Annotated in this window: 64 protein-coding genes (2 of these 64 running past the window's edge); 7 read left to right on the top strand and 57 right to left on the bottom strand. The window is 46.5% G+C overall.

Annotated features, from left to right (window positions below):
- The 22 genes from aroB to prsW all read right to left on the bottom strand — a co-directional run.
- Positions 1–214: the 5' portion of a 3-dehydroquinate synthase gene (gene aroB, locus L2D08_RS09930; protein WP_242233611.1), read on the bottom strand. 884 nt of this gene lie to the left of the window's left edge; only the first 214 of its 1,098 coding nucleotides appear in the window; the start codon lies at positions 212–214; the stop codon falls past the left edge of the window.
- On the bottom strand, positions 214–1,389 hold the full coding sequence (gene aroC, locus L2D08_RS09925) for a chorismate synthase (RefSeq protein WP_242233610.1): 1,176 nt from the start codon (positions 1,387–1,389) through the stop codon (positions 214–216). Before aroC ends, aroB begins: the two co-directional genes overlap by 1 nt.
- Positions 1,390–1,539: 150 nt before the next feature.
- Complete coding sequence (locus tag L2D08_RS09920; RefSeq protein WP_242233609.1) at positions 1,540–2,310, bottom strand: CheR family methyltransferase; 771 nt, start codon at positions 2,308–2,310, stop codon at positions 1,540–1,542.
- Positions 2,311–2,435: 125 nt separating this feature from the next.
- On the bottom strand, positions 2,436–2,882 hold the full coding sequence (gene ndk / locus L2D08_RS09915; protein ID WP_242233608.1) for a nucleoside-diphosphate kinase: 447 nt from the start codon (positions 2,880–2,882) through the stop codon (positions 2,436–2,438).
- Between the two features lie 95 nt (positions 2,883–2,977).
- Positions 2,978–3,940, bottom strand: a complete 963-nt coding sequence (gene hepT / locus L2D08_RS09910) for a heptaprenyl diphosphate synthase component II (protein WP_242233607.1) — start codon at positions 3,938–3,940, stop codon at positions 2,978–2,980.
- Positions 3,941–3,968: 28 nt separating this feature from the next.
- Positions 3,969–4,670, bottom strand: a complete 702-nt coding sequence (locus L2D08_RS09905) for a demethylmenaquinone methyltransferase (protein ID WP_242233606.1) — start codon at positions 4,668–4,670, stop codon at positions 3,969–3,971.
- 3 nt (positions 4,671–4,673) lie between these two features.
- The gene (locus tag L2D08_RS09900; protein ID WP_242233605.1) at positions 4,674–5,432 is read right to left on the bottom strand and encodes a heptaprenyl diphosphate synthase component 1; all 759 of its coding nucleotides are present in this window, start codon (positions 5,430–5,432) and stop codon (positions 4,674–4,676) included.
- An 83-nt stretch (positions 5,433–5,515) separates the two neighbouring features.
- A complete protein-coding gene (gene folE / locus L2D08_RS09895) occupies positions 5,516–6,085 on the bottom strand; it encodes a GTP cyclohydrolase I FolE (RefSeq protein ID WP_242233604.1) in 570 nt (189 codons plus the stop codon).
- A 156-nt stretch (positions 6,086–6,241) separates the two neighbouring features.
- Positions 6,242–6,514: an HU family DNA-binding protein gene (locus L2D08_RS09890; protein WP_242233603.1), complete on the bottom strand. Its 273-nt coding sequence runs from the start codon at positions 6,512–6,514 to the stop codon at positions 6,242–6,244.
- Between the two features lie 175 nt (positions 6,515–6,689).
- Entirely contained in the window at positions 6,690–8,165 is a 1,476-nt protein-coding gene (gene spoIVA / locus L2D08_RS09885; protein WP_242233602.1) for a stage IV sporulation protein A, read from the bottom strand.
- 95 nt (positions 8,166–8,260) lie between these two features.
- Entirely contained in the window at positions 8,261–8,986 is a 726-nt protein-coding gene (locus tag L2D08_RS09880) for a hypothetical protein (RefSeq protein WP_242233601.1), read from the bottom strand.
- A gap of 21 nt (positions 8,987–9,007) precedes the next feature.
- Positions 9,008–9,208 (bottom strand): DUF2768 domain-containing protein, encoded by a 201-nt coding sequence (locus L2D08_RS09875; RefSeq protein WP_242233600.1) that lies wholly within the window; start codon positions 9,206–9,208, stop codon positions 9,008–9,010.
- Between the two features lie 18 nt (positions 9,209–9,226).
- The gene (locus L2D08_RS09870) at positions 9,227–10,249 is read right to left on the bottom strand and encodes an NAD(P)H-dependent glycerol-3-phosphate dehydrogenase (RefSeq protein ID WP_242233760.1); all 1,023 of its coding nucleotides are present in this window, start codon (positions 10,247–10,249) and stop codon (positions 9,227–9,229) included.
- Between the two features lie 39 nt (positions 10,250–10,288).
- A complete protein-coding gene (gene der, locus L2D08_RS09865; protein ID WP_242233599.1) occupies positions 10,289–11,599 on the bottom strand; it encodes a ribosome biogenesis GTPase Der in 1,311 nt (436 codons plus the stop codon).
- Between the two features lie 120 nt (positions 11,600–11,719).
- On the bottom strand, positions 11,720–12,790 hold the full coding sequence (gene fni / locus L2D08_RS09860) for a type 2 isopentenyl-diphosphate Delta-isomerase (protein ID WP_242233598.1): 1,071 nt from the start codon (positions 12,788–12,790) through the stop codon (positions 11,720–11,722).
- 19 nt (positions 12,791–12,809) lie between these two features.
- Positions 12,810–13,949 carry a 30S ribosomal protein S1 gene (rpsA, locus tag L2D08_RS09855; protein WP_242233597.1) on the bottom strand — a complete coding sequence of 380 codons (1,140 nt, stop codon included), beginning with the start codon at positions 13,947–13,949 and terminating at the stop codon, positions 12,810–12,812.
- A gap of 89 nt (positions 13,950–14,038) precedes the next feature.
- On the bottom strand, positions 14,039–14,626 hold the full coding sequence (locus tag L2D08_RS09850) for a lysophospholipid acyltransferase family protein (RefSeq protein WP_242233596.1): 588 nt from the start codon (positions 14,624–14,626) through the stop codon (positions 14,039–14,041).
- Between the two features lies 1 nt (position 14,627).
- Complete coding sequence (cmk, locus tag L2D08_RS09845) at positions 14,628–15,299, bottom strand: (d)CMP kinase (protein WP_242233595.1); 672 nt, start codon at positions 15,297–15,299, stop codon at positions 14,628–14,630.
- 85 nt (positions 15,300–15,384) lie between these two features.
- Complete coding sequence (locus tag L2D08_RS09840) at positions 15,385–16,047, bottom strand: flagellar brake protein (protein WP_242233594.1); 663 nt, start codon at positions 16,045–16,047, stop codon at positions 15,385–15,387.
- A 95-nt stretch (positions 16,048–16,142) separates the two neighbouring features.
- Positions 16,143–17,480, bottom strand: coding sequence for a germination protein YpeB (gene ypeB / locus L2D08_RS09835; protein WP_242233593.1), 1,338 nt, complete (start codon positions 17,478–17,480; stop codon positions 16,143–16,145).
- A 12-nt stretch (positions 17,481–17,492) separates the two neighbouring features.
- Positions 17,493–18,242 carry a spore cortex-lytic enzyme gene (gene sleB, locus L2D08_RS09830; RefSeq protein ID WP_242233592.1) on the bottom strand — a complete coding sequence of 250 codons (750 nt, stop codon included), beginning with the start codon at positions 18,240–18,242 and terminating at the stop codon, positions 17,493–17,495.
- Between the two features lie 93 nt (positions 18,243–18,335).
- Positions 18,336–19,004 (bottom strand): glutamic-type intramembrane protease PrsW, encoded by a 669-nt coding sequence (prsW, locus tag L2D08_RS09825; RefSeq protein ID WP_242233591.1) that lies wholly within the window; start codon positions 19,002–19,004, stop codon positions 18,336–18,338.
- Positions 19,005–19,079: 75 nt separating this feature from the next.
- On the opposite strand from prsW, the gene L2D08_RS09820 reads away from it, so the two are divergent.
- Positions 19,080–20,033, top strand: coding sequence for an asparaginase (locus tag L2D08_RS09820; protein WP_242233590.1), 954 nt, complete (start codon positions 19,080–19,082; stop codon positions 20,031–20,033).
- Between the two features lie 13 nt (positions 20,034–20,046).
- Here L2D08_RS09820 and L2D08_RS09815 read toward each other — a convergent pair whose 3' ends face one another.
- The 6 genes from L2D08_RS09815 to L2D08_RS09790 form a co-directional block, all read right to left on the bottom strand.
- On the bottom strand, positions 20,047–21,024 hold the full coding sequence (locus L2D08_RS09815) for a YpdA family putative bacillithiol disulfide reductase (protein ID WP_242233589.1): 978 nt from the start codon (positions 21,022–21,024) through the stop codon (positions 20,047–20,049).
- Positions 21,025–21,096: 72 nt separating this feature from the next.
- A complete protein-coding gene (locus L2D08_RS09810; protein ID WP_242233588.1) occupies positions 21,097–21,981 on the bottom strand; it encodes a MerR family transcriptional regulator in 885 nt (294 codons plus the stop codon).
- Positions 21,982–22,047: 66 nt separating this feature from the next.
- Positions 22,048–22,815: a metallophosphoesterase gene (locus L2D08_RS09805; RefSeq protein WP_242233587.1), complete on the bottom strand. Its 768-nt coding sequence runs from the start codon at positions 22,813–22,815 to the stop codon at positions 22,048–22,050.
- 25 nt (positions 22,816–22,840) lie between these two features.
- Positions 22,841–23,119, bottom strand: a complete 279-nt coding sequence (locus L2D08_RS09800; RefSeq protein ID WP_242233586.1) for a hypothetical protein — start codon at positions 23,117–23,119, stop codon at positions 22,841–22,843.
- Between the two features lie 77 nt (positions 23,120–23,196).
- Positions 23,197–24,639, bottom strand: a complete 1,443-nt coding sequence (locus tag L2D08_RS09795; protein ID WP_242233585.1) for a RecQ family ATP-dependent DNA helicase — start codon at positions 24,637–24,639, stop codon at positions 23,197–23,199.
- Positions 24,636–25,685 (bottom strand): YpbB family protein, encoded by a 1,050-nt coding sequence (locus L2D08_RS09790; RefSeq protein ID WP_242233584.1) that lies wholly within the window; start codon positions 25,683–25,685, stop codon positions 24,636–24,638. Before L2D08_RS09790 ends, L2D08_RS09795 begins: the two co-directional genes overlap by 4 nt.
- A gap of 204 nt (positions 25,686–25,889) precedes the next feature.
- Here L2D08_RS09790 and L2D08_RS09785 point away from each other — a divergent pair, with 204 nt between their 5' ends.
- Positions 25,890–26,138, top strand: a complete 249-nt coding sequence (locus tag L2D08_RS09785) for a ferredoxin (RefSeq protein ID WP_242233583.1) — start codon at positions 25,890–25,892, stop codon at positions 26,136–26,138.
- A 105-nt stretch (positions 26,139–26,243) separates the two neighbouring features.
- On the opposite strand, the gene L2D08_RS09780 is transcribed toward L2D08_RS09785, so the two are convergent.
- The 11 genes from L2D08_RS09780 to L2D08_RS09730 all read right to left on the bottom strand — a co-directional run bounded on the left by L2D08_RS09780 (position 26,244) and on the right by L2D08_RS09730 (position 36,778).
- Positions 26,244–28,022 (bottom strand): ATP-binding protein, encoded by a 1,779-nt coding sequence (locus tag L2D08_RS09780; RefSeq protein WP_242233582.1) that lies wholly within the window; start codon positions 28,020–28,022, stop codon positions 26,244–26,246.
- Complete coding sequence (locus tag L2D08_RS09775; RefSeq protein ID WP_304653928.1) at positions 28,019–28,735, bottom strand: response regulator transcription factor; 717 nt, start codon at positions 28,733–28,735, stop codon at positions 28,019–28,021. The genes L2D08_RS09780 and L2D08_RS09775 overlap by 4 nt, the downstream gene beginning before the upstream one ends.
- Before the next feature lie 79 nt (positions 28,736–28,814).
- On the bottom strand, positions 28,815–30,002 hold the full coding sequence (gene ccsB / locus L2D08_RS09770) for a c-type cytochrome biogenesis protein CcsB (protein ID WP_242233580.1): 1,188 nt from the start codon (positions 30,000–30,002) through the stop codon (positions 28,815–28,817).
- 15 nt (positions 30,003–30,017) lie between these two features.
- The gene (gene resB, locus L2D08_RS09765) at positions 30,018–31,634 is read right to left on the bottom strand and encodes a cytochrome c biogenesis protein ResB (RefSeq protein ID WP_242233579.1); all 1,617 of its coding nucleotides are present in this window, start codon (positions 31,632–31,634) and stop codon (positions 30,018–30,020) included.
- Positions 31,635–31,647: 13 nt separating this feature from the next.
- Positions 31,648–32,184, bottom strand: coding sequence for a thiol-disulfide oxidoreductase ResA (gene resA, locus L2D08_RS09760; RefSeq protein ID WP_242233578.1), 537 nt, complete (start codon positions 32,182–32,184; stop codon positions 31,648–31,650).
- Positions 32,185–32,303: 119 nt separating this feature from the next.
- A complete protein-coding gene (locus L2D08_RS09755; protein WP_242233577.1) occupies positions 32,304–33,035 on the bottom strand; it encodes a pseudouridine synthase in 732 nt (243 codons plus the stop codon).
- 251 nt (positions 33,036–33,286) lie between these two features.
- Positions 33,287–33,796 carry a spore maturation protein gene (locus tag L2D08_RS09750; protein WP_242233576.1) on the bottom strand — a complete coding sequence of 170 codons (510 nt, stop codon included), beginning with the start codon at positions 33,794–33,796 and terminating at the stop codon, positions 33,287–33,289.
- Positions 33,796–34,377, bottom strand: a complete 582-nt coding sequence (locus L2D08_RS09745) for a nucleoside recognition domain-containing protein (protein WP_242233759.1) — start codon at positions 34,375–34,377, stop codon at positions 33,796–33,798. The genes L2D08_RS09750 and L2D08_RS09745 overlap by 1 nt, the downstream gene beginning before the upstream one ends.
- On the bottom strand, positions 34,371–35,426 hold the full coding sequence (locus L2D08_RS09740; RefSeq protein ID WP_242233575.1) for a D-alanyl-D-alanine carboxypeptidase family protein: 1,056 nt from the start codon (positions 35,424–35,426) through the stop codon (positions 34,371–34,373). Before L2D08_RS09740 ends, L2D08_RS09745 begins: the two co-directional genes overlap by 7 nt.
- 54 nt (positions 35,427–35,480) lie before the next feature.
- Complete coding sequence (gene scpB, locus L2D08_RS09735; protein ID WP_242233574.1) at positions 35,481–36,053, bottom strand: SMC-Scp complex subunit ScpB; 573 nt, start codon at positions 36,051–36,053, stop codon at positions 35,481–35,483.
- Positions 36,050–36,778 carry a segregation/condensation protein A gene (locus L2D08_RS09730; RefSeq protein WP_242233573.1) on the bottom strand — a complete coding sequence of 243 codons (729 nt, stop codon included), beginning with the start codon at positions 36,776–36,778 and terminating at the stop codon, positions 36,050–36,052. Before L2D08_RS09730 ends, scpB begins: the two co-directional genes overlap by 4 nt.
- A gap of 144 nt (positions 36,779–36,922) precedes the next feature.
- On the opposite strand from L2D08_RS09730, the gene L2D08_RS09725 reads away from it, so the two are divergent.
- Positions 36,923–37,438, top strand: a complete 516-nt coding sequence (locus L2D08_RS09725; protein ID WP_242233572.1) for a DUF309 domain-containing protein — start codon at positions 36,923–36,925, stop codon at positions 37,436–37,438.
- Between the two features lie 7 nt (positions 37,439–37,445).
- Here the strand turns inward: L2D08_RS09725 and L2D08_RS09720 are convergent, their stop codons facing one another.
- From L2D08_RS09720 to L2D08_RS09645, 15 genes are all read right to left on the bottom strand, one after another.
- Positions 37,446–37,799 carry a GNAT family N-acetyltransferase gene (locus L2D08_RS09720; RefSeq protein ID WP_242233571.1) on the bottom strand — a complete coding sequence of 118 codons (354 nt, stop codon included), beginning with the start codon at positions 37,797–37,799 and terminating at the stop codon, positions 37,446–37,448.
- Positions 37,800–37,993: 194 nt separating this feature from the next.
- A complete protein-coding gene (lysA, locus tag L2D08_RS09715) occupies positions 37,994–39,313 on the bottom strand; it encodes a diaminopimelate decarboxylase (RefSeq protein WP_242233570.1) in 1,320 nt (439 codons plus the stop codon).
- A gap of 106 nt (positions 39,314–39,419) precedes the next feature.
- The gene (locus L2D08_RS09710) at positions 39,420–40,835 is read right to left on the bottom strand and encodes a spore germination protein (protein ID WP_242233569.1); all 1,416 of its coding nucleotides are present in this window, start codon (positions 40,833–40,835) and stop codon (positions 39,420–39,422) included.
- Between the two features lie 14 nt (positions 40,836–40,849).
- Positions 40,850–41,266: a stage V sporulation protein AB gene (locus L2D08_RS09705; protein ID WP_242233568.1), complete on the bottom strand. Its 417-nt coding sequence runs from the start codon at positions 41,264–41,266 to the stop codon at positions 40,850–40,852.
- A 1-nt stretch (position 41,267) separates the two neighbouring features.
- Positions 41,268–41,864 (bottom strand): stage V sporulation protein AA, encoded by a 597-nt coding sequence (locus L2D08_RS24180; RefSeq protein ID WP_304653927.1) that lies wholly within the window; start codon positions 41,862–41,864, stop codon positions 41,268–41,270.
- A gap of 40 nt (positions 41,865–41,904) precedes the next feature.
- Positions 41,905–42,642, bottom strand: coding sequence for an RNA polymerase sporulation sigma factor SigF (sigF, locus tag L2D08_RS09690; protein ID WP_242233567.1), 738 nt, complete (start codon positions 42,640–42,642; stop codon positions 41,905–41,907).
- Between the two features lie 18 nt (positions 42,643–42,660).
- The gene (gene spoIIAB, locus L2D08_RS09685; protein ID WP_242233566.1) at positions 42,661–43,101 is read right to left on the bottom strand and encodes an anti-sigma F factor; all 441 of its coding nucleotides are present in this window, start codon (positions 43,099–43,101) and stop codon (positions 42,661–42,663) included.
- Positions 43,086–43,448, bottom strand: coding sequence for an anti-sigma F factor antagonist (gene spoIIAA / locus L2D08_RS09680; RefSeq protein WP_242233565.1), 363 nt, complete (start codon positions 43,446–43,448; stop codon positions 43,086–43,088). The genes spoIIAB and spoIIAA overlap by 16 nt, the downstream gene beginning before the upstream one ends.
- 119 nt (positions 43,449–43,567) lie before the next feature.
- The gene (locus tag L2D08_RS09675) at positions 43,568–44,872 is read right to left on the bottom strand and encodes a pyrimidine-nucleoside phosphorylase (RefSeq protein ID WP_242233564.1); all 1,305 of its coding nucleotides are present in this window, start codon (positions 44,870–44,872) and stop codon (positions 43,568–43,570) included.
- 15 nt (positions 44,873–44,887) lie between these two features.
- Complete coding sequence (locus L2D08_RS09670) at positions 44,888–45,703, bottom strand: purine-nucleoside phosphorylase (RefSeq protein WP_242233563.1); 816 nt, start codon at positions 45,701–45,703, stop codon at positions 44,888–44,890.
- Positions 45,700–46,881 (bottom strand): phosphopentomutase, encoded by a 1,182-nt coding sequence (deoB, locus tag L2D08_RS09665; protein WP_242233562.1) that lies wholly within the window; start codon positions 46,879–46,881, stop codon positions 45,700–45,702. Before deoB ends, L2D08_RS09670 begins: the two co-directional genes overlap by 4 nt.
- Positions 46,882–47,032: 151 nt before the next feature.
- On the bottom strand, positions 47,033–47,923 hold the full coding sequence (gene xerD, locus L2D08_RS09660; RefSeq protein ID WP_242233561.1) for a site-specific tyrosine recombinase XerD: 891 nt from the start codon (positions 47,921–47,923) through the stop codon (positions 47,033–47,035).
- A 51-nt stretch (positions 47,924–47,974) separates the two neighbouring features.
- Complete coding sequence (gene fur, locus L2D08_RS09655) at positions 47,975–48,460, bottom strand: ferric iron uptake transcriptional regulator (RefSeq protein ID WP_242233560.1); 486 nt, start codon at positions 48,458–48,460, stop codon at positions 47,975–47,977.
- A 55-nt stretch (positions 48,461–48,515) separates the two neighbouring features.
- Positions 48,516–49,145, bottom strand: a complete 630-nt coding sequence (spoIIM, locus tag L2D08_RS09650) for a stage II sporulation protein M (RefSeq protein ID WP_242233559.1) — start codon at positions 49,143–49,145, stop codon at positions 48,516–48,518.
- Between the two features lie 49 nt (positions 49,146–49,194).
- Entirely contained in the window at positions 49,195–49,740 is a 546-nt protein-coding gene (locus tag L2D08_RS09645) for an NUDIX hydrolase (protein WP_242233558.1), read from the bottom strand.
- A 67-nt stretch (positions 49,741–49,807) separates the two neighbouring features.
- Here L2D08_RS09645 and L2D08_RS09640 point away from each other — a divergent pair, with 67 nt between their 5' ends.
- Positions 49,808–50,731, top strand: coding sequence for an aldo/keto reductase (locus L2D08_RS09640; RefSeq protein ID WP_242233557.1), 924 nt, complete (start codon positions 49,808–49,810; stop codon positions 50,729–50,731).
- A complete protein-coding gene (locus L2D08_RS09635) occupies positions 50,680–51,642 on the top strand; it encodes an alpha/beta hydrolase (RefSeq protein WP_242233556.1) in 963 nt (320 codons plus the stop codon). Before L2D08_RS09640 ends, L2D08_RS09635 begins: the two co-directional genes overlap by 52 nt.
- A gap of 469 nt (positions 51,643–52,111) precedes the next feature.
- Here the strand turns inward: L2D08_RS09635 and L2D08_RS09630 are convergent, their stop codons facing one another.
- Both L2D08_RS09630 and L2D08_RS09625 read right to left on the bottom strand, forming a co-directional pair.
- Positions 52,112–52,888 (bottom strand): SDR family NAD(P)-dependent oxidoreductase, encoded by a 777-nt coding sequence (locus L2D08_RS09630; RefSeq protein WP_242233555.1) that lies wholly within the window; start codon positions 52,886–52,888, stop codon positions 52,112–52,114.
- A complete protein-coding gene (locus L2D08_RS09625; RefSeq protein WP_242233554.1) occupies positions 52,878–53,843 on the bottom strand; it encodes an MBL fold metallo-hydrolase in 966 nt (321 codons plus the stop codon). The genes L2D08_RS09630 and L2D08_RS09625 overlap by 11 nt, the downstream gene beginning before the upstream one ends.
- A 153-nt stretch (positions 53,844–53,996) precedes the next feature.
- Between L2D08_RS09625 and proC the strand changes: the two genes are divergently transcribed.
- Positions 53,997–54,818: a pyrroline-5-carboxylate reductase gene (gene proC / locus L2D08_RS09620; RefSeq protein ID WP_242233553.1), complete on the top strand. Its 822-nt coding sequence runs from the start codon at positions 53,997–53,999 to the stop codon at positions 54,816–54,818.
- On the opposite strand, the gene rnz is transcribed toward proC, so the two are convergent.
- On the bottom strand, positions 54,815–55,732 hold the full coding sequence (gene rnz / locus L2D08_RS09615) for a ribonuclease Z (protein WP_242233758.1): 918 nt from the start codon (positions 55,730–55,732) through the stop codon (positions 54,815–54,817). The two genes, proC and rnz, sit on opposite strands and share 4 nt — an antisense overlap.
- Before the next feature lie 128 nt (positions 55,733–55,860).
- On the opposite strand from rnz, the gene zwf reads away from it, so the two are divergent.
- On the top strand, positions 55,861–56,233 hold the start of the coding sequence (gene zwf / locus L2D08_RS09610) for a glucose-6-phosphate dehydrogenase (protein ID WP_242233552.1). The gene runs 1,127 nt beyond the window's last position; only the first 373 of its 1,500 coding nucleotides appear in the window; it begins with the start codon at positions 55,861–55,863; its stop codon lies off the right edge, out of view.

Below are 56,233 nucleotides of genomic sequence, written 5' to 3'. Positions count from 1 at the left end.
GAACGAAATGCCAGTCTGTGGCAAGCGAAGACGGCAGTGCATCCCGAAGTGCCTCGCCGTGAAGCGCATAAACGGCTTCATCGGCAATGACAAACAAGCGGGTTGGTGCTTTGGGCATATCAAGAATAACGCGGCTGATTTCCTGTACCGCCCCTTCCCCAATGATGACTGGGTAGGTTTTATGAGTCGTTTCAACAAGTACACGGCTCATCATTAAAACTCCCTTGTGTACGCTTCATGTTCCTTTACCTGGCGGATTAAATGCTCCATCCGATCACTGTTGAACTGTTCTAAAATAGCGTTAGCCAGCTCCCAGGCAACCGCTGCCTCTGCCACAACCGCCGCTGCAGGAACAGCGCAGGCATCTGAACGCTCAATGCTTGCTGTAAATGGCTCTTTTGTATCAATGTCCACACTCTCAAGCGGCTTGTAAAGGGTTGGAATTGGCTTCATAACCCCGCGGACAACGACTGGCATCCCGTTTGTCATGCCGCCTTCAAAGCCGCCCAGGCGGTTTGTTTTCCGGTAAAAGCCCTGCTGCTCACTCCAGGCAATCTCGTCATGCACTTCGCTGCCGAATTTGCGTGCTGCTTCAAAGCCAATGCCAATTTCTACTCCTTTGAACGCGTTAATGCTGACAATCGCAGCTGCGACCTTCGCATCAAGCTTGCGGTCATAGTGAACATAGCTTCCAACCCCGATCGGCATTCCTTCTGCAATCACTTCCACAACGCCGCCGATTGAGTCACCGTTTTTCTTCGCGTTATCAATCGCTTCAATCATTTTTGCTGCTGCTTCTTCATCCAGGCAGCGGACAGATGATGCTTCACTGCGCTCCTGCAGTTCAGCAATCGTTTCAAATTGTACATTTTCAGCACGAATGCCGCCAATTTCCACAACGTGTGAGGCAATTTCTACACCGAGTAGTTTTAACAGCTTTTTGGCCGCTGCCCCTGCGGCTACACGTACAGTTGTTTCACGGGCAGATGAGCGTTCCAGCACATTCCGCATATCCCGGTGACCGTATTTGATACCGCCATTTAAATCTGCATGTCCAGGACGAGGGCGGGTAATTTTCCGCTTGATCTCCTCCGCTGCTTCCTCGTTTTCAAGTGGTTCAATTCCCATGATCTTCGTCCAGTGCTTCCAATCATCATTTTCCACAACCAGCGTGACAGGCGAGCCAAGTGTATATCCGTGGCGGACGCCTGATTTGATCGCTACTAAATCTTTTTCTATCTGCATGCGGCGGCCTCGCCCATGCCCTTTCTGGCGGCGAAGCAAATCATGGTTGATGTCTTCTGCAAGAAGCTCCATACCGGCCGGAAGCCCCTCGATAATCGTTGTTAATTGTGGTCCATGTGATTCTCCAGCTGTTAAATATCTCATTCTCCTGCTCCCTTCAATACGTTAAAGCGGTTATGTACTACTATATCATATTTAAAATTCATTGGAACAGCCGAAACGGCTGTTTTTGAGAATTTTATCACAATTTCTGCGCTGCATGGAGACAAATTTAAAAAAGCCGGCATGCCGGCTTTATACTTTTTTATAAAAAAAGGTATCTTCTACCTGAAAACCGTACCGCTCCGGATTAAATATTTGTTCCGTGCTTCCGACAAACAGGACACCGCCAGGCCGAAGTGCTGCATTAAATTTCCGGTACAGCTCATCTTTTGCTTCTTCTGTAAAATAAATCATCACATTCCGGCAGACGATCAAGTCGAAGCTGCTTTCAAATCGATCCGACAAAAGATTTTGTTTTTTAAACGTGACCGTCCTTTTAATATCATCAGAGATTTTATAAAAAGCACCTTCCTGCTGAAAATATTTCCTCTTCATAGGTTCCGGCAGTTCAGCGAGCGACCGTTCCGGATAAAGACCCAGCTTTGCTTTTTGAATCACATTTACGTCAAGATCCGTCGCCTGAACAGACACGGAGGCAAGCGGCATATAAGCAGACAAAATCATAGAAAGCGTATAGGGCTCTTCTCCCGTAGAGCAGGCCGCGCTCCATACTTTCAGCCGCTTGTTTTCCTTGAGCAGCCGCGGCAGAATTTTTTTCTCTAATACTTCCCATCGCTTACCATTCCGATAGAACTCTGACACATTGATGGTCATCCGGTCTAAAAATTCATTCATCATCGTTTGATTTGAATTTAATGCGTCAAAAAACGTAGAAAAGGATGGATACCCCTTTTTTTCGTATAAAGACGTCAGCCTTCTTTTCATTTGTGCTTCTTTATATAAACCAAGGTCAATGCCTGTTTTTCGCTTAATCGAGCCGACAAACTGTTCGTAATCCCCCATTGTGCTCATCCTTTCTGTCGATTCGCTTCTTTTTTCTTTATTATAGCGGATCTCAGGAAAAGAAGTGGGAAAAATCTCACAAAAAAAGAGTTTCCAGCCCAGCCGGCTGAAAACTCGAGGAATGATTAGTAGACCCATTCAGATCCTGATTTTTCATACGCTGTCAGCTCATTTTCTTGGAAGAAAAGGCTGATTTCACGCTTGGCACTTTCAGGAGAATCAGAACCATGAATGACGTTTTTCCCTACAATAACGCCAAAATCACCGCGAATCGTTGCTGGTGCTGCGTCTTTCGGGTTTGTAGACCCCATCATTTGACGAGCAGTCGCAATGACATTTTCACCTTCCCACACCATGGCGAAAACAGGTCCGGAAGTAATAAAATCTACCAATTCACCGAAAAATGGGCGTTCCTTATGTTCCCCGTAGTGCTGTTGAGCTGTTTCAGGTGATAGTTGCATCAGCTTTGCAGCCACAAGGCGGAAGCCTTTTTTCTCAAAACGCGACACAATTTCCCCAATCAAACCACGCTGTACCCCGTCAGGTTTTACCATTAAGTATGTTTGCTCCATCTTCCACCACTCCTGTGTTATGTATACCGCTTACATGCGGACAAGATGAATCGTAACACTTCTTTTGTAAATTTACAACGCTTTCATGGAAAAAATTAATATTTTCTTTTGCCAATAAAATGGGCAATATCACGTAATGAATTCCGGTGCCGGCCCGGCGGTAATTCTGTTAAAATAGCCAGTGCCCGATCGAGATATCTCCTGCTTAACGCGTGAGATTGTTCAATCGCATCGCTGCGCTTTAAGCGGGCAATAATATCGTCTATTTCTTCACGGCTTGAATGAGCGTGAATAGAAGTAATACGCGCACGCATGTCACTGTCCTGCATCGCATACAAAACAGGAAGCGTAATGTTTCCTTGAAGGAGGTCACCGCCGGCTGGTTTGCCCAGTTCTTTTTCACTTGCTGTAAAGTCGAGAATATCATCGGTAATTTGAAAAGACATCCCTACATTGTAGCCGAAATCGTACAGCTTCCGGTGGATCGAAGCTGGAGCGCCCGCTGCAATAGCGCCAAGCTGGCAGCTGGCTGCGATCAAAATAGCCGTTTTTCTCTTGATGCGGCGAAGGTAATCGCGCAGATGCTGATCATACCGGTACTTATCCTGAATTTGAATGATTTCTCCGATACACAGCTCTGTCATCGTATGGGATAGAATCTGGTGAGCCTCTGCTTCTTTAATTCTTGTCATAGAGTCGAGCGCAGCCGCAAAAATGTAATTGCCGGCATACATGGCGATCCGGTTATCCCACTCCGCTTTAACCGTGTACTCTCCCCGTCGGATAACGGCATCATCAATAACGTCGTCATGAACAAGTGAAGCCATGTGAATCAATTCAAGAGAAGCAGCTGCATATTTCACACGTTGAATATCATAATCACCAAACTTCGCGCCAAGCAGAAGCATTACCGGGCGAATGCGTTTTCCGCCTGCTTGAAGAAGATGTACAGACGCCTCCTCCAGAATGGACGATGACGAACGAACGGCGTGTTCCAGCTCCTGCTCAATCAAATCAATATCCGCTTTTAACCGCGTATAAATTAGTTTTATATTCATTTCTTTTCACCCGGCTCTTGGTCTAGTATTATTTGTTTCCGTAATGTGTGGCAGCTACACCGCCTGTGTGAGCTTTAAAACGCACATTTTGAAAGCCGGCCTGCTGAAACATACGGGCAAGCTCTTTCATATCTGGAAAATGGCGCGCTGATTCCTGCAGCCATGAATATTCCTCATAGCTTTTTGCGAAAAGACGGCCAACCGCCGGCATGATGAAGCGGAAATACAGCTCGTACCCTTCCTTAAAAACAGGCATTTGCGGCTGGCTTGTTTCGAGGCATACGACCATTCCGCCTGGTTTTAATACACGGCGCATCTCTGAAAGCACCTGCATATAATCCGGTACATTACGAAGGCCAAAGCCAATCGTCACAAAATCAAACGTATCATCTTCGAACGGAAGCTCCATCGCGTTGCCGTGGATCAGTTCTGCCTGCTCCAAACCGGCCGCCTCTATTTTCTGCCTGCCGACAACGAGCATATTTTCGCTGAAATCAAGCCCCTTGACCACTCCATGCGGCCCCACGGCTTCCGCCAGCGCTATTGTCCAATCGCCTGTTCCGCAGCACACATCAAGCGCTTTTGCACCTTTAGGCACATTCATAATTTTCATTGTTTCATTTCGCCAACGCTTGTGCTGCTGAAAGCTGATAATAGAATTCATTTTATCGTAGTTACCGTATATTTTTTGAAATACACTGTGCACTTTTTCTTCTTTAGATTGCTGCATTTGTCACCCTTCTTCCACGAGCCGAAGCGGCCTGCTGCCAAAAAGGCGGTCGCGCTCCGCTTCAATGACAGACGCTTTATAGAAATCTATGCTTTCTATACACTTTGTTACATCCGCATGGATCTCTTTAAGCCGCTGCTCGATAACCTTGATGACCTGCTGGTCTGTCTCGTATTGTTGTTTTAATGCTTCAAAAAGAATAAAGGGCTCATTTTTCTCACGAAGAAGCCGGTCTGCCGTCAAAAGCTGCCGCAGGGCACGAGCCATTATTTCATCTGTGCCCTTTTCGATGTGCACGGCGCCAATAATATCGCCTTCAATCACTGCAACAGCGTTCAATATGGCTTCTTTTGTTTCAAGCTGATACCGATGAAGCGATGTTTTCGCCTCATTCACCCTTTTTACCGCTCCTGCAAGAACGCCTACCCAGTGGACATAGCCCGCTTCTGCAAGGGTCCGGTAATACATCCCGCTAAAATAATCACCCGCTAATACGATCAGCTGGTTTTTTTGTGTGATTTCTTTGGTCACAGACGGAATGGCATCATGTACATCCATTGCCAGCCCAATGAGAACAGCTGCCTGCATCAGCTTCTGCACCTGTTCACTTTTTCTTTCCTCGTCTGTAAATGCCAGCATTAAAGCAGATGCCCGAAGCGGGTTTATAACCGGCCTGCCGATCACTTTATCTAGAAAAGGCTGACGGCATGCCCGATTGATTTCTTCAAGTAGTGTACTCTGTTGCTCCTGCCACTCCTTCATTGTGAAAACCCCTCACTCGCAAATCATTTCAAATCGTTTCGTTCCTTTTCACTACGCACACTTAGTATATCACACCCGTGTTCTCATGACGAACGAATGAGCGAAAGCAGCTCGGTCCGAAGCTGGGCGTCATTTTCGTACAAACCACGCGCGGCTGTAGTGACCGTTTTAGCGCCTGGCTTTTTCACCCCGCGCATAGCCATGCACATATGCTCCGCCTGCACAATCACCATTACCCCTTGCGGCTGAAGCATGTCCATAATTGCGTCTGCTACTTCATTTGTAATCCGCTCCTGCAGCTGCGGACGGCGGGCAACCGATTCAACGGCCCGTGCCAGCTTGCTTAAGCCGGTTACTTTTCCGCCTTTTGGCATATACGCTACGTGAGCATGGCCGAAAAACGGCACAAGGTGATGCTCACACATCGAGTAAAAAGGAATGTCCTTTACAAGAACAAGCTCTTCATATTGTTCTTCAAATACAGTTTCGAAATAAAATCTTGGATCCACATGAAGACCCGAAAATGCTTCTTCATACATTTTCGCTACCCGTTTCGGTGTATCTTGAAGACCTTCCCGGTCCGGATTTTCACCAACCGCTTCTAAAATCAGGCGTACGGCCTGCTGAATTTTGGCATGATCTACTTCAGCCATTTTTATCCACTCCTGTATACATGTATTGCATGTGTAATATTATTTGTGCTGCACTTCATCTTAGCATATCGGGTCAGCTCTGGGCAAAGTGAAGTGTTCAAAAAAAGAGACTGCCCAATGGGGGCAGTCCCGCTTTAGCCGGAGTAGGCTATGTACTTATTTAACCGCGTCTTTAAGCGCTTTACCTGGTTTAAATGCCGGTACTTTGCTCGCAGCGATTTCGATTTCTTCACCTGTTTGTGGGTTACGTCCTTTACGTGCTGAACGCTCACGCACCTCAAAGTTACCGAAACCAATCAATTGTACTTTGTCGCCTTTTGCCAATGTTTCTTGGATGGCATCGAAAAGAGCATCAACCGCTTTTGTCGCGTCTTTCTTAGAAAGTTCTGCTGTTTCTGCAACTTCATTGATCAAGTCAGTTTTGTTCATGCCATTCACCTCCTCCCGCATGAGACCCGATAAACATTGTTATATCAATGTTTTACCGTAATTCTGTTAAAAGATTATCACATGTGTTCGGGCATATCAAGCAGAATCCACCTTAAACGGGTATTTTCCCCGGTTTCATCAAAAAAAGACTCCCATTTTGAGAGTCTAGCCCGTTTTAAAGCAGTATCGCAATCATTCCGCCTGAGCCTTCATTGATGATTTTTTCAAGCGTATCTTTTAACTTGCTTCGGGCATGATCAGGCATTAAGGATACTTTCGACTGAATACCGTCCCGGACGATCGAGCTTAAATTACGCCCGAAAATGTCACTGTTCCAAACGGACAGCGGATCATCTTCAAAGTCTTTCATCACGTGATGAACGAGCTCTTCACTTTGTTTTTCTGAGCCGATGATCGGTGAAAATTCCGATTCAACATCTACTTGAATCATGTGAATAGATGGCGCCACTGCTTTCATCCGCACGCCATAACGCGAGCCGTGGCGAATAATTTTTGGTTCTTCCAAGCGCATTTCGTTGATGGACGGAACCGCTACACCGTAACCGGTCTGCTTGACCATTCTCAGCGCTTCTTCTACCTGCCCATATTCTTCCTTAATATGAGCATAATCTTGGATAATTTCCAGCAAATGCTCTTTGCCGCGTAATGGTTCCCCAATAATTTCGTTGACGATCTTTTCATACAAGCCATTTGGCGCATTCACGTTGATTTCTGCAATTCCCTGCCCCATATCCATTCCTGTCAGCACAGCGGACTCAATATACTCACCGCCGCCAAACTGGTCAACAACACGGTTCACATCACGGAGCCTTTTAATATCCTTGACCGTTTCTTTTACCATTTCGTTGTATTTATCCCGAAGCCAATGCGATTCATCCAACGCCATAATCCAGGAAGGAAGATGAACGTTCACTTCATGAACGGGGAATTCAAATAAAGCTTCCTGCAAAACATGCAGCACGTTTGATTCTGTCATCGATTCAACCGACATGGCAAGAACCGGAATATCATATTTTTCGGCCAGCTCCTGCTGCAGCTCTAAAGTCTCCAAATTCTCGGGCCGGGCCGAGTTTATAATCAAGATAAAAGGCTTGCCCACTTCTTTTAATCCTGCGACGGCCCGTTCCTCCGCCTCAATATACGTGTGGCGGCGCAGTTCACCGAATGACCCGTCTGTTGTGACTACTACCCCAATCGTCGAATGTTCTTCAATCACCTTTCTCGTTCCAATATCCGCTGCTTCATCGAACGGAATCGGTTCATCATGCCATGGTGTCTGAATCATCCGTGGACCGTGTTCGTCTTCATATCCTTTCGCTTCCGGCACAACATAGCCTACACAGTCTACCAGCCGAATATTGACGAGCACACCGCCCGCCTGCACAGCCGCCGCACGACTCGGAACAAATTTCGGTTCTGTCGTCATAATGGTTTTGCCGGAGGCGCTTTGCGGCAGTTCATCCTGTGCACGGCGCCGTTCCGATTCACTGTCCATGTTCGGCAGCACCAAAAGCTCCATAAACTTCTTTATAAATGTTGATTTCCCCGTTCTGACAGCACCGACAACGCCTAAATAAATATCGCCTTCGGTCCGCTCGGCAATATCCTTAATGACTTCTGTGTTTTCCATCAGCAGCCCCCTCCCGTTTCGAACGGCTCGTCCGCCGCCTGCCATACAGTGTATGAGCGTTTTTTTAAATGTATGCAAAAAAAGAAGCCTGCATGTTAAGCAGGCTTCTTTTTTTGCATAAAAACAGGCTCTCCTTGTTCATCGACCGTATAAGGCAGTGAAAATGCCGGTACAATGGGAGAAGACTGGATAAGCAGGCTGCGGATATCTTCGCCAGGCGCAGGAAGCTTGTCCAATTTTTGAAGGGCTGTATACAAATCAGCCGCATAATCTACATAAAGCGTTCCGTCCCCACTTATGACCAGTGGAAGCTGCCGTCCGGAATAAGGACTGGTTACATAGGGCTCTTCTTCAAACCCAAGTTCCTTAAAATCGAGTGAATATACATTATCGGACAGTGTCTCTTTAAAAGGAGGATACTTGTGGGCAAGAAGGCGGATATTCACGCTTCGAATTTGTTCAGCTATGCGCAAATCAATCAGTTTGACGGTTGGATTTTTTTCGACATCTACAAGTACGTACTGGTAAATACCTCCGCTTTCAAAGGCATTCCCTGGCGGCTCTGCCATAAAACGTGGTGATATTTTTCCGAAATCAACCGGATACTTTTCATAAAGATCGGGATTATTTTCCTTTGTTTTAATCGGCAAAATGCCATCCTCTTCCCTTTGGAACTGATCAACCGCCGTTTGAACGGCTCGTAATTGGTCTTCATACGGCTGTTCATTTTGGCTTAACTTCTCCTCAGGGTATAAGCAGCCGCTTAATATGAAAGAGAGCGCTGCCGCCCAAAAAAGAAGCAGGCTGTTTCTCCTTATCATGGTTACTGGTTCACCCCTTCATTAACGGGTCGGGCCGCTCAAAACCACATAAACAACAATTAGCCCGCCGACAATCATGCATATATAAGCGAAAAGTGCAGTTATTCCTTTTAAAAAGCGGTTACGAAACTTGTAACGGCTCATATAGATTGAAAAAATTGAGACAATCATCAGCCCCATTCCGGCAAATGAAATCCACATTTTCAGCATGGATGGTGACATGGGCGTTCGTCCTTTCCACTAATCCCGCTTTGTATCTAAAATATCGATTAAGTCTTCCAGTTCATGTTTTTTTACACGTGCCATTAAATCATCTACGGCTTTTTTAGGATCCTGCTCTTTAAATAAAATATGATAGAGTGCTTGTGTAATCGGCATTTGCACATCGTATTTTTGGGAAAGCTGATAACCGGCTTTTGTCGTGCGGACTCCTTCCACAACCATTCCCATACTTTCGAGCACCTCATCCAGCTTTTTGCCCTGGCCGAGCATGTTTCCAGCCCGCCAGTTTCTTGAGTGAACACTTGTGCATGTGACGATTAAATCGCCAATACCGGCAAGGCCCGAGAAGGTAAGCGGATTTGCTCCCATCTTTGTGCCAAGCCGGGCAATTTCCGCCAATCCGCGGGTAATAAGTGCTGCTTTTGCGTTGTCTCCATAGCCGAGTCCGTCAGAAATCCCGGCTGCAAGCGCAATAATATTTTTTAATGCGCCGCCGATTTCTACACCGATCATGTCTGGATTTGTGTAAACCCGGAAGTTCTGGTTCATAAATAAGTCCTGAATGTGCTGAGCCGCCTCAAGCGAGCGAGAAGATACCGCCACGGTTGTTGGATGGCGCAGACTTACTTCTTCTGCATGGGAAGGTCCTGACAGTACCACTACGTCTTTCAGTGCATTTTTAGGCATTTCCTGCTCAATCATTTCGGAAATACGGAGCAGTGAATCAGGTTCAATCCCTTTGGACACATGTACAACCGTAACCGGTGATACAGCCGTTTGAACGATTTGACGTGCCACTTCCCGGATCGCTTTTGTCGGCACAGCAAGCACAACTGTACTGCATCCTTCAAGCGCCTCAGCAAGTGATGTTGTACCGCGAATAGAGGCAGGCAGTAAAATATCCGGCAAATACCGGCTGTTTGTATGATGTGTATTCAATTCGGCTATCCGCTCTTTATTTTTTGCCCACATGGTCACATCCAGACCGTTATCGGCAAGCACAAGGGCAAGAGCTGTTCCCCAGCTCCCCGCCCCCAGCATTGCAATTTTTTCTGTCACATGAAACACAGCCTTTCCTTCTTATTTTCTTGCGCGCGCAATAATGCGGATCGGCGTTCCTTCGAATGAGAACGCATCACGAATGCGGTTTTCAAGAAAGCGGAGATAAGAGAAATGCATGAGTTCCGGCTCGTTCACAAATACAACGAACGTTGGCGGCTTGACCGAAACCTGTGTTGCATAATAAACGCGCAGGCGTTTTCCTTTGTCTGCCGGCGCTGGGTTCATCGCCACAGCATCGGTAATGACATCATTCAGCACACTTGATTGAACACGCATTGAGTGGCTTTCGCTCGCCCGGTCAATATATGGCATCAGTGTATGAATTCGTTTTTTCGTCTTGGCAGACAAAAACACGATAGGTGCATAGTCTAAAAATTGAAAATGACTGCGGATATTTTCTTCAAATTCACCCATTGTTTTTTCATCTTTTTCAACAGCATCCCATTTGTTTACAACAATCACAACAGCCCGTCCTGCTTCATGCGCGTAGCCGGCAATGTGCTTATCCTGTTCACGAATGCCTTCCTCAGCATTTAACACGACCAGCACAACGTCAGAGCGTTCGATCGCTCTCATCGCACGCAGTACACTGTATTTTTCAGTTGTCTCATACACTTTACCGCGTTTTCTCATCCCGGCTGTGTCAATGATTACATACTTTTGGCCATTGTACGTGTAAGGAGAGTCAACCGCATCGCGCGTCGTGCCCGCAATATCACTGACAATAACACGGTCTTCTCCGAGCAGTGCATTTGTAAGAGACGACTTTCCTACATTCGGACGGCCAATTAATGAAAATTTAATGACATCATCCTCGTACGGTTTGTCTTCTCCAGTCGGAAAATGCGAGACAACTTCGTCGAGCAGATCTCCAAGCCCAATACCGTGCGAGCCGGAAATCGGAAAAATCTCACCGAAACCAAGTGAATAAAAATCATAAATATCCGTCCGCATATCCGGGTTATCAATTTTATTTACACCAAGTACAATCGGCTTTTTAGACCGGTATAAAATTTTGGCTACTTCTTCGTCTGCCGATGTGACACCTTCACGGCCATTTACAATAAAAATAATCACATCCGCTTCATCAATCGCAATTTCAGCCTGCTGGCGAATTTGCTCTAGAAAAGGCTCGTCACCTAAGTCAATACCGCCTGTATCAATCAAGTTAAATTCATGCGTCAGCCACTCGCCTGAACTGTAGATACGGTCGCGGGTTACACCCGGCACATCTTCGACAATGGAAATACGCTCACCGGCAATCCGGTTAAAAATCGTTGATTTACCTACATTTGGCCTTCCAACGATCGCAACAGTCCGTTTCATCATTACATCTTTCCCTTCAATGGTTCACCCAATTTATTCTCAGTACTTCTTTATTTTGTTCAAAAGAAAACCCTTCTACTATGAGAAGGGGTTCAATCAACAATTTATTTTATCATATTTTGGTTATGAATCAAATGGCACCGGCGTGCGGAGAGCAAATCGCTCCGGCTTTAACCCGCGGGCCTGCAGCCATTGGCACGTTTCTCCTGATATGATAAGCGGAACGCTGTGAAGATGGGAAATGGACCGGGCACCGAGCGCGCACATCATCATTTTTAGATCTGCATTCATTTGTTCGATATGCTCTACCAGAGCTTCCTGTCCGCTTGTCATCAATACGTTTAGCAGAAAGCCGGACAACCCGGCTGCAGAAGCGCCCAGTGCCAATGATTTCACCACATCATCAGCATATTGCAGACCGCCTGAAGCGATAACAGGACGACCTGGAGCCCCCGAAAGGGTTTCAACAATAGACACAGCAGTTGGAATGCCCCAGCTGTTGAAAAAAGCAAGAGGGCGTGCGGCCCGCTCATTTTCAACAGCAGCAAAGTTTGTTCCGCCAAACCCCGCTGTATCAATTGCTGCCAACGGAAGATCATTTAATAGCCGGGCCGTTTCAGCGCTTATCCCGAAACCGGTTTCTTTTACAATCACCGGTACCTTTACCGTTTCGCAAATAGAAGCAATCCGGTCAACAGCTCCACGAAAATCCCGATCCCCTTCAGGCATCACAAGTTCCTGAACGATATTTAAATGGATTTGAAGAATGTCTGCTTCAATCATCTCACACACAGCACGAGCTTCTTCCACTGATGCCTCCGCTCCGATATTCGCCATCATTATGCCCTTTGGATTGGCTTTTCGGGCGGCTTTAAACGTAGCTCTTTCTTCCGGATGGCGAAGCGCTGACATTTGAGAACCGACAGCCATTGGGATGCCGCATGCTGCGGCTGCCTCTGCTAACTGCGTATTAATGCGCGCTGTCACCTCTCCGCCTCCGCCTGTCATCGCATTCACAAAAATCGGCGAACTCCACTGAAGTCCGCCGATTTCCGTCGATAGCGATATATCTTTGACAGAGGAACCCGGGAGGCTCTGGTGAACAAATTGAATGTGATCCAATCCTGTCCGCCGGCTTTGTCCCGTTGACAATGCATAATGAATATGGTCAATCTTACGTTCCGCTCTGCTCAAGTTGTCATCACCGTCTTGTTTATTTTAAATCTTTTAGCTGGTCACCTAAAATATCACCAATTTGGAAGCCTGAGCTTTCTTCCGGCAATTCATAGGAATCAACTGTTTCTTCCGGCTCTACTTCTTCAAATGATTTCATGCTGAGCGATAAACGATGCTCCTGCTCATTGGCATCCAGCACTTTTACTCTAACAGTCTGCCCTTCTTCCAATACTTCATGAGGAGTGCCAATGTGGCGGTTAGAGATTTGAGAAATATGAACGAGACCCTCTACGCCCGGGAACACTTCGACAAACGCACCGTATGAAACAAGGCGTTTCACTGTGCCTTCATGTTCTGATCCAATTGGTGCACGATCTGCGATGTTTTCCCATGGTCCAGGCAGTGTTTCTTTAATAGATAGAGAAATTCGCTCGCTGTCGCGGTCAATAGACAGCACTTTGACTTTTACTTCTTGTCCTTCCGTAAGTACATCGGATGGTTTTTCTACATGCTCATGTGAAAGCTGGGAAATGTGCACAAGCCCGTCAACACCACCGATATCAACAAAAGCGCCGAAATCAGTTAAACGCTGTACTTTTCCATCAATCACATCACCTGCTTGAATGTTTTCAAGCACTTTTTGTTTGTTTTCTGCTTTTTCGATATCCAATACAGCCCGGTGTGAAAGAATTAACCGGTTTTTATCTTGTTCAAGCTCGACGATTTTAAGTTTCATTACGCGGCCTTTGTAATCTTCGAAATCTTCAACGAAGTGATCCTCTACGAGTGAAGCCGGAATAAATCCGCGAATGCCAAGATCTACGACGAGGCCGCCTTTAACGACTTCTTTAATCTCCGCTTCAAAAATAGCGCCTTCTTCAAATCGTTTTTGCATGTCGTCCCACGCGGTTTCCGCATCGGCTTTGCGTTTTGACAACACATATAGATCATCTTCTTCTTTTGTGACAAGCAGTTCAAGCTCGTCGCCTTCTTTGACGACATCTGATGCTTTTTCTACGTGAAGGCTTGACAGTTCACTGATGGGAATAATACCGTCTTTCTTGCTGTCCGGAATTTCCACCTGGACCTGCTTTTCTTCGACTTTCACAACCGTAGCGCGTACTTTGTCGCCAACGGAGTAGTTATTCACTTCTGCCTGGTTCATATCCTCTGTCATATGTAATCCTCCTCAATACAAACTGCGTCAATTTTAAAAATTCTTACTTCTAACTTCTTACAAACCGCCCAATTTGTCAAGCCGGAAGCTCAGCCCTTATGCTCTTTTATTAATTTTGCGATGGCTTCCATTATCGCTTCCGTTGCTTCTTCGGCTGAGGCTTTTCGCTCACGAAGAGAAACCATATCAATCGGCGGTCCATACACAACCTGCAGGGGCTTCCCTAGTTTATAAGGGCCGATAATTGCACACGGTACAACTGCTGCATCCGTCCGAAGAGCGAAAAATCCCGCACCGGCCAGTCCCTTACCTAACTCGCCGTTTTTCGAACGTGTGCCTTCCGGAAAAAGTCCCAGAACTTGTCCTTCTTTTAAAATTTTCAAACCAGTTCGAATGGCTTCCCGGTCACTCATGCCGCGTTTTACCGGAAAAACATTCAGTTCTTTCATTAATTTCCCCATCCACTTCTTTTTAAACAATTCTTCTTTTCCCATAAAGCGAACGGGACGTTTAGAAGTAATGCCTACAATCGGTGGATCGAGATTATCAATGTGGTTTGAACAAAGAAGCACCCCGCCTTCTTTTGGAAAATGTTCATGACCTTTAACATGAATTCGGTAGGCGGGGGTTAAAATAGATTTTACAACTGTTTTAGCGAATGTATAAAAAGTGACCATCTTACTCCCCCGCTCCCGCTGCAGCCATAATCGCCTCAGCTACCTCTTCGATCGACATATGTGTCGTGTCAATTTCAATCGCACCTTCCGCTTTTTTAAGCGGTGACTCTTCCCTCTCTGTATCCATTTTGTCGCGTGCGGCAATCTCTCTTTTTAAATTCTCCAAATCAGATGAAAATCCTTTTTTCAAATTTTCAGCATGGCGGCGCTTTGCCCGCTCCTCCACACCAGCCAGCAGAAAAATCTTAACATCTGCTTCCGGAAGCACACTTGTACCAATATCACGCCCATCCATCACAACGCCGCCTCTGGCCGCTAACTGCTGCTGGCGGCGTGTCATATCACGCCGAACTTCACTGTGACGGGCCACTGCCGAAACATTGTTTGTTACTTCGTCTGTCCGAATCACTTCGGTTACGTCTTCTCCATCCACCAGGACAATCTGGCCGTTTTCTCCCTGTTTAAGTGAAATGGCCGTTTCGGCAAGAAGCTTTCCGAGAGCTTCCCCGTCTTCTACATCTATGTTATATTTAAGCGCTTTATGCGTAATCGCTCTGTACATAGCGCCTGTGTCAATATAAATATAAGAAAGCCGTTCTGCCACGATTTTTGCAGCTGTGCTTTTTCCTGCAGCAGCAGGACCATCAATGGCAATTTGCAGTTGTTTTTCCATGTCGTCACCTCATCCAAAAATTCTTATTCATTTTATCACAGATTGGTTTAGACACAAAAAAAGAACCCAAACGATGGGCCCTTTATTATTCCAATCCTTTCCTGCGCAGCCGCAGCTGCTGTTCAAAGCAGAAACGCATTAATATTTGCTGCTCCGCATAAGGGAGGTCTTTAAATTCGAAGGAACCAATGCAGCGTCCGCTTTTTTCATCCTGACGGATGCGTACCAGCTCCGCTTTCGCTTCAAAATAGAAGGGTTCAGCCTGCTGAGAGGGGATCACCCCGTATACGCTAGCTTCTGTCCCAGGCTCTGCCTGCACAGAATTCGGGAGTACAATCGCTGCGCCGCCTGCACTAATATCTTCCGTCAGCGAAGAAAAAGGCGGCATTCCGTCAAAGCGGACCGCTATATCAATCGCTTTTTGGACCCGTACGAACTTTCGGCGCTGTATGCGTACATATTGATCAAAGCCCGGGTCCTGCAATACAAGCATAGGAATTTTCTTTTTGACCCGGGCGATCACTTCGGTACGGAATAAAAAAACAGCGGATGAAGCAGCCGGATCAAGGAAACTGACAGCAAGCTGCATGCCTTCCATCAAAAAAACCGCCCGGTTTGTTTGAATACTAACCGGGTAGTCAATAAACAGTTTTCCGTCTTCTATATCGACTACTTTGCATCGATACTCTTCTTTTTTACCTGTTTTTTCAAATGGTTCCAGTGTTAGTACGATACCAGGCTGAAGCATTCATATCACTCTCTTTTTTCCTTACTGCGTTTTGTAGGCCAAAACACTTATTGGAAAAAATTATAAAGGATTGAAGACCTAAATGCAATATGATCTTATTGCCTATAGGCAGCTTCCGCTTCTGACAGTTTTTCGATCCGCTCTTCTTTTCCGTTTTCTGCATTAATAAAGATCCGGTAAGAAGCTGTTCCATTCTCCGCTAAAAATTCATAACACATCTTATCTTTCATTTCTTCATTCGTCACAATCGCTTTTTTTGTTTCCATTACCGTTAATTTCGGATGCAGCTCTTTTTTCGCTTCTTCTTCGCTTAAAGCTGGCTCCTTAATGTTCCGTTCTTTTTTATTTTTCCAATAGTTTTGTGCTTCAAGACCCGTAACTGCACCTGTGTCAAGCGCCACCTTGACCGTCACAGATTCTGGGTAAACGAGCGTGTCTTTCACTTTTTTCGTATAGGTAAAAACACCGGTATGGTCATACTGCGCACTGTTCGTCATGACCATCCCTTCAAATCCGTGCTTTGCTAAAAAATCTTCCACTTTCTGAGAAGCAGTATACAAACTTATTCGGCTTTTGCCTGGGGTTCTATTTACGGTAAACGTTAAAGGATAACCGCCTTTTTTGGTAATATCCATGCTGGCTTCTTCACCGTCCTGTCCTGTCACAGATACGTGATAAAACGGAACGGAAGCTCCTTTTAAACTGCTGTCTACAGACGTAACCTCCGCATCAAACTGAAAATAGTCCTTTGCTTGTTGAGCCGCTTCTTTTTCGGTGATCATAGGCCCTTCCAGCTTTTTGAGCGCATCATCCGAAACGGATTTTTCAATTTGAGTCGCCCGGAAAGTGTCTGATTCGGAAAATTCGGATGCTTTTTTCTCAATTGTGTTAAATCCATCGATAACCGTATTGTCTCTTGGCTCATCTCCATCAGCCGCTGCATGGGCTACATCTGTCCAGCGCAAATTTTTATCCAGCACATTCATTTGTACGGCCCGAAGGTCATTTTGAATATCGGCAGACTGCTTATAAAGAGACTCAAGCTGCTCATATTCTTTATCGGTTAACGGCTGGGTATCCAAGTCCCGCACCGCTGTGTTATAGGTGAAATCACCGCTTTTCCCTAAAAATTCTTCTGTTTTCGAAAACGGCATAAAGCCGAGTGGAAGGCGGCTGATGGCATTGTGCGCTTCGGAGGTAAGGCGCCATACATCTGTCAGTGCAGGTGTTAAATTATCTTTCGAATTCATCGCCAGCGCTTCTCCCGTTCGATCATGAATCACATCTACCTGGTACACAAGTTCATGAAATGCCTGCTGATATCCATTCTCCGCTTCGATCGCCAATCTTTCTTTTTCCTGGTGCTGCCTGTATCCCCAAACTGCCGTTACAGCTAAGAGCACAGCGAGTGCGACGGTAATAAATGTCCGCATGTTGATCGCCTCCTATTCGCAAAAAATATGCTGCCCGATTTTCTTAATTTGCGGCCGTGACCAAATCCAGTCACTTGTAGCGGTGTCTGGATTAAAATAATAAAGTGCTTCGCCCGTCGGATCCCATCCGTTAATAGCGTCCAACACGGCTTCCTTCGCTCTCGGGTTTGGCGTCAGCCAAATTTGCCCGTCTGCTACAGCCGTAAAAGCGCCCGGCTCAAAAATAACCCCCGAAGCAGTATTGGGAAAGGATTCACTCGCAATCCGGTTTAAGATAACCGCAGCCACAGCCACCTGGCCTTCATAAGGCTCTCCCCGTGCTTCGCCGTAAACGGCATTCGCCATAAGCTGAATATCGTTTTGGGAAAATCCGGTCGGTGTATTCACTGATTGGGCCGACGTTTCGGTTCCACCGTAATACGTAAATGCTTTCCCTTTACGCATTTGGCCTTTCACATGCTGTTCATCGTATTTAGACACCTGTTCAAGTTTTCGTTTTGTAGCTGTGCCTGCCAGCCCATCTACCGGGAGGCCAAATGATTCCTGGAAGTTTCTTAATGCCCAGTACGTTGACCAGCCAAATACCCCGTCAATTTGATCACGGTAATAACCGGTATATTGAAGCCTTGATTGCAATTCGATGACATCGTCTCCTTCAGCTCCGCGCTGAATCACCTGTCCTGAAAACGCCCCCGCTTGCCCGGATGCAAGCAGCACTACAAGCGTTAGAAAAACTGCAATCTGCTTTTTCCACTTTGTCAATTTCGTTCACCATCCTATCGAAATATACAAGTAGTTTGTCATCCTCCCCCTTTTTTATACGAAAAAAAGAGGCGCCCGTTTGAGCAGCCTCTTTTACAATTTCAGCTTATGGTATGCATCTGTCAGAATGTGTGCTTTTTTTACTTTTTGCATGGCAAACCACCACAAAAACAGCATAAACGGAATCATATAATAAATCCAAGTGCTTTCGATAACCAGAATGTAGTCAAATAACCCGTGAAGCAGAAACGGCACGAAAAAAGCCAGAGCCAGCATTTTCTTTTCTAAACGCCGGTCTCCGAATTTGGCACGGCTCATATAGTACCCCATAATCGCGCCAAACAGCGCATGGCTTGACACGGGCAGGAGCGCTCTTACAAAAGCATATTCTACTCCATGCGCGATTAAATACAGGACATTTTCTGCCGTAGCAAATCCAAGCGAAACACTCGTTGCATACACAATCCCATCATAAGGCTCATCAAAATGTGTATGCGAATAAATAAGAAAATACAAAATAAACCATTTCATAAACTCTTCCGGGATAGCAATCGCGCAGAACGCCTGAATAAAGCCTTCATCGACGACTTTTTCCTCCATCAGCACATATTGAAAAAACATAACCGGAAATGTCACCACAATACCGTATAAAAACGCTTTGGCAACCATTGAGATCGGTTCTGTTTCATAACGATCACGCAAATAAAAAAAGACTAAAAGTGCAAGACCAGGTGCAACCCCTGCTGAAAGAATCGGGATCATCCATGTTCCCTCTTTTCTTTCTGTTTTTTCCATCGTATCATGAGACATAAAGATTGAAAACAAGGAGCATAAAACATGTCGAAAAAACACATTTTACTGCTGCATACCGGCGGAACGATTTCTATGAAAGAAACTGCATCCGGAAGCGTAGCCCCGGATGGTGCCAACCCTATTGCCGAAGTGGTCCATATCCCCGGGGTTGAAGCACGTTATACGGTAAAAGAACCATTCCAGCTCCCTTCTCCCCACATGAATGTAGAGAAGATGCTTTTGCTGAAACAGGAAATCGAGGCATCCGATGCAGATGGCGTCGTGATCACACATGGCACTGACACGATGGAAGAAACCGCGTTTTTTCTCCACTTAACGCTGAATACGGCTATTCCTGTTGTGCTGACAGGTGCGATGCGCTCAAGCAATGAGGCAGGTGCAGACGGCATCCCCAATTTAATAGCTGCTGTTAAAACAGCGGCCAGCTGCGAAGCGCGCGATAAAGGAGTGCTGGTCGTTATGAATGACAGTATTCACAGTGCTGAATTTGTTACAAAAACCAATTCAGGCAGCCTTGATTCCTTTCAAAGCCCTAGCAGCGGGCCCATTGGCACGGTTCTAAAAAGCGGACCCCACTTTTTCTTTGCACCGCTCAAAAAGAAAACATACGTGGTAAAAGAGCTGCATTACCGCGTACCCATTTTAAAAGCATATGCTGGAATGGACGCTTTTTTGATTGAGCAGCTGGCTGCCTGTTGTGATGGAGTCGTCATCGAAGCGATGGGTCAGGGGAACGTGCCGCCTGAAGCTGCTAAAGCACTTCTTCCACTGATTCGATCTGGATTTCCAGTCGTCATTGCTTCAAGATGTGAAAGTGGAATGGTCCAGCCTGTTTATTCTTATGAAGGCGGAGGAGCTGCCCTCAAAGAAGCGGGTGCTTTTTTTGCCGGCGGCTTAAATGGCCCTAAAGCCCGATTAAAGCTGGTTGCCGCCCTGTCAGCAGGATGTAGGGACCAGCTGCATCGCGTATTTCTGTAAAAAAGACGGAGCGTTACGCTCCGTCTTCTTCTTTTTTCCGGATGGCAGCCGCGATTTCACCACCGTGAAAACGGCCGTTTTCAATGAAAATTTCATTTGCATTATTGCCGGCAGCAATCACGCCCGCAATAAAGATATTTTCAACATTTGTTTCTTTGGTTGCCTCATTATAAATAGGCCGGCCTGTGATGTCATCAATCTCGACGCCCATTTTTTTTAAAAAGGCATGGTCCGGATGATAGCCGGTCATGGCAAACACAAAATCACTTTTAATGGTATGCTCGTCACCACGCACTTCATACGTTAACGTTTCCCGGTCAATTTTTTTCACGTTCGCGTCAAAAACCATCCCAATCTCACCATTTCGAACGAGTGCTTCGAATTCCGGCAAAATCCAAGGCTTTATGCTTGGAGAATACGTGCTTCCCCGGTAAAGAACCGTTACTCTGGCCCCCGCTTTATGAAGTTCAAGTGCTGCGTCCACCGATGAATTTTTTCCGCCGATGACGACTGTATCTGTATCGAAGAAAGGGTGGGCTTCTTTAAAATAATGAAAAACGTGTTCCATTTCTTCTCCGGGGATATTCATATAATTAGGATGATCATAATATCCTGTTGCAATTACCACATAAGGTGTTTCATATGATCCTTTAGACGTGTATACATGGAAAAGCCCGCTTTCTTGTTTGTCCACACGCTCAACCTGTTCGAACCGGTTGATCCGCAGCTCTTTCCGTTTCACGACTTCCCGGTAATACACAAGTGCCTGGTTTCGATGAGGCTTCCGCCCTTCAATAATAAAAGGCACATCACCAATCGCAAGCTTCTCACTTGAACTGAAAAACGTCTGATGGGTTGGATAGCCATAAATAGCATTCACAACATTTCCTTTTTCAATTACAAGCGGATTTTTGCCTATTTCCTTTAGTGCTATCGCAGCTGCAAGCCCGCATGGCCCGCCGCCCACAATAATACATTCTTCGGTTTTCATTTCATCCGCTCCCGTTCTTTTTCTCTGCTATCCTATTGTAGAAAAAAAGCCAGCTTATTTCAATTAAGCCGCTTATAGACGGCTGTTCATCCACTCGCTCCATTGGCTTTGAGTGGTACCGACGATATACTGGCCTGCATGCCCGGGAATAGGACCTGTCGTTGCTGCACCCCCAACACCAATATGCATGTCAGGGTACATTTCTTTAATATCCTCTGCAAGCTGCAAAGTCGGCTCCAAATTTTGGCGGAGTGTACAAGAAAGAAAGACGAATTTCGGCTTTACTGTTTGGAGCACTGTAAAGATATCGCCTTCTTTCAGGCTTGCTCCCAGATAAACCACTTCGTAGCCAAGGCGTCTGACAAACAGGGTGAAAATGAGAAGGCCGAGCTCATGCCACTCGTCCGGCCCGCAGACCGCCACTACTTTCGGCAGAACTCCGTTGTGAGGAAACGAATGCATGACCATTCCAATACGCGCACGCAAAATAGAGGTGGCAAAGTGTTCATGAGCAGTCGTAATCTTGCCTTCCTCCCAAAGCGTCCCAATTCGAACGAGCAATGAAGCTAAAATATTAATGGTTACGTTATCTATTGTATAAAGCGCAAAAGCTTTATTGATTAGCTCCTGTGCTTTAACTTCATCGAACCGAAGCAGCGCTTGAAGCAGCTCTTCGGACAGCGCTTCATGCTGGCTTGTTTCAACATGCTGAATACTCGCATGAGTATCTTCATGCTTTTCGAGAAGAGCGGCGGCCTGGCTGATTGTAAAGCCCTGCTGTACTTTTTCCGAAAGCCATTTCAGCTTTCGAATATGTTCTTCCGTGTAAAGCCGGTGCCCTGCTTCATTTCGGACTGGTTCCAAAATGGCATAACGCCGCTCCCATGCGCGGAGAGTACCAGGCTGAATCCCTGTTAACGTCGATACCGCTTTTATATTGTATTTCCCTTCGGTCATAAAGCTCTTCCCTTTCACGGATAGGTTGTACATTCATTATACGGGCCGGATCGGGACCCGTAAAATTTAAGTCGTCTGTCCTGGCCGGCAAATCGTAATAAGGTGTGTTTCTGCCCTGGCGCCCAGCCGAAGCGGAAGTCCGGTCGTTCCATATCCGTTTGATACAAGCATATGAATACCACCCGCGTTTTTCCAGCGGCCTTTCTCATACATCCCCCACGGCCCTAAACGGATCTGGCCGCCATGAGTGTGGCCGCTGAGCAAAACCGCTACCTGGTCCTCTGGCTCAATGATTCGGATAAAAGCGGGATTATGGCTCGCAATAATTTTAAATGCGCTGACTGGCACATTGTGAAAAAGAGCCGCTTTGTCGCTTTTTCCTTCGCTTAAATCGTCAGTTCCAAGCAGGTATACATCATCCGCCAGTACCGCCCAGCTGTTTTTTAATACTGTTACCTGCCACCGGGCAAGCATAGCCGTTAATTGCTCTATACCTGCTTCGTAATCATTATTGCCCGGCACAAAATAAACCGGTGCAATGGAAGACAGGCGCTTGATATTCTCACGGATACGCTCCCTTTTCACACCGCCTTCGCACAAATCGCCGCCAATAATGACAGCATCTGCGCGTCCTTTAACGGCCGAGATAATAGAAGGATGAACGCGGCGCCGGTGAATATCGGAAATAAAAAAAAGCGCGAGCGGCGCTTTTTCCGGAAATCGATCATCAGTTACAACCGTTTCTTTTACCTCGTTTCGGAATGCTTCCTTCCACATATATAAACCAGCTGCCGCTATTGGAAGTGCGACACCTGTCATTAATTGTTTCCACATAACATTTTCAGTCCTCTTCTGTTGGTTACTGCTCGTTTTGAGCCGTTTCCTGATGCGCATCCTCCGGCTGTTCGTGTACGATTTGGTTCACTGCCGGCTTTTCTTCTTTGAAAGCATACACCGCTAAAAAAGGAGATGCAATAAAAAATACGAGCAGCGCTGTAATGAGTGGAAAATGGTTTCTTTTTTCAGCTTTTTCTTTTACAGGGCGCTGCAGTGTTTCACCTTCTGCCAACACAGGCTCTTTTACTTTTTCAAGCGGCTGCTTATGCTGCTCTGCTATTTCACGATAAGGGTCCTTCATGATCATCGTTCCTCCCATTGGTCATCGTAAAAGAAATTATTTCTATTATACCCGACCAGCTCCAATAACGTAATAGGTTAAAACCCTGGCAACAAACTATTTAGCCGCTCCCGCCAGTCAAGCCGCTCCTCGGATGCCTCGCCCCCGCCGCTCGTTTTGTACGGCGCATGATCAAACCCGCACCGGTCACAGCACTGCGGCTGCTCAACCGGTTGTTCATCAAACATACGCATGTAAGCGGCGCGGCGGCACTCTGTTGACTCAATCCACTGCTTGAGCTCATTCCGCTTGGCGGCTTTTTTATCCAGGAGGGTCATTCGTGCCCTGCTGATCCATGCTCCTCTCGGTGCGCCGCGTTCATCGGCAGCTTTTGCATAGTGGATCAAAAAGCGTTCCTGCGTTTCCGAAAGCGGCGGCTGTACATCTCGCGGGTGAAAACCGTATTCTGTTACCTGGCGGATCTGCCCTTCATCAGGAAATTCAGATTCTGCGATAAATTCGTGCAGCTTCTCATCTCCGGGTACATACAAAAGAATCGCGATCGCCGGAGCCCCGTCCCGTCCTGCCCGGCCAATCTCCTGTAAATAAGCTTCTATTTGTGACGGCATGTGATAGTGAATAACAAAACGGACATTATTTTTATTGATCCCCATTCCAAATGCGCTTGTCGCACATACTACATCTACATCGCCGTTTAAAAATTGATGCTGAATCAATAAGCGGTCGCCGGCATCCATTCCGCCGTGGTAAAAAGCCGACCGTTTTATACCGTGCTGTTTCAAGTAGGAGGCCGCTTCTTCTGCAGCTTTTCTTCCCGAGAAATAAATGATGCCTGGTGTTTTCAAAAACTGCAGCCATTCTAACAGCCGGGTTCTTTTTTGCAGCGGCTCTTCCAGCGTCTCAATTTCAAGTGCAATATTCGGCCGGTTTACAGAAAAAACCCATTCTGCTACATCATCTAGCCAAAGCTTTTCACAAATATCCGCACGGACTCGTTCGTCAGCCGTTGCTGTCAAAGCAAGAGTAAGCGGGCTGCCAAGCGCTGCGCGGGCCTTGCCGAGCAAACTATAATCCGGGCGAAAATCGTACCCCCATTGTGAAATACAATGCGCTTCATCAATCACAAACAAAGCGATCGAAAGAGCACGCAGCGCCTGCATCACATTCGGCATTTGCAGCATTTCCGGTGATAAAAAAATAAACTTGTAACGGTCAAGCCGCAGGAGCGCCGCATTTTTTTCTTTATACTGAAGAAACGAATTCAGCGCAATTACCCGCTTTTCTCCTCTTACCTTCAATTGCTCCACTTGATCCTGCATAAGGGATAGAAGCGGTGAAACGATCACAATTGAGCCCTTTAACATATACCCGGGAAGCTGATAACAAAGCGACTTGCCTGTTCCAGTAGGCAGCATGCTCAGGGTATGGCGCCCGCTCAACAGCGATTCAATCGTTTCCCGCTGCCCCGGACGGAAGGAAGAAAAACCAAATGTCTGGCGCAGATGTTCATCAATGGTCATATTGTTCCCCCGCTTTCTTTCGCTAAAACAAGCCGGATTTCAAAATACGAATGATTTGGCAATTGATCTTTAAGCGGCTTAAGCTGGCGCACGCCGCTTGACCCGCCTGCTTTTAATACTTCCGCTTCTTTTTGCTCATCGATAAATGGACGAATGGAAAAGTGAGGATCGTTTAAAGCCAGTTCTACTACGTGGTCTTCAATGGTCGCTTTTTTCAGTCCTCTTGCAGCCGCCACTTCTTCAATGGTCTTTCCTTTATGTAAATAAGCAGCTGTTTTCCGTGCAGATTCAGTTAAAGGGACCGATACCATGATATCGCTTAAAAGATGCTTTAAAAGAGGAAGCTGGCTGCCTTTTTTCATGACAGTCTGTACAACAGCATGCAGGCTGTGTAAAAAGCGAAACCAGTATTCTGTCGGTTCCATTTCGAGGATGTCCGCTGTCTGCTGCACCGTTTTGCCTGTTTGTGTATATCCGGAAAAGCGCAGCAGCAGACAGTCCGGGTGTTCCGGCTGCTCTTCCAGCACAAAAAGAATTTCCCGGTGAAGCTCGGCGGCAAGCTGCCCCTTTTCAAAGCCGCTTTCTTTCACAAATTGTTTGACCCATTGCTGTACGCCTTCGTCGCGCGTAATGGGGTAATATGTCCGGTCTTTATAAACAAGGTGTGAGACAACTTGAACAGCCAGCTGGAGGCGGCTGAAAAACACAGGCGCAGTGCCTGCCAGCTTCCAGCCTGACAGCTGAGGAAATTCACCCGTCTTCTCAAAAGCGGCTCTCATTTTATTCGTTCCTTCCGCTGTGACAAACAGGCGCTGCCGCTCACCCTGGAGACTGCCGGATGCCTGGAGATCTTCTATCATCCGGTCAAACAGCTCCATGGTAAGAAACGGTGTGGTTTGAAACCATTTGTCCAATTTGAACAAATGGGCATCCTGAATAGTCTGGGCCGACTTTTTTCCTTTTAACAAATGAAAAACAGACGAAGCTGTTCGCTCTCCCTCTACTTCTTTCAGCATACAAAGCACCACCGCTTCAAGACATTCCAATTTGTCTACCACCTTTCTATACAGCGATAGTGTATCACAAAACATGCGTTCCTGTCTTTTCTTTTCGCTTCCTCTTCTTGTGAAATCCCTTTCATGCAGGATATGGGAAGTTTTTTATTGAAAAGTAAATTAATCAGACTTAAAATGAACAATAGAAGTGTTTTCACATACGCTTACTGACTGATTTTATGGGAGGTTTACATTTTGGCGAAGTATACGATTGTCGATAAAGACACATGTATCGCTTGCGGCGCTTGTGGAGCTGCAGCCCCTGATATCTATGACTATGATGATGAAGGCATTGCATTCGTTATTTTAGACGATAATGAAGGAACGGCTGTTGTCCCTGACGTTCTTGAAGAAGATATGCAGGACGCGTTCGAAGGCTGCCCGACTGATTCAATTAAAATTGCCGACGAGCCATTTGAAGGCGACGCGTTAAAATTCGAATAAATAAAAAATCCGGTTCCTAAAATGGAAACCGGATTTTTTATTACCGCAGCCATTTTCTTCTTTGCTTGAAAATGGAGAAAATGGCGTATAGCACAGCTCCGGCAGTTATGGCTGCCTAGGAAGAGTAAAAAAGAAAACAGTGCCGTGTCCAAGCCGGCTTTGAACTTTAATCGTCCCGCCGTGGGCCTGAACAATGTTTTTGGCAATCGACAGCCCAAGCCCCGTGCCGCTTCTTCCGCGCGTCCTGGCTTTATCGGCTTTGTAAAACCGCTCGAATACAAAAGGCAGATCTTCCTCTGGTATACCTGCTCCGGAATCTTGAACTTGAATAAGATGAACCTTTTCCTTTATTTCATGCATAACCGTTACCCGTCCGCCCTCTGGTGTATGGCGAAGAGCGTTGTCAATCAAATTGGTCAGCACCTGCTCAATCCGGTCTTCGTCAATAGATACATTTGTTTCCGCTTTATTCGTTTGTGCGGAAAGGACGATATCTTTTTCTTTCGCAAGTCCTTGGAACTTGTTGGTGACACGCTGTAAAAATGGTTCGAGCACTGTATCCGTTTTATGAAGCGTAATATGCCCTGCCTGCATACGGGCAAGATCAAGCAGTTCATTGACGAGACGGCCCATTCGAAGCGATTCTTCATGAATGATTTGAGCGATTTCCCGTTTTTCCTCTTCGGTTGCGGCAATATCATCTACAATGGCCTCGCTGTAGCCCTGCATCATCGAAATGGGGGTCCGAAGCTCATGAGATACGTTGGCAATAAAGTCCTCACGCAGTTTGTCCAGGCGGCGTTCTTCTGTCATATCCCGCACAACCGTGACCGCTCCGCGCACCGAATCGTCATTATAAAGCGGGCTGACAATCATGACATAGGAACGGCCCTGCATCGTTAATTCGCCTTCCTGTTCCGTTTCCGTTTTGACCGCTTCTTGAAATAAATTTTGCAGCAGTGTCGGCGTTTCTGCTTCGATTCCAAGTGCTTTTTTTTCAAAATTCCAGTCATGCAAAAACTGCCGGGCCGGCGGGTTCTTAATTAACACTGCTCCATTCTGATCGAGCGTAATCACACCGTCTGCCATGGAGCTTAAAATGCTCGACAGCTGCTCTTTTTCTTGATTGAGTGCGTGAATGTTTCCCTTCAGCTGGTAAGCCATTCGGTTAAAAGCAGTCGCAAGTGCTCCAATTTCATCATTTGTTAAAATCGGAACCTTCGTATCAAAATGCCCCTGGGACAGCTCGGTAGCAGCCGTACGCATAGAACGAAGCGGTGCGGTAACACGGCTGGAAAGAAAAAATGCAAACACGGTTGTTAAAATAATGGCAATCCCCGCCGCAATCAAAATGAGCTTCGTTGTCTGTTCCGTCGTTTCTTTCATCACTTCAAGAGATTGATAAATAAATACCGCACCTGTCTCACCATTTGTAAGCTTAAAAGGCACTCCGACAATAAAGGAATTTTCAAAGCGGCGGTCCCCGTCCGCTCCCGCAGCTGTATTAATTTCAGCTTTTACTTTTTCCTCACCGTCAAAAACAGCTGCCAGATTAGGGTTGTCCGTAATGATGCTCTGGCTGATTCTGGACTCTTCCTCTTCAAGCGGGGAGAAATGAAAGGTTTGCCCATTTTCGGCAATGACAATATGGGCCGGTTCATCTACAAGCTCCCAGGCCACTTCCAGTCTCGTTTCTTCATCACCGTAATTTTGAATAACCGTGGCAATTTTTTCGGCCGTATTTTCAAGCTGCTGTTCTACTTGCGCAATATTGTACGTCTCGAAGAACTCCAGCAGTAAAATCGTTAAAAAAGCCAGTACGAAGGAAACGAGAAGCAGGATGGTGATCCATAGCTTCCCGACAACACTTCTCCATATCTTCATTCATTCCCAACCTCAAATTTATATCCGACGCCCCAAACCGTCACAATCATTTTAGCTGCTTCTTCCGAGACTTTACTCAGTTTTTCACGCAGACGCTTTACGTGGGTGTCGACTGTTCTTAAGTCGCCAAAAAATTCATAATGCCATACTTCCTTTAATAAATGCTCACGGTCGAATACTTTATCCGGGGCTTTTGCCAGAAAATAAAGAAGTTCATATTCTTTAGGCGTTAAACTCACTTCTGCACTATCGGCTGTTACCCGGTGCGCATCGTTATCGATCGTTAAATGGTTGTAAACAATCAAGTCTTTTGACTTTGTGTCCGTATGTAAATAAGTGGTTGGAGAGGACCGGCGCAGGAGCGCTTTCACCCGCAGCACAACTTCGCGGGGACTGAATGGCTTCACAATATAATCATCCGTGCCAACCTCAAAGCCTTGAACACGGTTTGCTTCTTCTCCTTTTGCCGTCAGCATAATGACCGGAGTAGCTTTTGTTACACGCAGCTCGCGGCATACCTCGATGCCGTCTTTACCCGGCATCATCAGATCAAGCAAAATGCAGTCATAGTCTTTTTGAAGTGCTTTTTCAAGCGCTTCTTCTCCATTTTCCGCTTCATCAATGGCATAGTTTTCCCGCTCAAGATACATCCGCAGCAGTCTGCGAATACGTTCTTCATCATCTACGACTAAAATGCTCATTTCTTTTTCCAAAAACATTCCCTCCCATACGCACATTATCTACTATTATAATACAAAAAAAGAGCCCCGCCAAAGGCAAGGGCTCAATTTCTTATGCGTAAGAGTGAAGCCCTGCAATCACAAGGTTCACTGCTATAAGATTAAACATAATAATACCAAAGCCTACAACAGCAAGCCAGGCCGATTTCTCTCCATGCCAGCCTTTAGACAAACGCAAATGCAAAAAAGCGGCATAGAACAAAAAGGTAATAAGCGCCCATACTTCTTTTGGGTCCCAGCCCCAAAAGCGCGTCCAGGCAATCTGTGCCCAGATCATGGCGAAAATAAGTGCACCGAGTGCAAACACCGGAAAACCAATTAAAACAGACCGGTAACTGATTTCATCCAGTAAATCCGAGCTTACCTGCCGAACAAGCGGCTGTAAAGAAGCAGCCACCCGTTTTCGGGTAATCAAGCGGATCAGCACATATAAGACAACGCCGCCGGCAAGCGACCAAATTACCGTATTCAGCTTTTTCGCATTAATAAATGCCGGCACATGGGCGAGCGGCTCCATTTTCTCCTTTGTGAGAAGAGTGCCTTCATTCGGCCCTACAAGCGCCGGCAGGGTAAATTCCTGCTCGGCTGCCTGCTCTTCCTTGTTTACATACTCGAATTCTGCTTTGTAATCCGCCATGGCAAAACCGGTGGTAAGCAAAATAAACGCAATCACTGAAACGATAAAAAACATGACAGCTTCCAGCCACTTTGTTTTTTTCGTGCTTGTTGCCTGATCAATATTTTTCACGAGAAAGATCATCCCTGCAATAAAGCTGATGGCAAGGATCCCCTGACCCGCCGCTGCCGTTGTTACGTGAATCGCCAGCCAATGACTTTGCAGTGCTGGAATAAGAGGATTAATTTCTCTTGGAAACATGCTTGCATAGGCAATAATAATAATCGCCACCGGCAGTGCAAACAAACCAAGCACCGTTGTTTTGTAAATAAAAAAAAGCAGAATAAAGGCGCCCACAATCATCATCCCGAAGAAAGTGGTAAATTCAAATAAATTACTGACCGGTGCATGGCCTGCCGCCGCCCATCTTGTAAAAAAGTATCCCAGCTGTGCCGCGAACCCAATGATGGTTACGATAATGCCAAGCCTGCCCCACCGATTCAGCGCTTCTCCTTCACGAAGACCTTTTTGACGGATCGCCCCGCCAAAAAGAAAGGTTGCAGCTAAATAAAAGAAAAAAGCTGCTTCAAGCAGCGTGCTGCTCGCATCCGCTAAATGGACCATACAACGTGTGCCCCCTTACTCCTTTTGTCTGTCTTCCGGCTCCGGAACGCTTGTCCCTTCTAAAACCGAACGAATTTCCCGTTTGAGGCCGTGCCAGTTTTTATTCGTATGGCCAGCTGCATATACCTGGCCATTCTTTTCACGAATCCAGAGACGGCGATGATTCCAATACGAGCCTTGAATCACACCGATCATGAAAATAATGCCGCCCGCTGCCAGAATAGGAAGCGTTAAGTCTTTGCGGATGGTCAGGGCTGAAACATCCCGGGTGTCCAGGCTCTTAAACGCCATTTTAAACGTTGTTTCACCGAGAGGCTCCATTGTATTACGGATTTGGGCAAAGCTCACCTCTCCATCTGGCGTCTCTGGCGTAATCATATTAAATAAAAAGGCCGGATTGTTCGGCAGCGGTGATTTTGAGGTCGGTTCTCCTTCTTTTGTGAACCCATCGAAATCCGGATAATAGCCAAGCAGTTCCACTTTATATCCGCCGCCAAGGTCATACGCGGCCTGCTGGTCAAACAAATCAATGACCACTTCTCCGAACTCTTCGCCCGTTTCTTTGTTTGTAAGGGCAAAGTGCATGGCCTTCATCTCATCCTGACGGAAGCTCGTTTGATAAACGGCAAACTGGCCGAACTTCATTGGCTGATTGACCTGGATTGAGTCCTCCTGCACCCTTGTCAGCTCGGGCTCCGCCCCCGGCATCTCATTGTTTTTATTTCGGTATAATACAGCATCGGTCTGATAATTTTTTGCAACGGTTCCAACACGGTCAATCGCTTCATTAAATACTTCCGGGTCTTCCCCTGCTTTGTAATTTTGGAGAGTAAACCCGTTATTTTTCACATAATATTCTCCGTTTGTGCCGGGAACTTGAAGGGTTTCTCCTTCTCGAATCCAAAGCAGCTCATCTACATACATTCCGGGCACCGAACGAAGAAGCGCACCAAGCAGAAAAATAATGAGCCCAACATGATTCACATAAGGTCCCCATCTTGTAAAGCGATTTTTCTCTGCTAAAAGAGCCCCGTTTTCTGTGCGGACTTTATATCTCTTTTTTATCAGGGCTTCTTTTATCTTTTCCCACTCTGCAGGCTCAAGCTTACCCTCCCGCTCGGCAAAAAAGCGCTGCTTTTTCATAAACGTTTCATGCCGGTCGACGCGCTGGTTTTTCAGTGCACGATACAAAGGAACCACGCGGTCGAGGCTGGCAATCACAAGCGACACGCCGAGCGCGGCAACAAGCGCGCTAAACCAGACGGAATTATACAAATCATGAAAACCGATCATGTAATAAAGCTTGCCGAATGTGCCATATACATCCTCATAATAGGTCTCAGCAGAAACGTTGGATGGAAGGTAAAACTCCTGCGGCAGGATCGTGCCGAATGAAGCCGCTACGAGCAGCAGCACAATAATCCAGATACCTACTTTTACGGAGGAAAAGAAATTCCAGACTTTATCAATCAGTGTTTTGTTATAGGTTTGTGAACGGCGCGCGCTTCCCTCATAGCGCATGTCCACAAGCTTGTCCTGCTTTGCTTTTTCCGTCAGTGCACGCCCGCACGATTCACACAAAATCGTACCGGCCGGGTTTAGACGGCCGCATTCACACTTCACTTTCCCCATACAAAAACTCCCTTTACGATGATGGTTTTACCCGTTCAAACAGTGCACGCAGCTGATCTTCCTGAACAAGGCCGCCGATGACAATTTGATCAATCGTGCCATCCGGCTTAATCATAAATGTCGTCGGAAGCGGGTCAACCCCGTACGTATCCATCACTTCTTTTCCCTCATCAATCGCGATTGGGAATGTTAAACCGTACTGCTTGGCGAAGTTCTCAACTTGAAAATCCGATTCGCCTACATTTACCGCTAAAATCTCTACCTGGCCCTCATACTCTTTTGCCAGTTTTTCCATGTACGGCATTTCTTTTTTGCACGGTTCACACCAAGTACCCCAGAAGTTCAAAAACACGCCTTTTCCTTCGTAGTCGGAAAGCTGATGCGTCCCGCCGTTTACATCCCTCAGTACAAAATCCGGAGCTTCATCCCCTTCCTCCAGACTGCCGCGGGATTCTTTCGTTAAGTTCGTATAAAGCGTATACATAACCAGTCCAGCCAAAACCGCTAAAATAGCGGTTCGTATAACGAGTCGTTTTTTCTTTTTTTCCATTTGACAGCCTCCAGGCCCGTTCCACTGCGCGGGCAGGAATAAACACTACACTTATTATATCATTATTTTTTGCTGTAAAAGAAAACGGCTTCAATCTTTAAATGTGACATTTTTATGACTTAGCGGAGAGAACCTGTTTCAGCAAGCGTACGCAGCTGTTTCACCTCATGAGCCGTCAGCTCGCGATATTCGCCCGCATTTAAGCCATGCAGCGTCAGATGAGCAAAACGATCCCGGCGAAGCTTTTGCACCGGATGCCCGATCGCTTCAAACATGCGGCGCACTTGCCGGTTGCGTCCTTCATGAATGGTAATTTCGAGCAGGGAACGGTTTTTCTTCCGGTCAATTGACAGCTCTTTTATTTTTGCCGGCGCCGTCATTCCGTCCTCTAACTTGATGCCGCTCATAAGCCGTTTTAATAAATGGCGCTGCACGATGCCTTCTGTTTTGGCAATATAGGTTTTATCCATTTCATAGCGCGGGTGCGTCATTAAGTTGGCAAATTCACCGTCATTAGTGAGCAGCAAAAGCCCCGATGTATCGTAGTCAAGACGCCCGACCGGAAAAATGCGTTCCTCTACTCCAGGAAAAAAGTCCACAACCGTTTTTCTTCCTTTATCATCTGTTACAGCTGAAATAACACCGCGCGGCTTATAAAACAAGTAATACACTTTTCTTTCCCGCTCAAGCGGCACGCCTTCTACCCGCACATCATCGTTTAATCCTACTTTTGTGCCAAGCTCGGTTACTTTCTTTCCGTTAACCGTTACTTTCCCTTCTAGAATAAGCTGTTCCGCTTTTCTGCGCGATGCAATTCCCGCCTGCGCAATTACTTTTTGCAATCGTTCCATCTATTTCACCTCTATAATTGTCTTTTCGTCCATTAAGCATTATGGCACAAATATTCAAAAAGGAAAAGAAAACAAAAAAACGCAGTAAAAATGCTTTTAAGCAAGTTATACCATCCGGTTATAATAAAATTCTTCCAGCTTTAATAAATCTTAGATAACGGGCTGCCTGCCTTGCTTTAACACTGCCACATTCCGAAAGCTTTTATGCAGAAGCAGCCCGGGTTCTGTGTGTATAATACAAAAAAACCCGGCTACAGGAGCCAGGTTGCTGCAAGAACGGAAAAGAAAAACGCAGCCGCATCCGCAAGCAGGCCAATTTTCAAAGCATCACCGGTTTTCTTGATTCCGACAGCCCCGAAGTAGACAGCCAGCACATAAAGAGTGGTATCAGTGCTGCCCTGCATAATCGCTGCCAGCTTTGCAATGTACGAATCTGCTCCATGCTCCTGCATAATCTGATCCAGCATAGCCAGTGTCGCCGTGCCGGAAATCGGACGCATAAGGGCCAGGGGTACCACATCAGCTGGAATACCGACCAGCGAAAGCAGCGGCGCGAGCCATGAGGCCAGCTCGCCGGCAGCACCGGAAGCGCGGAATATCGTCACAGCCGCCATCATAATGACAAGATGCGGAACGATGGACACCCATGTCTGCATGCCTTCTTTTGCTCCGTCTGTCAGTGTTTCGTAAATGTTTACTTTTTTAAAGATTCCTACGCCAATTACCACTGCTACAATAGCCGGCACAAGCCAAACAGCCATTATCGTCTCCTTCTGAAAGCGTAGTAACGGTCAAGCACAATGGCAAAGAAAAAAGACAAAATGGTCGCAGCCAGGGCCGGTATAATAATATCCGTTGGATCTGATGCTCCATTTTTCATTCCAATAGCGATTACAGTGGTAGGGATAAGCGTAATCGCTGCTGTATTAAGCGCTAAAAAGGTGATCATCGAGCGGCTTGCTTTGTCCCCGTCGCCGCTCAGCTTTTTGAGCTCCCGCATCGCTTTAAGGCCGATCGGTGTGGCTGCATTACCGAGCCCAAAAAAATTGGCGGCCATATTCGAGGCAATATAGCCAAATACAACATGTCCATCCGGTATTTCCGGGAAAAGCCGGGCTAAAAGCGGCTGCACTGCATCCGCCAGTCCTTTTACCATACCAGCGGCTTCTGCTGTTTTCATCACGCCCGTCCAAAACAAAAGAATTCCGGCGAGTGAAATCGCCAATTCAATGGATTGCCCCATGGACGCGAACAAGGCCTCATTCACCTCGGCCATCGTTCCGTTAATGGCTGCAAAAAGAAACCCGGCCAGGATTAAAAAAGCAAAAGCGATGCTTACCATGCCATCAGCTCCTTTTTCAGCTTTGCCCATAGAGATGTGGCCGCCCGTTCTTTTGTTTTATAAACCGTGATCGATGTTTGTTTTTCGTTCCCAATCCATAACTCTGCTTTTCCAGTTTGGCCAGACCCTACGACAAGCCGAATGTAGGCAGACTTTTTTTCGTCAGGTGTCATGGGATAGCGGACCTGTTTTTTTGCATAATATAACTGCTTTTCCCCCGGAACAGCAAAAGGCGTTTTGCCGACAATCATGGTTTGGCTGTACGAATGGAAGCCATACTCAAAAAGAGAAGTATGATCAAGCCAGTCATCTGGTGCATTCAGTGTTACGACCGCTAAAGACATGCCATCCTTTTTGGCTGTTGTGACCAGTGTACGGCCTGACTTTTTCGTAAAGCCCGTTTTGCCTCCCGTAATGATGCCTCCGCTCCGGACAAGACGGTGTTTGTTTTCCCAAACACGAATCGGCTTGCTTTTTGTTCTGTACAAATCCGTTGAAACAATTTTCCGGTACGTACTGTTTTTCATCGCTTCTGATGTTAAAAGAGCCATATCATAAGCGGTTGAATAGTGGGCCGGATCGTGAAGTCCATGCGGATTCATAAAAGAAGTGTTCTTCATTCCGATCTCTTTCGCTTTTTTGTTCATTAAAGCGGCAAACTTTTCTGGTGTGCCGGCAACATGTTCACTGATCGCAATGGCCGCATCATTTCCAGAACGAAGCATTAATCCATATACAAGTTCCTCCAGTTTCAACTTGTCCCCATTTTCCAAGTACAGACTAGACCCCTCTACTTGGCGGGCGCGATCGCTGATAGCCACTGTTTCATTCAGCCGTCCGGATTCTACTGCAAGCAGCGCAGTCATAATTTTGGTAATGCTCGCAATCGGCCGGCGCACATGTGCATCTTTTTGGGCTAAAACCCGCCCGCTTTCCATGTCCATCAGCACGGCACTTTGAGCAGAAAGAGATGGTTCTGCTCTTGCAGCTGTCGGCATAACAGAAAGTGCCAGGAGCAGGATGAAAGCGAACAGCCTCTTTTTTTTCATCAGTCCGCTCCTTTCTTTTTTCACTACTATATGAAAAAAGAAAGACGAGCATGACTAATCCTCAAGGGCTTCTTCGAATCGGCCGAAAAACAAATCGGCTTCCTGCTGCATAGATCCAGTGCTTTCTTCGAGCGGCGGCAGATCTTTGATGCTTTTAAGCTGAAAAGCATCTAAAAATTCAGCTGTAGTCGCATACAAAATAGGCCGGCCCGGGGCATCTGCACGGCCAGCTTCTTCAATGAGCCCCCGTGCACACAAGGTGGCAATGGGACGCTCTGTTTTCACTCCCCGGATTTCTTCCACCTCGATACGTGTAACCGGCTGATTATAAGCAATAATGGCGAGCGTTTCCAACGCTGCCTGGGACAGTGTTTTCGGTGACGGCTTTTCAGCAAGCTTTTGAATAAAGGCCGCATTTTCTTTTTTCGTCATCATCCGGTATTCGTCGCCAAAGGAGGTAATCACTGTTCCCCTCGTTTCATCTTGTTTCAAAGCTTCCTCCATCGATTGAAGAATGTCTTTGACCTCCTGTATCGGCAAGTCCATGACCTCGGCGATTTGCTCCGCTGTCAGCCCTTCGTCTCCTGCTGCAAACAGCAGGCTCTCTATAATGCTTTTATGTTTCATCCTTTATTTCCTCCAGCCGTTACATATAAGTCGGCAAAATTTCCTTCTTGTGAAACAACAATTTCATTTTGCTTCATCAACTCTAAAATGGCTAAAAAACTAACCACAAGCTCGTTCCGTTCATGAGAGTCAAACAAGTCATCAAAAAGAACGGGCTCTTTTGACAGCCTCAGCTTTTCTTTGAGCAGCTCCATTCTTTTTTCTACTGAAAGCTCTTCCCGGCGGACCGTTGCTCGTGGCGGCACAGCCAGCTTTTTACGGCGGGCCATTTTCTGAAAAGCGCCGAGCATATCAAAAAGGGACACATTGAGCGGCCCTTCTTCATTAGATGAAAAAAGCTGGTCTGCGGGCGGTCTTGAAAAAAGCTTTGTCCGCTCTTCCTCCAGCTCATGAAGGCGGCCGGCTGCCTCTTTATACTTTTTATACTCGATTAACCGGCGGGCCAGCTCTTCTCTCGGATCTTCTTCTTCTATATAATCTTCCTCTTCCGCCGAATGATCCGGCAGCAGGGAACGGCTTTTCATGGCAATTAATGTAGCGGCCATCACTAAATATTCACTGGCTACATCAAGTTCAAGCTGCTGCATTGTATTCACATACAATAAGTATTGATTCGTAATTTCCGATACAGGAATATCGTATATGTCTATTTCAAGCTGCTGGATCAAGTGAAGCAGCAAATCAAGCGGCCCTTCAAAAGAATCAATTTTCACTTTATATTCCATTGGTTGCTCCCCTGTACTTCCTGCATTTTTTACATTCTATTCCCTTCCGCTGGCCATAAGCGCATTCAGACGGCTGCTATTGAGAAAAGAATTAAATCATGATACGCTTACTTCGATTCAACCACTTGAACTGGGGGAAACCGAATGTATTCATATCCAGTGCCTTACCTGGCTTTTCTGGCACATTTTCATATTGACCGTGATTATTTTGAATGCCACGAGCTGTTAGAAGAATATTGGAAAAAAACAGATGGCACGCGTGATTCCGTCTGGGTTGGCTTTATCCAGTGTGCTGTTTTCCTTTATCATTACCGGCGCGGAAACAAAGCCGGCGCACTCCGTATGGCTCAAAAATCAATCTCCTGCTTGATCCGCCGCCAGGAAGCCCTGAGGGAGCTCGGTGTTGATCCAGAGCACTTTCTTCTCCTGATTGAGCAGGCGGCAGACGATGTAAAAGCCGATGTTCCTTTTGAGCCCATTGAAATTCCGATTGCGGACCCACAGCTTCAAAACGAATTAAAGCAGTTTACTGCTGCTTTTGAGCCGGAATGCAATGAACAATTTCTACTCAACAAACACAAACTGCGTGACCGTACGGACGTATTAGATGCCCGTACAGCCGCAATCGCATTAAAAAAAGCCGGTAAGGTGACGAGATAATCGTCCTTTACCGGCTTTCTTTCGTACACTTTTCAAAAAATCGGTTCGTTGCTTCGCTTGGCGCAACAGTCCGGTCCGAAAATAATTTTTTTACAGCGGCAATCATTTCTGTTCCAATTCCTTCATCGCGGAAAGACGGATTGACCGCTATGTGCAATATTTCGACTTTTGTATCGCTGATGGCTACACCAACTACGCCTACAATGTCCTCGTCTTCTTTCCAAAGAAACAGCTGTCTGCTGTCATCTGCTTCGTAGCTTTCCATCGTTTCGGTCAGCGTCCGCAGCTCTTTTTCGCGAGGCATGTAGGAAAGCAAGCCCATTGCAATTTTTTTAAACGACTTTTTATATCGAATCAGCATTTAAAATCCCTCTTCAATTAGCAGGATTTACCTGCTTGATATCGCCACGTACTTTATCTTACTAAATCTAAAGCCCGACCGCAAGAGGCGATGTTAACCCGCAATAAAAAACCAGTAATACAGTCCCCATCCCAGTGCCAGAACAGTGAATAAAAGGAGCAAAACAACATTGTTTTTCATACTGCCTGCTCCAATTAGTTTGTCTGCGGCAGCCCAAGGGGCAAGTCTAATTTCACTAAATCCTCAAATGTCTCACGACGAATGACCAGTCTCGCCTCGCCATTTTCGGCAAATACAACTGGCGGACGCGGAATACGGTTGTAGTTATTCGCCATGGAATAGCCGTAAGCGCCCGTACAGAACATCGCGAGCAAATCCCCGGCTTCTGCTTTCGGAAGCGGCAGATCCCAAATGAGCATATCACCGGATTCACAGCATTTTCCGGCAATCGATACCGTTTCTTCAACCGGGTCGTTTACACGGTTTGCGAGTACCGCTTCGTACTTCGCTTCATATAAAGCAGGGCGGATATTATCACTCATGCCGCCATCCACAGCTAAATATTTGCGCACATTCGGCACATCTTTCACTGAACCTGTTTCATAAATTGTCACGCCTGCGTCACCCACAAGGGAACGGCCCGGCTCAATCCAAATTTCAGGCATACTCATTCCATATTTTTTTGTTTCACTTTGCACTTTGCTGATAATCTCTTCTACATAAGCAGCTGGTTTAAGCGGATCATCTTCAGCGGTATAACGGATACCGAAACCGCCGCCAAGGTTTAATACTTTCGCTTTAAATTCGAGACGGTGCTGCCAATCCGCCAATTTTCCGATAATTTTCTCGGCCGCTAAAATAAAGCCTGTTGTTTCGAAAATTTGCGATCCGATATGGCAGTGAAGGCCTAATACGTGGATAAACGGCTTTTGAAGTGCCAGTTTCAATGCTTCTTCCGCTTGTCCATTATTTAAATCAAAGCCAAACTTTGAATCTTCCTGACCCGTTAAAATGTAATCATGCGTATGAGCTTCAATACCCGGCGTAATGCGAAGCAGAATATCCATCACTTGACTGCGGGCTTCACTGATTTCACCAATAAGCTCTAATTCATGAAAGTTATCGACTACCATACAGCCAATCCCTGCTTCAAAAGCCATTTCGATTTCTTCACGGCTTTTGTTGTTTCCATGAAAATGAATTCGCTCTACCGGAAACCCGGCTCTTTGTGCTGTATATAACTCCCCGCCCGATACAACATCAAGCGACAGTCCTTCCTGTTCGGCCAGCTGCATCATGGCTACCGAAGCAAATGCCTTGCTCGCATACGCCACCTGCGCTTTGACTCCCAATTTATCAAATGTCTCTTTAAATCCTCTTGCACGCTCACGAATAAGCGCTACGTCATATAAATAAAGCGGTGTGCCGAATTGAGCTGCCGCTTCTACTACGTCAACACCGCCAATTTCTAAATGTCCGCGGTCATTCACAGCTGCTGTCCCATATGTGTGCATATGCATAATCGCCCCGTTCTATTGTCTTTATGCCTTTTACCCGGCATGAGAATAAAAGTACTATATCATACATTCACCCCTCGCTCAATACACGAAATATTCCTGCTTACCGTAAATCTGTTCGGTTGATTTCTGGAAGTCCGGTTTGCTCCGGTGCCTGCCGTCTAATGAGGATCGTCCAAAGCGATGAAGCGTCAAAGGGAATCAGCGGCCATAGATAAGGAGCGCCGAACGGTTTTAAACGAACGAGATATACAAACACAAGCATAACCGACACAACAAATCCAATTGGACCAAACAGGGCCGTTCCTGCCAGAATAAAAAGGCGTGTTAATTTATTCGCCAGCCCCAGCTCATAGCTGGGTGTAGAAAACGTACCAATGGCTGCAAGTGCTGTATACAATATTACCTCAGGCACAAAAAGCCCCGTATCAATGGCCATTTGTCCAATTAACACGGCCGCAACAAGCCCCATAGCAGTTGAAAGCGGCTGCGGCGTATGAATGGCAGCAACCCGCAGCCACTCTATGCCAAGATCGGCAATAAAGATTTGTAAAACAAGGGGGATTTCAGTTGTTTCACGGGGACCAATAAACGAAAGCGCTTCAGGAAGCATGGCGGGATAAGCAGCGAACAGATACCAGAGCGGCAGCAGAAATAAGGACATCCATAAACCGACAAAACGAAGCAGACGGATAAATGTGCCTGCTGCCGGAAGCTGCCTGTATTCTTCGGCATGCTGCATATGCTGCAGAAAAGTAGCCGGCATGATCATAACCGCTGGTGACGTATCGGTATAAAGGAGGACATGCCCTTCAATTAAATGGGCGGCGGCAATATCCGCTCGTTCAGTGTAACGAACAAGAGGGTAGGGGTTGTAGTGTTGTTTAATTAAAAATTCTTCTACCGTTTTGTCTGCCATAGGAAGACCGGCTGTTTTAATAGAAGTGACTTCTTTCTTAACCCGCTCAACCAATTCACCGGAAGCTACACCTTCCATGTAGCCGACAGCAATATCCATTTGTGAAACACTTCCCGCTCTCATAATTTCAAACCGAAGACGGCCGTCACGGATTCTTCTTCGCGTAAGAGCTGTGTTCACGATGATATTTTCCACAAAACCGTCACGGGAGCCGCGCACAACTTTTTCTGTATCAGGCTCTGCCGGCTGCCGCCCTGGATAACTTCTTACATCAATGATAAACGCCGTTCCCGGTACTGAGATACCAATCAGTCCCGACATGATTGCAGCCGGCAGCTTTGATGGATCTGTGACTTCTTCGACTGCCTGATGGACAAGATGCCCTTTGACGAGGGAAGCAGTCGTTTTCCCCTCCTCCTTTTCAAGCGCAATCAATGATTCCATAATTTCGATAATAAACCGTGTTTCACAAAGACCGTTAATGAAATAAATATGGAGCGGCTCCCCTGCTACTGTCAGCCTTCTTATGCCGGTATCAAAACTTTTACCAAGCCCTGCTTCTTTTTCTAAGTAAACATCCATTTCTTCTGGCGAAATCATCGTGCTGCCTCCTTTTACATCGGTGAAAGTAAAATCCATTGAATAAGCGAGCCTGTTATCTTGCCAAGTGCCACAGCCATCATCAGCATGTTCACCTCGGCAAAAACCCCTACTCTCCTGGCTAGTATAGGAAACACATTCAGTACTTCAGTCAGGGCAGCCGCACCCATGCCGATAAACAAGCCGCTGAATAAACCGATAAAGGCAGTTGTAACAGATGGCCAGTGAAAATGCGTATTAAAAATATGCAGAAGTGTTCCTGTGAGTACACCAAGCACCAGTGAAAGCTCGTACAAGTGAATATACGGCTGTGTTTTCGTAGCCGACATCAGCCTCGGGATCACACCAAGGACTGAAATAAACGCCACATACCCGGCACCTGTAGCCAACCCGCCTGATAGACCGATAAACAAAACAAAAAGCGTCGTCATGCTACGGCTTTTCCTTTTCATTGGCTGCCAGATAGGCATTGATGTCTTCCTCGTACTTAAACATTTCTAAATCAAGCGGGCCCGGCTCTTCATTGAGTCTTTTTTGCCAGAGCCGATTAAAAAATAAAATCATCCCGAGCCCCAGCCCTATAGAATAAGGGATTTGAAGCATAAGCGGGTTTTCATTTTTAATGCCTGTTATTTTTTCATATAAAATTGCATGCACTTTCTGCATGGATACGTCCTCATGAAAATTCATAATGGTCAGTGCAGCACCTGTAAACAGCACAAGCCAGACAAATGTGATTTTCCAAAGCGGGGCTCGTGCACGCACAGGCTGCAGGCTGACAATCGTTTCTGTATCGCCTGTGATAACCGTTTGCGCATCAGGAAAAACCGTTTTTAATGCTTTCACAACATCTAAAATCGTTACAATGACTACATTGCCTGATGATGGCTTTGCCGTTTTCACAATCAGTTTTTCTAAAATGGGCTTTGCTTCCTGGTCGACTTCGGCTTCAGCCACATCAAAAAAAGAAATGCGCCGTTCGTCGAGGCGAACATGGCGCTTTAAGGTGATGTACACGATTTGACCCATAGCAAGCACCTCCGCTTTTTACGAAGTTTCCCCGTGCCGACTAGGTTTTATTCATATCTGACCGCAGGCTTTTAATAATCTGTTTTTCAAGTCTTGATACTTGAACTTGGGAAATCCCGAGCCTGTTTGCGGTTTCCGACTGCGTGCAGTCTTTGAAAAAACGGAGAAATACGATAAGCTGTTCCCGCTCAGGCAGCTTTTCTATGGCTTCTTTTACAACCAATGAATCAAACCACTTGGCTTCTGGTGCTGCAAGCTGGTCAAGCAGCGTAATAGGTTCTCCTTCATTTTCATAAACGGTTTCATGGATAGACGCCGGACGCCGGGAAGATTCCTGGGCCATCATCGCTTCCTCCATCGATATACCAAGCTTTCCGGCCAGTTCCTGTACAGTCGGAGGGCGTCCGCTTTCTGCAATAAACGCTTCACGTTCGCGCCTCATCTTCCCGGCTGTTTCCTTTAAGCGCCTGCTCACCTTTACTTCTCCATCATCACGCAAAAACCGCTGAATCTCGCCGATAATCATCGGAACCGCGTATGTTGAAAACTTAACGTTATAGGAAAGATCAAACTTATCAATACATTTAATTAAACCAATACAGCCGATTTGAAATAAATCTTCTGACTCGTGACCACGATTTAAAAATCGATGCACCACCGACCAGACGAGCCGTGTATTCCACTCAACCAGCTTATTGCGCGCTTCCACGTCGCCTTCCTGGCTTTGCCGAATCAGCTCCTTGACTTCACCATCGGTTAACTGTACAGCCTGCTTCATAAGAAATCCGCTCTTTCCTTAAACACAGTTAACACGCTTTCCCGCCAGCCGCTTTTTAAAACGAACGACTGTACCCGAAGATGTGCTCGATTCCACTTCCAGGAGGTCGGTAAAATGCTCCATAATCGTAAAGCCCATACCGGCTCTTTCCATTTCAGGCTTTGTTGTAAAAAGAGGTTCTTTCGCTTCTTCAATATTTCCGATTCCGCGTCCTTCATCGCGGACAATCACATCGATTTCTCCGTCCTCAATGGTGGCGCTAATATAAACAATTCCCGCCGGATTACTGTCATATCCATGGATAATAGCGTTTGTCACCGCTTCTGAAACAGCCGTTTTTAATTCTGCTAAATCGTCTACAGTCGGATTGAGTTTTGCTGCAAAAGAAGCAACAGCTACCCGCGAAAACGCTTCGTTTTCTCCCAGTGCGTTAAATGAGATCGTCATTGTGTTTTGCATGAAGACTCCTCCAATCTCCCCAGCGCTTCTTCTTCAGTTTGATCCACATACATAATTTTAAACAGCCCCGAAAGCTGAAACAGGCGTTTCACCTGTGTATTCAATCCACAAACGGTTACACTGCCGCCCATTTCATTTACCTGGCGATAGCGCCCTAAAATCACTCCAAGACCTGAGCTGTCCATGAAAGGCAGACCCGACAAGTTCCAAATCAAGTGCTGCGTTTGATGGCTGTCAATTTGCTGCTCTGTAAATTCCTTAACCTGCTCGGAATAGTAGTGGTCGAGCTCTCCCGTTAATCGAATAATGAGAACTTTTCCTTTCGCTTCTGCTTTCATGGTTACCATCGTCATTCCTCCTTTACATGCTGATATGTTCAATTCTTTTTTTAGGAGTCATTTTCCTCCCCCCTACCAAAACTAGAAAAAAGCTCTTAATTTTCGACAAAAAAAGAGACTGACATTTGTCAGTCCCTGATCACTTTATGGATAAGCGTCGGCCGTTCCACTTTTTCATTTGAAAAACGATATGCCTGCTTTACTTTTTCAATGGAGTCTTTTGGTGTGGCGTTATCCGCGTGGAGCGTAACGAGTACCTCTCCTTTTTGAACGAAATCACCGATTTTTTTCTTTAATGTAATACCGACAGCATGATTGATTTGATCGTCTTTTGTTGCGCGTCCCGCCCCTAAATACATAGCAGCTATCCCAATGGACTCTGCGTCAATTTCGGCTACGAAGCCTTCTTGCCCTGATTCAACATCAATATGAAAAGAGGCCTGCGGAAGCTTGGCAGGATTATCAATCATGTCCACATCGCCGCCCTGAGCGATTACAAACTGGCGGAATGCTTCGAACGCTTTGCCGTTTTCCAGATTCGCCTCAAGTGCATCACGTGCTTCTTTGTAATTGCTGAACGCACCGGCCAGCACTGTCATATGAGACGCAATTTCAAGCGAGAGGGTCCGGAGATCTTCTACGTTCTCCCCTTGCAAAATGGCCGCCGCTTCCTTGATTTCATTGGCATTGCCGACTTCAAATCCGAGCGGCTGATTCATATCACTAATAATCGCAACCGTTCTGCGGCCAAGGTTATTGCCGATGGCGACCATTTCTTTTGCTAAAGCCTCGGAGTCCTCCAGCGTTTTCATAAACGCGCCGGACCCTGTTTTTACATCTAATACAATACTGTCTGCACCAGATGCAAGCTTTTTACTCATGATGGAGCCGGCAATCAGCGGAATGGCTTCGACTGTTGCGGTTACATCGCGCAGAGCGTACAGCTTTTTGTCGGCTGGAGCAAGATTTCCGGTCTGGCCGGCAACAGCAAGCTTATGTTTATTGACATTATCAATAAACTGCTCTTTGGACATTTCAATTTGAAGGCCTGCTATCGCTTCAAGCTTATCAAGCGTGCCTCCGGTATGGCCAAGGCCACGGCCGGACATTTTTGCTACCGGCACACCTGCCGAAGCAACAAGCGGCCCGACAATAAATGTGACTTTATCTCCGACTCCGCCCGTTGAGTGCTTATCAACTTTATGGCCTTTAATGCCAGACAAATCAATCGTTTCACCTGAATCAACCATCGCTTTTGTTAAAACAGCCGTTTCCTGCGGGGTCATTCCTTGAAAATAAATCGCCATCATAAAAGCGGATGCCTGATAATCCGGGATTTCGCCTTTTGTATAACCTTGAACAAAAAATTGAATTTCCTCGTCTGTCAGTGCCTGTCCGTTACGCTTTTTATGAATTACGTCCACCATTCTCATTCATCCATCACACCTTTACAAAGATTGAACAATCTCCTTCACGTAAGCAAGAAATTCCGCGCGTACCTTTTCTGTTGTTTCAATTACTTCGTCATGTGCCAGAGGCTGGTCTAAAATACCAGCTGCCATGTTGGAAATGCAGGAAATACCGAGTACATTCATGCCGCCGTGGCGGGCTGCAATCACTTCCGGCACTGTAGACATGCCGACCGCATCCGCGCCGAGAACACGCGCCATGCGCACTTCCGCCGGTGTTTCATAAACTGGACCCGTATTGCCTGCATAAACGCCCTCCCGAACGTTCAAGCCAATCCGCTCCGCTGCTTTTTTTGCCAGTTTTCTTAGTTCCCGGCTGTAAGCAACGGACATATCCGGAAAACGAACGCCAAGACGTGAATCATTTTTGCCGATCAGCGGATTTCCGCCCATTAAATTTAAATGGTCCGAAATGAGCATTAAGTCGCCCGGCTCGAACGATTCATTTACACCGCCCGCTGCATTCGTCACGATAATTGTTTCGATGCCCAGTTCTTTCATCACACGCACCGGAAATGTCACTTCCTGGAATGAATACCCTTCATAATAATGGAAGCGTCCTTTCATAGCAGCAACAGTTTTTCCGGATAAAGTTCCAATGACAAGTTCTCCGGCGTGGCCTTCTACTGTTGAAACCGGGAAATGTGGAATGGTTTCATATGGAATTGAAACAGCGTTCTCCACTTCGTCCGCCAATACGCCGAGGCCAGACCCTAAAATCAATCCGACCTCTGGTGTGACATTTAGTTTTTCTTTTAAAAATCCGGCAGCTTCTTCAATATGTTGAATGTTCATGTTAATTCCCCCATAAAACTATTTCCGTGCTCTGGCATTTTGACGTTAAAGTTGCCCGCAACCGATGCGCCAACATCCGCAAACGTTTTGCGAAGAGGCAGCTCGCGGCCTTCGGCAAACGCTTTTGAATAAACGAGCAGCGGGACAAATTCGCGTGTATGATCGGTTCCATGATGAACAGGGTCATTGCCATGGTCCGCCGTTAAAATAAGCAGATCCTGTTCAGTCAGTTTTTCTAAAAGCTCTGGCAGCCGCGCATCAAATTCCTCGAGCGCCTTACCATAGCCCTCCGGGTCCCGGCGGTGTCCAAAAAGAGCGTCAAAGTCAACCAGGTTCAAAAAAGACAAGCCGGTAAAGTCTTTTTCCGCCGTTTGAATAAACTTATCCATTCCATCCATGTTTGATACAGTTCGAAGGGCTTCGGTAACGCCTTCCCCGTCATAAATATCAGAAATTTTCCCTACTGCAATTACATCTAATCCGGCATCCTTTAATTCATTCATGACCGTGCGGCCAAATGGCTTCAGTGCATAGTCATGCCGGTTAGCCGTTCGTTTAAACTGCCCCGGTTCGCCGATAAACGGGCGGGCAATCACGCGGCCGACCATATAATCACCGGTTTTGGTCATTTCACGCGCCGTTTCACAGATACGATACAGCTCATCAAGCGGCACGATGTCCTCGTGAGCAGCAATTTGCAAAACGGAATCTGCTGATGTGTACACGATCAGGGCCCCGGTTTTCATATGCTCTTCTCCAAGCTCATCTAAAATTTCGGTGCCGCTGGCCGGCTTGTTTCCGATAATTCTGCGACCTGATTTTTCTTCCAATTCTTCAATCAGTGAAGCAGGAAACCCATCCGGGAAAACCTGGAACGGCGTATCGATACGCAGCCCCATGATCTCCCAGTGTCCTGTCATGGTGTCTTTTCCGTTTGATGCCTCCTGCATTTTCGTCCAAAAAGCCGCCGGATGGTCCGCTTTCGGGATACCTTGAATTTCTTTAATATTTGACAAGCCAAGTGCTGCCATATTCGGCATATTGAGCCCGTTCATTTTTTCGGCAATATGCCCAAGCGTATCAGCGCCCTCGTCTCCGAAAGCAGAAGCATCCGGTGCTTCTCCAATACCTACTGAGTCGAGAACGATTAAGTGAATCCTTTTAAATGAATGATTCATCTGGCCGCTTCTCCCTTCTAATCACATTCTTCTTTATTTTTACCCAGACTGCCGGATAAATCATGCTTTGCCTGGCAATTGTCAGAAGTCTGACTTCTCGTTTCTAGTATAATCCATTTCATTATAAAAAACAAAAAGCGCCTGACCTTCTTCAGGCGCGGGGATGAAACTGGCTGTATACATCCTTTAGTCGTGTTTTCGTTACATGTGTGTAAATCTGCGTGGTCGAGATATCGGCATGGCCGAGCATTTCCTGGACAGCCCGCAGGTCCGCTCCGTTTTCAAGCAGGTGGGTCGCAAACGAGTGGCGAATCGTATGGGGCGTAAGCTCTTTTTCAATGGTGGCTTTTTTCGCCAGCGCTTTAATCACCTTCCAAAATCCCTGCCGCGTCAGCCGCTGTCCATAATGATTTAAAAACAGGGCTTCATCGCGCCGCTTCGGTGATACAAGCTTGGGGCGGCCCTCCTGCAAGTATCGTTCAATGGCGCCTAGTGCATGACTGCCGGCCGGGATAATTCTTTCCTTGCCGCCTTTTCCCGTGCAGCGCACAAATCCCATTGTTAAATGAACGTCTTCTTTGTTTAAAGCCGTCAATTCACTGACCCGCAGCCCTGATGCATACATCAGTTCAATCATTGCTTTGTCCCGCATGCCAAGAGGCGTTGTAGTATCCGGTGCTGCCAGCAGTGCTTCCGTTTCATCCATATTTAATACTTTTGGAAGCGTACGGCCCGACTTTGGTGTTTCAATATGATGCGTCGGATCATGCGTACTAATCCGGTCTTGAATTAAAAAGTGATGAAAAGAGCGGATCGTGGAAATATGGCGTGCAATCGTCTTCGATGACTTTCCCTGATCCCGCAGCTGTTCTAAAAAATGTAAAATATGCAGCCGTGTGATATCCGGTATTTTCACTTGCTCTACTTTTTCTATGTATTCTGTATAATGGCGAAGATCACGCCGGTATGCTGAAATGGTATTATCAGAAAGTCCTTTTTCTACAAGTGAAAAATGCAGGAAATCATTTACATAGTCATTCATCCGCCTGCCTCCTTCATGATAAAAAAACCTTTCGACTTGAATCGAAAGGTTTTATTCTACATGCTGCTTTTCTAAATCTTCCTGCTCATCTTCCTGCTGCTTTGAATGGCATCTGCTGCAAATACCATGGAACGTTAAGCGGTGGTCTTTAATTTTAAAATTCCATCTACTTTCCACAATGGCTTCTACATCATCAAGCAAATCTTCTTGAATTTCATCCACTGCTCCACACTCGATGCAAACAAGATGATGATGAAAGTGCGCAGCGCCTTCCTGACGAAGATCATAGCGGGAGACACCGTCTCCAAAATTTATTTTATCAACAACTTTAAGTTCATTTAGTAATTCGAGTGTTCTGTAGACTGTGGCCAACCCAATTTCAGGAGCTTTTTCTTTAACGAGGAGGTACACGTCTTCAGCACTTAAGTGGTCCTCTTCATGCTCAAGAAGAACACGCACAGTAGCTTCACGCTGCGGTGTTAATTTGTAGCTTGCCGCATGCAGCTGTTTTTTTATTCGGTCAATCCGGCTTTCCATATTTGTTCCCTCCCTCGCCGATGTACTCTTTATTATAACAAAAGGCGTCAATGAATCAAAAGAATTTATTTACGAGAATATTCATAAACTGGCTTGAAATAAACGCCTCTGTTAAAGACGCAAGCAAAATAGCCGCCGCCCCTGCTGCAGCGTACCCTATATACGAAAAAACACTTTTGGCAACCGGAAGAGGCATTGTCTGACGGGTTGTAATTTTTTGTACAAGACGAATCGAGCAGGATGCCGACATCACAGCGGTAAAAAGAAAAACAGGTATGAGAATCAGGTTCTGCGGCAAAATGGCCAGAAGCGACAGAAAGAGCCCGTCCCATTTCATTTGCTGGATAAGAAAGCCGACAGAAAACCCTGTTACAGCTCCTTTAATAAAAAGAAGAATAAAAATAAGCGGCAGTCCGATAATCGAAATGCCGGCGACCCACATCGCCCCTGTAAACTTTATGTTATGAATTAAGCTCTCCACAAAAAGATCAGTCGGGTTGGCAACAGTTCCGGACGAAGACTGGCCGAAAAATTCTTTTACATACGTGTACAGCTCCGATTTCTGCACCGGTTCCATGCTGTTGACTGTAATCGCTCCGAATGCTGTTCCCGTCATAAACAATACGGCTGAAAACAAATATAGTGCGGCTCTTTTTTGAATGTGTTCGATGATGGCAGTCCACATAAATGGAGGCCCCCCTCTCTTTTGGCACTATATGAGAGGGGAACCCTTATTATGCCAGGCCGTTTAAGCGGATATATTGCAGTGCCCAAAGTGTTTTGGCATCAAAAATACGTTCGGTTTTCGCCAGTTCCTCTGCTTCTTCCAGCGTGACTTCGAGCAGGTCTACAAACTCATCTTCATCTGCTGCAAGTCCGCCCTCAACCTTTTGAAGCTGCTCCGCTAAAAAAACATGTACAAGTTCATCCGCAAATCCCGGCGATGTGTAAAACGATTGAACAGGCCGGATACTGCCTGGACGATAGCCCGTTTCTTCTTCCAGCTCCCGCGCGGCACAAAGAGACGGCTCTTCTCCTGGCTCCAGCTTTCCTGCCGGCACTTCAACGAGCGGGCGCTCCAGTGCTTTCCGGTACTGTTCTACCAAAATGATTTTCTTTTCATCTGTAATCGCGATCACACAAACCGCACCCGGATGTTTAATTAATTCTCGTTTTGAGTGCTTTCCATCCGGCAGTATAACCTCATCCACTCGTACCTGTATCACTTTTCCGCTGAAAATCGATTCACTTTTCGTTGTTTTCTCTTCAAATTTGTGCATAAAGGTCCCTCTTTTCTATTTTTTTCTTCCATATGTTACACTGTACAAAAAAGGAAGGTGATGCAAATTGAATAAACGCGAAATTGGGAAATCTGGTATTTACGCCAGCGAGCTGGGTCTTGGATGCATGTCCATCGGCACCGAAGAAAAGCAGGCAGAAACGCTTTTAAAAACAGCTCTAGATGAAGGCATCACCTATTTTGATACAGCTGATTTATACGACTTCGGTGTTAATGAACAGCTGGTCGGCAAAACATTGCACGCAGTCCGTGACCAGGTCGTGATCGCGACAAAAGCAGGCAACCGCTGGACCGAGTCGAAAGACAGCTGGACGTGGGATGCCTCAAAGGCATACATAAAAGAAGCAGCCAAACAAAGTTTAAAACGGCTCAGTGTTGACTATATTGATTTATACCAGCTGCACGGCGGCACCCTTGAAGATCCTATTGATGAGACAATCGAAGCATTTGAGGAATTAAAAGCAGAAGGGCTTATCCGTGCTTATGGTATTTCCTCCATTCGACCGACTGTGATCAATGAATATGTAAAAAGATCGAATCTTTCAAATGTCATGATGCAGTACAGCATACTGGACCGCCGTCCTGAAGTACAGGCGCTTCCTATTTTAGCAGAGAATGGCGTCACTGTCGCCGCACGCGGTCCGGTGGCCTTCGGACTTTTAACCAGCCACTGGCGTGACAAGCTTTCAAAGGCGGCAAAAAAAGGGCTTAACTGGTACAGTGAGCCGGAACTCGAATCGGTGCTGTCAACACTTGAGAAAAACGTGCCGGAAGGACGCACATTAAACGGGCTTGCTTTCCGCTATGTGCTCGGTCATCCAGCTGCTGCTACTGTTGTGGCCGGGGCAAGCTCCATTGAGCAGCTGAAAGAAAATGCCCGTGCCGTACGGGAAGCAGCGCTGACGGAGGAAGAGTATAAATGGATACAAGATATCTCAAAAACAGCCGATTACGACGCGCATCGGCTGTAAAAAAAGGCCTGGCCGCCAGTGCTTCTGCGGTGCTGGCCATAGCAGGAACCGGCCTTTATTTGTCCCAGCGGATTTTGTATATCGCCAAAAAAGCGGAAGAAGCAGTTGCGGAACGGGAAACAAAAGCCGGGCGATTTGACCTTGAGCTGTACAAGCAGCTTCCGAAAGAGGAAGTGTGGGTCCGTTCTATAGACGGCACCCGTTTAAAAAGTGTGTTTATTACACCTAACCCCGGCCGTCCATATGTAATCTTCTGCCATGGAGTCACAGAGCATAAAATCAACTCTGTAAAATATATGAATGTATTTTTAAAGCGCGGCTTTAACGCCATTCTTTTTGACCACCGCCGGCACGGAGAGTCCGAAGGGTCTTTTACAAGCTATGGTCATTTTGAAAAGCATGATTTAAAAGCGGTCATCGATGAACTGGTCCGCCGGGAAGGTGAGAGTGTCCGCTTTGGCATCCATGGAGAATCAATGGGTGCGGTTACGCTTTTACTTTATGCCGGCACGGTGGAAGACAAAGCATCTTTTTATATAGCAGATTGTCCATTCTCAGATTTTCGGCAGCAGGTACGCCATCAAATGAAAAGAGAGCTCGGTTTTTCTCCTCCTTTTTTTATGACCATTGCAGAATGGGCCGTTTGGCTGCGCGGGCGTTATAAAATGACGGAGCTGTCTCCGCTCGAAGCGATTCAATCCATCGAGAAGCCGGTTCTTTTTATTCACAGCAAAGAAGATGACTTTATCCTTCCTGATATGACGGAAGCACTGTTTAAAGCAAAAAAAGGGCCGAAACAGCTCTTTATGGCCGAAAACGGCAGACACGCTCAATCTTATAATGAAAATCCAGAAGAATATGAAGCAGCCATTGATCGTTTTCTGGCAGAGTTTGATTTATATCCATTATAAAAAGGAGCCGATCTGGCTCCTTCGGGACTGTCGACAAAGTCGTCAGTCTTTTTTTATAAAAGTTTTCACCGTCGAAAATGGGCAGGAGACTTTTCAAGAAACATTGCTTCTTAAAAAGAGCCGATAGGGAAAGCCGGCCGGACTACGCTTTCCACGGTCAGTGAGGGAGGCTCCTCAGCGCACGCGCCTGTGGGGTCTCCCGGCTCACTGTGCATCCCGCATGAGTCTTCGTCCGGCCGGCTTCCCCATTTGTTTCGAAAAATCAGTAAAGAGGGCATCTCTATATGCGCTTTTACCGCTTTGCTGATGGGTCATGTGTGTCTGTTAAGCTGTGTATGGTTTTATTCAACCACACAGGCGGCTCTCATCCCAGCCGCCCGCACGACTTGCATAAAAAAGAAACGAAAGAAATCCTTTGGCAATCACTTTTATCTGTCTACAATCTGAAAGGAGCCGAATCGGCTCCTTTTTATTTTTTGAAAAAAGCGTTTTTCCCCAGTTTTTCAACTGCGTTCGGAAACAGGGAATGAATGCGGCTGCCTGCGGCCATCCAGCGCGGAACGTTCACTTCCCGCACTGGCCGTCCGATGATGGCAATCGTTTTTTCGGCTACTTTTTTTGGGTCCAGCATAAAACGGCCGGCATTTTTTACGTACGTGCCTTCCGGGTCGGCCTGGTCAAAAAATGGTGTCGCAATCGGGCCGGGATTAATGGCCGTCACCAGCACTCCGGCACGGCTCATTTCCATTCTCAGGCTGTTCGTGTAACCGAGTACTGCATGTTTTGTCGCCGCATAAACGGCTGACTTTGGCGTAGCCATCTTGCCGGCTTGTGATGCAATATTAATAATGTGACCGCTCCGGCGCGCCATCATGTGTGGAACAACCAGTTCACAGCACGTAATCAGCCCGCTCACATTTACATCGAGCATCTGCTTGGTTTCCTCCGCCTTCGCTTCATGTGCCCATGTAAAAAAACCGACTCCCGCGTTGTTAATGAGTACATCAACCATGCCTATTTGTTTAAATACGTCTTCCATTCTCTGCCTGTCTGCCACATCCGCTTCAAACACGCGGACAGAGACGCCCCGTCCGTTCAGCTCCTTTTGCAGCTTCTTTAACCGGTCCAGCCGTCTTGCAAGAAGCACAAGACGGTATCCTTTTGCTCCGGCAGCTCTCGCAAGTTCTGCACCAAGTCCCGACGAAGCACCTGTGATCACCACAACTTTTTCTTGATTACGCTCCATAGTAATAAATCACCCCGTCCTCTGCCCGGTCTGCGCGAATACTTCCCTGCTGGAGTAAATAATCAACTTGTCCGGCTGTTTCAGACAGCGTTAAGCCGGTTTGTTTTTCGTATACTTCCGGAAACAGCTGGATACACAGCTCAAACATAGTCATAGGCCGGCTTTGAAGCATGGATAAAACAAGCATAGCCCGTTCATGCTGCCGTTCAAAGCGGCGCTGAAGCAGCGGCTTGATCGATGAAAGATCATTTCCATGCCCTGTCATCACGTGGCTGATATCCAGATCCATTATTTTTTTCAATGAATGATGATATTGAAGCAGTGGCATGCTTCGCGTCCCTCCCACTTCCATTGGCGGTTCAATCAGAGGATTGGACGAAACGGTTTTTAGTATATGGTCTCCAGCCAGAAGGAGGCCGTCCTTTTCCCGGTAAAAAACAAGATGGCTCTGCGCATGGCCCGGCGTTTCAAACACACGAAAATCCGGCAGGCCCGGAATAGCATCTCCCTCTTTTAAAAAGCCGCTGAGCCGGCTCCTCTGCGATCCAAAAGGCAATGTTTTTTCCAGATTCGCTGCCATTTCGTATTTGTCTGCCGGAATACCAAACTCTTTGAAAAGAGCAGAGAAAAACTCTTTGCGCCATTGCATAAAGGGCTCATTATAGGAAAGCCAGTTTTTGGCGTACTCATGGCCATATATATGGACGTTAAAATGATCTAAAAGCCCGATATGGTCAGGGTGATGGTGGGTTAAAACCACTTGTTCGATATCCGAAACCTCGTAGCCTGCATTTTTCAATCCCGCTTTTAAGGCGGCGCCTGCTTCTTCCGTGCGAATACCCGCATCGATCAAGGTCAGCAGGTCTCCTTTTACAACATATGTATTAACGTCACCGATTGGAAAAGGGGTTGGCACGGTTATTTTTACAATATCCTTATACATTTCAATCGCCATTTTTTCACCTCATTCTTGCTTATATACTCATTGTTCTATTTCATGCAGCGTTTCAGAAAGGAATTGTCATTCCCTTTATCCTCTCCTCTTGACAGATGGGTGATTATTCCGCATAATCACTTGAAAAGTCAAAATGTTTAGGCAATGGGAGGAATGAAATTGAAAGCTGTTTTTATTGGCGCGGGCTCTATGGCAGAAGCCCTCATCGCTGGAGCTCTGCAGAGCGGTGCCTTAAAGGCTGAACATACATATGTAACGAATAAAGCCAACGATGCCAGGCTGCGGCAGCTCGCGGATGAATTCGGGGTTCAAACCGGCTATGAAGCCGGCGCCGCTGTGCGGGATGCTGATCTGGTTGTACTGGCTATGAAGCCGAAAGATGCAGAAGCCGGCCTGTTGAGCATTCAGCCTTTTATTCAGGAGAATTCGGTTATCGTCAGTTTACTTGCTGGTGTCAGCCTTGATTTTATGGAGGAAACGATCGGTAAGCCGTGCGCCATTATCCGCTCGATGCCTAACACGTCCGCTGCAGTCAGAAAATCCGCTACGGCGATTGCCCTGAACCGCTTTGTTACAGAAGAACAGCATGCTGCTGCCATTCATTTATTTTCGGCTATTGGCACCGCGATTACGGTCGATGAATCGAAAATGGATGCTGTAACGGCTGTTTCTGGAAGCGGCCCTGCTTACTTCTATTATGTAGCAGAAGCGATCCAGCAGGCTGGTGAAGATCTTGGCCTGGACCATGACACAGCGAAGGAACTGCTCATGCAGACAATGCTTGGTGCTGCCAGCATGTTCTCTAAACATGACGGCCAGGCCGCTGCCCTCCGGAAAGCCATCACAAGTCCTGGAGGCACAACCGAAGCGGCTGTGCGCACATTTGATGAATTTCGGGTAAAGCAGGCGATTGAAGCAGGTGTTAAAGAAGCAGCTGTCCAGTCAAAGCGCCTTGGCAATGCTTATATCCGCTAATCAATCGGAACTTCCAGGAAATCATGCGCAATCACGACAGATGGGAACCGTTCAGCCGCTTCCTTTGCAAGCTGCTGCTCTTCTTCTTTTGTATAGCGGGAGCTGATATGGGTCAGGCATAGTTTTTTCGCTCCAGCCCGTTCCGCTGTTTCGGCTGCCTGTTTCGTCGTTGAATGGAAATAATCACGGGCCATCTTTTCACTTTTGGCATCAAACGTCGCTTCATGAACAAGTACGTTTGCATTGCGGGCCAGCCGGACGGCACTTTCACACTGTCTTGTATCACCCAGGACAGTGATGATTTTTCCCGGCTGCGGGCCGCTTGTGTATGGAGCTGGGTCAATAACCCGCCCATCCGGGAGGGTAACCGTCTGTCCTTCTTTTATTTTTTTATAAACAGGGCCCGGCGGAATCCCATCCTCGCGCAGCTTTTCAACAAGCAGTTCGCCAGGCTTTTCCTTTTCAGCAAATCGGTAGCCGTATGAATCAATTCCGTGATCAAGCTTTTCGGCTGTTACAAGCATGTGGCTGTCTTCAAACACCGTTCCATCTTGAATTTCTTCGATTAAAAGAGGGTATTGTAAATGAGTATTGCTGACTAAAAGAGCTGTTTCAATAAAAGCTCTTATGCCGGGCGGCCCATACACGGTTAACGGTTCCGTCCCGCCTTGAAATGAACGGCTGCCAAGTAATCCAGGCAGTCCAAAAAGGTGATCGCCGTGCAAATGCGTAATGAAAATTTTTTCTATGCGGCGCGGCTTTAAGCTCGTATGTAAAATTTGATGCTGCGTGGCTTCACCGCAGTCAATCAGCCAGACTGCACCGCGCTCATTCAGCATTTTCAGGGCGATGGACGTAACATTACGCCGTTTTCCAGGAACGCCAGCCCCGGTACCAAGAAATAAAAGTTCGATCAGAAACACTCCTTTGTTTATCTTCTTTTGACATATATGTATCATAAACAAAAATACTTGTCACTTTCACTGTTTTGTGAAAAAATGCAATAGTATAAAAATGAAAACTCAAAAGCGGGGTTACTATCGTGAAACAATTTGAAACGCCATCAGCGCTGACAATCCTGTTCGGCGCAACAGGAGACTTGGCTAAAAGAAAATTATATCCGTCCCTTTACCGTCTTTACCGGAAAGGACATTTAGCTTCGGGCTTTGCCGTGATCGGAACAGCACGCCGCCCGTGGGACAATGAAGTGTTCCGGGAACACGTAAGAGAATCCGTCATGAAATCCACTTCTCTTCATGACCAAATAGATGAATTTATTTCACATTTTTATTATCTGCCGCACGATGTATCGGATTCCGATTCGTATGCTGAATTGCGCACACTCGCCAACGAGATTGACCAAACCTATGCTCTCGGCGGCAATCGTCTTTTTTACCTGGCGATGGCACCGGAAT

This window comes from Domibacillus sp. PGB-M46, assembly GCF_022668875.1.
GTDB lineage: Bacteria > Bacillota > Bacilli > Bacillales > Domibacillaceae > Domibacillus.
Note: the sequence above shows the minus strand (reverse complement) of the source record. Positions and strands in the feature narration are given on the sequence as shown.

Coding starts and splice junctions, on each gene's coding strand:
- aroC (WP_242233610.1), bottom strand. CDS start 1,389: ATGAGATATTTAACAGCTGGAGAATCACATGGACCACAATTAACAACG.
- L2D08_RS09920 (WP_242233609.1), bottom strand. CDS start 2,310: ATGGGGGATTACGAACAGTTTGTCGGCTCGATTAAGCGAAAAACAGGC.
- ndk (WP_242233608.1), bottom strand. CDS start 2,882: ATGGAGCAAACATACTTAATGGTAAAACCTGACGGGGTACAGCGTGGT.
- hepT (WP_242233607.1), bottom strand. CDS start 3,940: ATGAATATAAAACTAATTTATACGCGGTTAAAAGCGGATATTGATTTG.
- L2D08_RS09905 (WP_242233606.1), bottom strand. CDS start 4,670: ATGCAGCAATCTAAAGAAGAAAAAGTGCACAGTGTATTTCAAAAAATA.
- L2D08_RS09900 (WP_242233605.1), bottom strand. CDS start 5,432: ATGAAGGAGTGGCAGGAGCAACAGAGTACACTACTTGAAGAAATCAAT.
- folE (WP_242233604.1), bottom strand. CDS start 6,085: ATGGCTGAAGTAGATCATGCCAAAATTCAGCAGGCCGTACGCCTGATT.
- L2D08_RS09890 (WP_242233603.1), bottom strand. CDS start 6,514: ATGAACAAAACTGACTTGATCAATGAAGTTGCAGAAACAGCAGAACTT.
- spoIVA (WP_242233602.1), bottom strand. CDS start 8,165: ATGGAAAACACAGAAGTCATTAAGGATATTGCCGAGCGGACCGAAGGC.
- L2D08_RS09880 (WP_242233601.1), bottom strand. CDS start 8,986: ATGATAAGGAGAAACAGCCTGCTTCTTTTTTGGGCGGCAGCGCTCTCT.
- L2D08_RS09875 (WP_242233600.1), bottom strand. CDS start 9,208: ATGTCACCATCCATGCTGAAAATGTGGATTTCATTTGCCGGAATGGGG.
- L2D08_RS09870 (WP_242233760.1), bottom strand. CDS start 10,249: ATGCTGGGGGCGGGGAGCTGGGGAACAGCTCTTGCCCTTGTGCTTGCC.
- der (WP_242233599.1), bottom strand. CDS start 11,599: ATGATGAAACGGACTGTTGCGATCGTTGGAAGGCCAAATGTAGGTAAA.
- rpsA (WP_242233597.1), bottom strand. CDS start 13,949: ATGACAGAGGATATGAACCAGGCAGAAGTGAATAACTACTCCGTTGGC.
- L2D08_RS09850 (WP_242233596.1), bottom strand. CDS start 14,626: ATGGTCACTTTTTATACATTCGCTAAAACAGTTGTAAAATCTATTTTA.
- cmk (WP_242233595.1), bottom strand. CDS start 15,299: ATGGAAAAACAACTGCAAATTGCCATTGATGGTCCTGCTGCTGCAGGA.
- L2D08_RS09840 (WP_242233594.1), bottom strand. CDS start 16,047: ATGCTTCAGCCTGGTATCGTACTAACACTGGAACCATTTGAAAAAACA.
- ypeB (WP_242233593.1), bottom strand. CDS start 17,480: ATGCGGACATTTATTACCGTCGCACTCGCTGTGCTCTTAGCTGTAACG.
- prsW (WP_242233591.1), bottom strand. CDS start 19,004: ATGATCCCGATTCTTTCAGCAGGGGTTGCACCTGGTCTTGCACTTTTA.
- L2D08_RS09820 (WP_242233590.1), top strand. CDS start 19,080: ATGTCGAAAAAACACATTTTACTGCTGCATACCGGCGGAACGATTTCT.
- L2D08_RS09815 (WP_242233589.1), bottom strand. CDS start 21,024: ATGAAAACCGAAGAATGTATTATTGTGGGCGGCGGGCCATGCGGGCTT.
- L2D08_RS09810 (WP_242233588.1), bottom strand. CDS start 21,981: ATGACCGAAGGGAAATACAATATAAAAGCGGTATCGACGTTAACAGGG.
- L2D08_RS09805 (WP_242233587.1), bottom strand. CDS start 22,815: ATGTGGAAACAATTAATGACAGGTGTCGCACTTCCAATAGCGGCAGCT.
- L2D08_RS09800 (WP_242233586.1), bottom strand. CDS start 23,119: ATGAAGGACCCTTATCGTGAAATAGCAGAGCAGCATAAGCAGCCGCTT.
- L2D08_RS09795 (WP_242233585.1), bottom strand. CDS start 24,639: ATGACCATTGATGAACATCTGCGCCAGACATTTGGTTTTTCTTCCTTC.
- L2D08_RS09780 (WP_242233582.1), bottom strand. CDS start 28,022: ATGAAGATATGGAGAAGTGTTGTCGGGAAGCTATGGATCACCATCCTG.
- ccsB (WP_242233580.1), bottom strand. CDS start 30,002: ATGGTCCATTTAGCGGATGCGAGCAGCACGCTGCTTGAAGCAGCTTTT.
- resB (WP_242233579.1), bottom strand. CDS start 31,634: ATGGGGAAAGTGAAGTGTGAATGCGGCCGTCTAAACCCGGCCGGTACG.
- resA (WP_242233578.1), bottom strand. CDS start 32,184: ATGGAAAAAAAGAAAAAACGACTCGTTATACGAACCGCTATTTTAGCG.
- L2D08_RS09755 (WP_242233577.1), bottom strand. CDS start 33,035: ATGGAACGATTGCAAAAAGTAATTGCGCAGGCGGGAATTGCATCGCGC.
- L2D08_RS09750 (WP_242233576.1), bottom strand. CDS start 33,796: ATGGCTGTTTGGCTTGTGCCGGCTATTGTAGCAGTGGTAATTGGCGTA.
- L2D08_RS09745 (WP_242233759.1), bottom strand. CDS start 34,377: ATGGTAAGCATCGCTTTTGCTTTTTTAATCCTGGCCGGGTTTCTTTTT.
- L2D08_RS09740 (WP_242233575.1), bottom strand. CDS start 35,426: ATGAAAAAAAAGAGGCTGTTCGCTTTCATCCTGCTCCTGGCACTTTCT.
- scpB (WP_242233574.1), bottom strand. CDS start 36,053: ATGAAACATAAAAGCATTATAGAGAGCCTGCTGTTTGCAGCAGGAGAC.
- L2D08_RS09730 (WP_242233573.1), bottom strand. CDS start 36,778: ATGGAATATAAAGTGAAAATTGATTCTTTTGAAGGGCCGCTTGATTTG.
- L2D08_RS09725 (WP_242233572.1), top strand. CDS start 36,923: ATGTATTCATATCCAGTGCCTTACCTGGCTTTTCTGGCACATTTTCAT.
- L2D08_RS09720 (WP_242233571.1), bottom strand. CDS start 37,799: ATGCTGATTCGATATAAAAAGTCGTTTAAAAAAATTGCAATGGGCTTG.
- lysA (WP_242233570.1), bottom strand. CDS start 39,313: ATGCACACATATGGGACAGCAGCTGTGAATGACCGCGGACATTTAGAA.
- L2D08_RS09710 (WP_242233569.1), bottom strand. CDS start 40,835: ATGATTTCGCCAGAAGAAATGGATGTTTACTTAGAAAAAGAAGCAGGG.
- L2D08_RS09705 (WP_242233568.1), bottom strand. CDS start 41,266: ATGACGACGCTTTTTGTTTTGTTTATCGGTCTATCAGGCGGGTTGGCT.
- L2D08_RS24180 (WP_304653927.1), bottom strand. CDS start 41,864: ATGGGTCAAATCGTGTACATCACCTTAAAGCGCCATGTTCGCCTCGAC.
- sigF (WP_242233567.1), bottom strand. CDS start 42,642: ATGAAGCAGGCTGTACAGTTAACCGATGGTGAAGTCAAGGAGCTGATT.
- spoIIAB (WP_242233566.1), bottom strand. CDS start 43,101: ATGCAAAACACAATGACGATCTCATTTAACGCACTGGGAGAAAACGAA.
- spoIIAA (WP_242233565.1), bottom strand. CDS start 43,448: ATGGTAACCATGAAAGCAGAAGCGAAAGGAAAAGTTCTCATTATTCGA.
- L2D08_RS09675 (WP_242233564.1), bottom strand. CDS start 44,872: ATGAGAATGGTGGACGTAATTCATAAAAAGCGTAACGGACAGGCACTG.
- L2D08_RS09670 (WP_242233563.1), bottom strand. CDS start 45,703: ATGAACATTCAACATATTGAAGAAGCTGCCGGATTTTTAAAAGAAAAA.
- deoB (WP_242233562.1), bottom strand. CDS start 46,881: ATGAATCATTCATTTAAAAGGATTCACTTAATCGTTCTCGACTCAGTA.
- xerD (WP_242233561.1), bottom strand. CDS start 47,923: ATGAATGACTATGTAAATGATTTCCTGCATTTTTCACTTGTAGAAAAA.
- fur (WP_242233560.1), bottom strand. CDS start 48,460: ATGGAAAGCCGGATTGACCGAATAAAAAAACAGCTGCATGCGGCAAGC.
- spoIIM (WP_242233559.1), bottom strand. CDS start 49,145: ATGTGGACTGCCATCATCGAACACATTCAAAAAAGAGCCGCACTATAT.
- L2D08_RS09645 (WP_242233558.1), bottom strand. CDS start 49,740: ATGCACAAATTTGAAGAGAAAACAACGAAAAGTGAATCGATTTTCAGC.
- L2D08_RS09635 (WP_242233556.1), top strand. CDS start 50,680: ATGGATACAAGATATCTCAAAAACAGCCGATTACGACGCGCATCGGCT.
- L2D08_RS09630 (WP_242233555.1), bottom strand. CDS start 52,888: ATGGAGCGTAATCAAGAAAAAGTTGTGGTGATCACAGGTGCTTCGTCG.
- L2D08_RS09625 (WP_242233554.1), bottom strand. CDS start 53,843: ATGGCGATTGAAATGTATAAGGATATTGTAAAAATAACCGTGCCAACC.
- proC (WP_242233553.1), top strand. CDS start 53,997: ATGAAATTGAAAGCTGTTTTTATTGGCGCGGGCTCTATGGCAGAAGCC.